A 56,310-nucleotide genomic window follows, 5' to 3' on the forward strand; every position below is an offset into this window, starting at 1 on the left:
TCGCCATGGAAGAGAAGCTGCGCTTCGCCATCCGTGAAGGCGGCCGCACCGTCGGTGCCGGCATCGTCGTCACCATCACAGAGTAGTCGCCGGCGCTGCCGGTTGAGATCGGATGCAAAGGGGCGGTCTTCGGGCCGCCCTTTTGATTCTGATATTCTGGCAATGGATTAACCGCATTGCTTCAAATCCTGTTGCAAGCGCCTCTGCCATAACTAGTATAGGTTGCATCGAGGGGGGCTGCCCGAATGGTTCCATGGCGCCGTTTGCATAGTCAGGCATGGTGGTCGCTAGGGCTGATCTGCCTGGTGTCGTTGCTTGCCATGGGCCACGCTGCCTTCGCAGCGGATGCAAAGAAATCCACGCCGGAAAAATCCGCGCCGGATTTCGGCCCGACGATGCGGTTCGTCGTCGTGCGCAGCAGCGCGCCGGGCTGCGAGCCGACCTGTCCGGAATGGATATCGGCGGAAGGCTCGATAGAAGCCGGCACGCCGGCCCTGTTCAAACGCGCGCTGAAAGCGCTTGGCGGCCGAAAGCTGCCGATCGTCGTCGATTCCCCCGGCGGCAATGTCGAAGCGGCGCTGACACTTGGTCGCCTGATCCGCAAGAACAAGCTCGATATCGCCGTCGGCAAAACCCGCTTCGTCGGCTGTCTGCCAGATGTGAAGAACTGCAAGGAAAACGACGGCAAGAGCGCCCGTTATTTTGGCAATGCTTATGCCGATGGCGCCATCTGCAATTCCGCCTGTCCGTTGATGTTTTCCGGCGGCATCCGGCGCGTGGTAGGCGAATGGGCCTTTCTCGGCGTCCATCAGATCACCACGACCTATATCCGGACGAAATTGCTGTACCGCACCACCTACCGCATGGTGAAGGGCAAGAAGAAGATTCTCAGCACCAAGGTCGTCAGCCGGAAGAACGCCGGCAGCTACAAGACCTATGAGATGAACAAGCCGCTGGAGCGGAAGCTGGCGGCCTATCTGAAGGAGATGGGCGTCGGCCTGGGTGTGCTCGAGACCATGAAAAGCACACCGGCCAGCGGTATCCAGCAATTGGCTCCCTACGACATGCTGCAAATGAATCTCGTCACCAGCCGGGATGCCGTCGACCTGCTGACCGCGCCAATCCTATGCACGTCCGATCCGTTGCCGGCGAGTTGCAGGGAGGTGCCGGCGCCGGCGAATATCACGAAGCCGGCCGGCAAAGTGGTGGCGAAAGCCGAGCCTGCACCCGCAGGGCTCGAAACCCCGCGGCCGAAGGAGGTCGCAGACATGCGCTTCGTCCTGGTCCGCGGCAGCAACCCGCTTTGCAATCCCAACTGCCCGGAATGGATCTCGGCCGAAGGCGCGATTGCGCCTCAGACCCCGCAGAAGCTGCGCCAGTTGCTCGCCATGTTTGGCAACCGACGGCTGCCGGTGGTGGTCAGCTCACAAGGAGGCGACCTGTTCAGTGCTCTGGCGGTGGGGCGACTTATCCACGAAAAGAAGCTCGACATCGCCGTCGCCCGCACCGATTTCGTTGGCTGCGACCCGGGAGAGTGGAGTTGCTTGGCTAAAGAGGGCGCCTATGCCGGCCTGACCGTCGATTCGGGAGCGGCATGCGATTCGGCCTGCGCGCTCATGCTTGCCGGCGGCGTCAGACGGTTTGTCGGTCCGCAAGCGCGGCTCGGCATGTACCTGATGGGACAGCAGCAGATAATTAAGACCTATCTCGAGGACATGGCGATTGGTCCCGGTCTGTTCGCCGCGCTCGAGCAGCGCTCGGTCGAGCGCCAGCTCGAACCAGACCTAATGCTGAAGGTTGGACTGACGACGGGGCCGCAATCGGTGGACGCGCTGACGGGCGCCACCATCTGCAAGTCGTCGCCGAAGCCCGACAACTGCCGCGTTCTGCCGTCCGCCAGCGCCGAGGCAGAGACGCCGGCGAAGCTTTAGCGCAACCTTGCACTGGCCATCGAGGCAGGTTGAGCGGCGCTCGATGTTTCCGCTATCGTCCAGCGCGGTTGAAGACCAGCATCGGAGGGATCGCGAATGGGCCAGGATGTCCCGACATTGTTTGAATGGGCCGGCGGCACCGAAGCGCTGAACCGCCTGACCCAAACCTTCTACGACAACGTCTCTCGGGATCCCATCGTCGGGCCGGTGTTCAAACACATGTCGCCGGATCATCCCGCTCACGTCGCGGCTTTCATCGGCGAAATTTTTGGTGGACCGAAAACCTACAGCGAAAAGCACGGCGGCCATCGCGAGATGGTGATGCACCATCTCGGCAAGCATCTGACCGAGGAGCAGCGCCGGCGCTGGATCAACCTTCTCGCCGACGCCGCCGACGAGGTCGGGCTGCCTGACGATCCCGAATTCCGCTCGGCCTTCATGGCCTATGTCGAATGGGGATCGCGGCTGGCCAAGATGAACTCCAACAAGGGCCCGACCTGCGACCCCGAGAGCGAACCAATGCCGGCCTGGGGTTGGGGGGTGCCGGGCGGCCCCTACAAGCCCTCTTCGGGAGACTGACCGGGCACGAATCGGTCGAAAACTCCGCCGGCCAGGAAAACGGGTGGCTATGAAGGTCTCCGTCCTCCAGGCTAACGGCTTAAAGTCGCCGTCGAATGGCGGGGGCATATTTGAAAACCGGAGGCTTTGCGATGAGATCGGAAGGCAAGAAAAATTCAGACAGCGTCTCTGACAGCAACCGCGGAATCCGAAATCCGTTTGGCGTCATGGACGTCCCCACTCCCGACGACGAGGAGGTGTCGGCGTTCGCCGCCGGCTTGAAACTGGAGGGAACTCCAAGCGATGAAAATGCAGAGGCATGGGGCACCGACCGCGACCGCGACCGCAACGACACCATCGAAGGCAGCTGGTCCAGCCGATGGAACGGCGGTGCCGATCCCACGATCCCGGGCGATAGCAAGCATAAATGGAAGTCCGGCCGGGGCGAGGTGAAGACGGCGGGAGAGAGGGTTTACCTGCTGTTCGATTGGCATGATGGCGTGCGCAAGGGGCTCATCGATGCGCGGCGCCAGGGTGCGAAAGGGCTGGTTGGAAAAAATGTCAATCTGACCGACCCGAAAATCGTGCGTCCCTGGGTCGGCTTAATCGTCAGCAATCAACGGATCGACGGGAAATGGCCGGGAGGACGCCTGGACTTTCGAAGATGAAGGCCGGGTAGCGCACGTCGCTCTTTACAGAGCGCGCGGAAGCTTTTAGGAAGCGCCTGCTGCGCCGACATGCGCATACGGGCATAGCTCAGTTGGTAGAGCGGCGGTCTCCAAAACCGCAGGTCGTAGGTTCGAGCCCTGCTGCCCGTGCCATTCAGGCAACAAAATCAAGCATTTAGAAATTCGCTTGATTGCCGGAAGCGCCGAAATTAGCCTTACACATCTCTTGCACAAATTTGCACGTCCGCAGGGAGTGTCTGACGGTGGCCGAAGCGCACACGATTCTCGAAGGCAAAGTTCACGTCTATCGGCGCAACGACAGCCCGATTTGGCAGTGTTCGACGTATCTCAAAGGCAAAAACTGGCGGGTCAGCACCAAGGAAGAGAGCCTGGCGCGGGCCAAGGACTGGGCCGAAGACTGGTATTTCGGGCTCAAGGACAAGGGGCGGCGCGGCGAGTTGCTGGCCGAGAAGACCTTCAAAGACGCCGCCGATCAGTTCATCACCGAATACGAGGTGCTGACCGAGGGCGAGCGCAATGCGCGCTGGGTCCAGGATCATTACCGGCGCGTTCGCACCTATCTGGTGCCGTTCTTTGGCAAGATGGGCCTCTCGACCATCACAGCCGGCACGGTGCAGGACTATCGCATCTCCCGGCTCACACCCGCGGAGGGTAAGAAACTCCCCTCACGCAGTACCCTTCACCATGAAACCGTGACCTTGCGCCTGGTCCTGAAAACCGCTGTGCGCCATCGCTGGCTGGCGCATCTGCCGGATATCTCCCAGCCTTACAAAAAGTCTGCGAAGGTCGTCCACCGCGCTTGGTTTACGCCAGAGGAGTACAAACAGCTGTACCAAGCGACGCGAGCCCACGCGCAGAAGGCGCGGGATGTTAGCCACAAAGCCAAGAAGGGCGAGCAGGCCAAGCGGGTGTGGCTGGCGGAACAACTCCACGACAAGATCCTCTTCCTGACGAACACGGGCCTGCGACCGGACGAGGCCACCTGGCTCGAATATCGGGACGTCGAGGTCGTCAAGGACGAGGCGAGCGGCCAAAAGATCCTGGAAATCCAGGTGCGCGGCAAGCGCGGGGTAGGGTACTGCAAAAGTACGTCCGGCGCCGTATTCCCCTTCCAGCGGATGGTGGCGCGCAACAAGCCGAAGCCCACCGACCGGGTCTTTCCGGTTGACCACAAGAAGCAGTTCAACGGCATCCTCCATAAGCTCGGCCTCAAATCCGACCGCGAGGGCAAGCGGCGGACGCTGTACTCGCTCCGCCACAGCTACATCAGTTTCCGATTGCTGGAGGGCGCCGACATCTACCAGATCGCCAAGAACTGCCGGACAAGCGTCGAAATGATCGAGAAGCACTATGCGGTGCATCTCAAGAACCGCCTCGACGCAGCGGCCATAAACGTGCGCAAGCCCAAGCCTGCGCAGCGGGCCAAGCCCGAGACGGTGGAGCAGATTGAGAGTTGAGGTGCCTCCTTTGACCGGGCAGGCTTGAAAGATTTCCGGGAGCTTATAGCAATGCGTACAGCGCACTTACGCATCGCCCAATGTGTACGCATTGAGCCAGAGAAGCGATGCGTTGCTCGGTTTTCTGACCGGGCGCGGGAGGGCGGCCCGGAGAAAACCGGCAAGTGCGCCAGGGGCAAGCCCCTTGGAACCCCGCTCAGCATCGAGAGCCGCGTTTCAACTTGACTGTGCGCCGGGGCCCGACAAAGTGCGGATGGACGGGTGACCAATGGCGATCTTTCATCTGCACGTCAAAAACATCAGCCGCGGTGACGGCCGTTCGGTTGTCGCTGCCGCCGCCTATCGGGCAGGCGAAACGCTGCCGAACGACGCGGAAGAACGCGAGAGCGCGTTCGGCGGCCGGCGCGACGTTGTTCACGCCGAGATCCGGATGCCGGCTGGAGCTCCGGTCTGGATGGGCGAGCGGGCCAAGCTTTGGAATGCCGTCGAAGCCGCCGAGAAGCGTAAGGACGCGCGGCTCGCCAAGGAAATTGAGTTTGCGCTGCCGCGTGAAGTCGCGCCGGCGATTTGGCTGGAGCTGACTGGCGCCATGGCCGACGCGTACACGCGCCAGGGTTATGTCGTGGATTTGGCGATCCACGAGGACGGCCGCAACACCAATCCGCATGCCCACCTGCTGCTGACAACACGTCGGATCACGGCGGGAGGTTTCGCCGGAAAGCTCCGTGAAGCCGACGGGGTTCGCTTCGTCACCGACGCGCGTGCCATGTGGGCCAAGATCGCCAATGCCAGCTTTGCCAGCGCCGGCCTCGATGCCCGCATCGATTCCCGCAGCCATGCCGCGATCGGCTCGGCCCAGCGCGCGGGCCAGCACGTAGGTGCCGATCGCCAGGCGCGACGGGCTCGCCGGGCACAGATTGACGTAGAACGTATCGCCACGGTCCGACAGGAGCTGAGAATGCCGAACCCGCTTGCCGAGCTGTATCCCCACCTGTCCCTGAGGCGGGACTGGCCGCCCGAAACCCGCGAGCCGGCGTCGGACATGAGTGAGCGCGAACGTGACGAATTCTGGCTCTATTGGCAGTCGCGCGATCATGAGCGGGGCGATCCGGTTGCCGGGCGCGATCGGCCTGTTCCAGGTCCCGAGGGTGACCTGATACCCTCGCATGAGCTGGAGGCGGCGCAGGACAGGATGATTGCCGAGGTCGAGCAACCGGCTGGGCGTTATCCGCTGCCGAACGCCCAGGAACTCACTGCGGAGAACGACAGGGCGTGGTGGGTCAATACCGAACACCAAAGGCAACCCGAAACCGAACCTGACGCGCCTGAGCGGGACCGCGAGCCCTGGTGGCGGACCCGCTGACTGGCGTCCCGGCCGGGATGCGTGGAACGCTAGTGCAGTGTATCTTTTGGAAAATGCCTGGGAGGCAGCGCCTCCGCGAGCATGGTGCGGCGCACGCGGGTCGCGGTAGCGCTGGGTGGCAAGCCTTCCCGACAGGTTCCGAGCTTGCGGCGACGGTAGAGCAGGCAGGCATAGTAATGTCGTTTCACCAGGTGAAACCAGAACCATGTTGGCCAATCGCGCCAGCGGCGCCGCTTTGCTAAAGCAAGTTCGTAGTCTAACCTTCTGATCCAATAGGGCCGCATAGGAAAAATAGGACATTATTCCTACAGTCTGTCAAAGGATATCGCGATGGCGAAGGATTTTTCGATCGACCCGGAAGCAGACATGCAGAAACTGACCACGCGGATGGTTCAGCTCAACCGCCAGTTCGCCGATCTCTTCGGGCGCTGCTTTGAGCAGCCCGATGTCGCTTATGGCGAGTGGACCAAGTTCGCCTTGAACGATGCCCATTCGTACGAAATCCTGAAAAACCATCTGTTCTCGCTCGGCGAGATGCCCCGGGACGGGACCCGGAAGGAGCAGGCCATCGACGCCAGCTTGCGGCTTCCGGCCTTGTTCCAGGAGTATCGTGGGCTCCGCGACCAGTTGGAGGAGATGCGCGCTGTTAACCCGGCGCATTTCGATGGCATGCAACGTCAGATCCAGGCTGACGCCGATCCATGGTGGGTCAAGCGGTCACCCGGCGCAACTGCTTCCGGTGGCCATGAGGAAGAGCGGGACTTAAGCCCGGAATGGCAGCGAGATCGCTAAGCCTGCAAGGATCAGGCGGCCTTTTTCCCGGGAAGCATTTTCAGGTGGGCGCCGCTGCGAAGGGCATCGGTGCGGCGTTTGAGCGTCGGGTGGGTACTGAACAAAGCCCCCATTTTGCCGCCGCGAAACATCAGGTAGCCGTATTTGTTTTCGGCCCCGGTCGGCTTGGCCGGTATGCCATGGACCCGCTCAAGAGCGCCAATCATCGCCTCCGGTGAAGCAATGCTGGCACCGATGGCATCGGCCTTGAACTCACGGGCGCGCGACAGCCCCTTTACCATAAGCTCGGACCCGGCAAAAAGCGTATGCCTGGCCGCCGTTCCCATGGCGCCGGTCACCTCCGTCACATCGCGCCCATAGCGCTTGTCTTTGGTGGCCTGCGCCACCACTGTCGTCGCGATAATCGTGCCGAAATTCGCCACGTGACCCATCATGGTCTGGAACCCTTCCGCGAATTGCATCCGTTCCACGTCGTTGTAGACCACGTGCCCGAGTTCGTGGCCAATCACCGCGTCCAGCTCTTGCGGCGACAGCAGGTTCAACAGGGGCTTGCCAATCACGACCGCCGCGTCTTTGCGGGTTCCCATGGCGAAGGCGTTGGTGACATTCACCACGCCGACGGCCGGCGGCTTGATGCCAAGCGTCGCGGCATGTCCGGCGACACGCTGCGCAAGCGGGTGATTGGCCTGGAGGTACTCAACCCCGAACGAATTGCCGACCCTGGCCTTGGCCCGGGCGGTAAACCTGTTGCCGTAGACGAGGCCGGCAACCGCCAAGAGTCCGCCGATCACCCATCCCGGGCTGTCCAGCGGCATCGACACGAAGGGCACACCGAGCGGGCCGCCCATGATCAACCATTGAATGAAGACGCAGGTAAACAGCACAGTACCCGCCAGCACGAGCGGGGTGCTGACGACGGTCCGGCTTAAGGAGGTCAGGTCACGTTCCTGGGTTTCACCCGGCGCGGTCGTCAGGTGGAGCGTTGCGGCGGTATTCGGTTGATAGCGGATCAAGGCGGCTTTCACGACTTTGATGAGGAGCACCACCTGCCAGATCGTAAGCCCCAGGTCGACCAGCACGAACAGGCCTGGCCAATAAAGGTGGGGTGGCAGCGGCAGAACCACGCTCGGGTAAAGCCTAAGGCCGCTGTTGATCGCGTACCAGCCGAGCCGCAGCGCCGTGGCCGTCAAATACCTGGCAGCCAGGGGCTTAACGTCGTCCAGGAAAGCACCAAGGGTCATACCGCTCCTCACGTTCTGCGATTGGCTGGTTGAGTCACGCGCCCACGGCAGGCTTGCCCCAGATACCAGGGCACGAGTTTGGCCCGGATCGGGCGGACGCCCCGCGCAAAGACCAGGCCGATGCGGGTCTGGTCCGCGGCGGAGCCACTGAGCAGTTCCGTCACTTCGTCCGGCGTCAGCAGGGGACGGCCGGCATAGGCGATGCCGTGATTGACCGAGCCGGTTCCTGCGCCATTGCCGCTGAAGACCGGGCCGGTCGAGGCGCTGTTGCTGGTCCCTGCCGTGCGGTAGCCGCGCGTCTGGTCGCCGAGGAAGTCCGAGATCATCGAGGCGGTAAAGTGTTCGTCGGTGCCGAAGAACGTTTTCACCGATGTGTTGAAGAACGTCTTCCATCCGGCGGGATAATGTTCTTCCAGCGTGGGCACGTCCTGGAGGAAGAACCAGAGGCGGACGCCCGCGCCGGCATGCGTGCGGATGGCGTCGCGGAAGCGCGGGAACGGCCCCAGGCTCAGGAACTCGTCGAGGATGAAGAGGACCGGGATGTCGGGGATGGTTTCGTTCTGGAGCATCGCTTCCAGGGCGGTGGTGAGCGTGATCTTCAGGAACGCGGCGTAGGCGGACATCTTGTGGAACGGCACGGTGATGTAGACGGTCGCCGGTGCATCCTTCAGCGCGCGGAAATCAAACGAAGCCACCGAGGTCGCACGGTGGAGTCCCGGGTCGTCCCACAGGGCGAACTCGGTGTTGAGGGTATCCCGCAGCGCCGGAATGGCCCTGCTGCGGTCCTTGCCGAGGACAATGTTGGCGGCATTCGCAATGGCATGGTTGCGCGAGCCGGCCATGGTCCTGATCGCCTCGGTGAAGAGGTCGAGCGGCGCGGCGGTGATGCGCCGCACCTCGGCCATGCTGCGATGGCCCGGCGGCGCTGCCTCGGTGACGAACATGATGATGGCGGTCAGGATGGCGATGGCATCCTTGCGGAAGAAGTCCGGCGCGTTCGGATCCGGCGGCATGATCAGGTCGGCAAGCGCCTGCGCATCGGAAAACGAGACCACGCCGTCGAGCGGGTTGTAGGCATCGGTTTCGGGCTGGAACGGTGCAATCCGGTAAACCGGCCCGACGTTCTGCCGGCGCCAGGCCGCCGTTTGCGCGTAGAGCTCGCCCTTGGGGTCAAGCACGACGCATGAACCCTTGTAGCGGACCAGGTTGGGGATGATCGTCGTCGTCGATTTGCCGGAGCGTGTCGGCGCCACGGTGAGGAGGTGCCCTTCGCCATCCCAGTGAATCTGGCCGACGACGGCGCCGCCGAGAGCGGGGTCCTCGAAGGCCCCGATCAAAATGGAAGAAGGGCTCTCGAATTTCGCCGTCGGGTGCAGCAGGTCGGCTTTCAGGAGATCAGAGGCATCCGCCCAGCGCGCCGAACCATGCAGCGGCGGCGGATTGGCGATGCCCTCGTCGACGCGCCGCTGCTCCTCGCGCTGCTCGTTTTCGATCTGTTTGCGCGCCCGCCGTTGGGCGAACATGTTGGTGATGGCGCTGCCGATTTTAATCCCGGTGGACAGGCCTTCTGTCGCCCCTTTGCGGGACGATCCGAACGGCTCCATTCCCTTCAAGGGATCGAAATCCTTGAACCAATCCGGCATGCCCCAGCCCCCGCAAGACGGGACGATGTAACACTAAGAAACAGCTGGCATAAACCCCTTTGGCAGGGGCGAAATGAATTTTCAGACTATTCGCTAGCGGATTCGTGAAGAGACTACGGTAAGGGCCGGAGTGGAAAGCTGACGGGCCGGGATGCGGTGTTTCAATCACACAGCAGAACTGCTGTGCCAGAGGCCTCCGGAAGCGGAGGCAAGAAACAAAAGAGGGGGATGAACATCCCCTTGCCTCTTGAGCAGGCGAACGCCTTGTTTTCCGTTCTTTGATGCCTTGATTACTGTTCCTTCAGCTGCCCTTTTTTCCGGCATTTCACCAGGAAATCTCCGGTTCAGGGTATTCCGTGACAACCGACGGGTGATCCGAGCTTTTGATGTGGGCACAGAAGAGCCGTGGCCGAATGCCCGTGTTTTCAAGACATAGGTACTTTCTGATAGTCCGACCTGCGAGAAATGGCCAACGCTCGAGACCCTAGATATCGCCTGCCTCCAGCAGCGCAAGACTGGTCTGGGGACACGGATGGGGGCTAGACTCGCCTCCCGTTGTTTAGATCAACCATGTGTGCTCTGGCGTCACCCGTTTCATGCTAAGCGGCGACAGCGACCAACTTATCCACCGGGCAATTCCTCGCATTCTGGGAAAAACATTGAAAGTGTTGCGAAAAAACACCACTTTTCTTATCCAAAATATGCATTAAATAGGCTGCGGATTTGTATTCGGGTAGTAGTTTACGGGCTGGGAATTATGTCCTATCATCGGATTGAGCGAATGTCGAGCTCGTCACTGCGTCATGGCAGGACGAGCAATCGTCTTGCCCATTGATCGAATGAAGGAATAGATTAGTGGCAACACAACCTGGCACCATCGAAAAATCCGTTTCCCCTCAGAATAAGAGCAAGAACAAGCAGACGTTGTCGTTTGATGACACGTTGAAGCGGCTTGATGTGGAACTTCCAACCACCAAACTGTCGACGCATGAAAAGATTTCGCTGCGTCAAACGCTTTTCCGGCTACACAAATGATTAGACTTTGATATGTTCCGCGCCCCTTGAGGGGTGCGGAGCATATGAAAACTCGATACGAATTTTTCCGACGGCTGCTCGACTACTCGTTTTTTGAAAGCGAGTTTCAAAGAACTCTGGAAAACATCCGAGAAAATACTGGGCTCCGCCTTATCGTTGGGCCTGAGCTTGGTTACGTCCATTCGATTTGGACAGAGCTTTTGCAAAGGAAGCGCTACCTCGTCAGCGAGCCGATGCATCGAATTACCAGTCAAGAGTTCTTAGGGGAACTCTGCCACCTCCTTTCGAAGTTTGACACGGTGATTGTGCAAGGCAGCTCAATCAATGTAGCGATGGAAACGCAGAGAATCGATAAAGGTCTGACTGAATTTATCGTTTCGTTCAGCCACGAATACGTGGCGGTTGATATATGCGCCTACCTTTATCGAGCCATTATGCAGTTTGAGACCAAGGCCTACTCCGCAACGAAAATCGAACATGTCCAAGTGCTCTGCAGAGAAATGAAAAAAGAGCCGGGACGAGGCAAATTTTTTGTTAGGGCTCTGAAATATCCAATATTTTCAGACCAGTTGTAGCTATCCGTTCTATCTTATCAGGGCGAATTGACGTCAACCGCTCAATGCAGCGCGTCGAGCCGACGTGTTGCGTGAGTTAGTGCACGACTGCGGCGAACACCGCCAAAGCCGTGCGCCTGCACTGCCGCCCACTGCCTCCTGAACCGAAGCCAAAACAAAAGACGGGGATGAACATCCCTTTGCCTCTTCAGGCGTACGCCTCATTTGCTAGTTTTCATAACTGCCTCGCCTCCAGCGTTCACCAGGAAATCTCAAGTTCCGGGTATTCCGCCACGATGGACGGGCGGAAATCATCCTGTTCGAGACGGGTCGGACGCCAGACGTATTCGAACTGCTCGGAATCGAGCCATTTCTCAAGCGCCTTGGCGGCCTCCGTATCGGAAAGGTCGAATGGAAACTCCTGCACCACACGGTAGCGGCGATGGCCTTGGAAGGCGGCCTCATCGATGGCGGCCGCGATCGTCGCGGGCTTGAAGAGCCTTTCAGCGTATTTCGTCCTCGTATTGGTGGCCATGAGGACATTGCCTTCCGCGCGTTTCATCAGAAGGCACTCCCGAGATAAGTGTCGGTGATCTTCAGGCGGCCATGGCCCAGCTCGGCGGAAATCCGGTGGCGCGCCGCGCGGTCGGCGGCACGTTCGTTTCCGGTCATGTCAACCCAGCGCTTGCCGCCTGCCAACGGGCAGGACTGGCCGGTCAGCACCGCATAGCGTTGCTGGGCATAGGCGTGGCGGAATCCGTGGGTATTGCGCAGCCCCGCCTTGAGCGTCTGGTACTCGAACCGCTTGAGGTGTTCGACATAAGTCATTTGCGCGGGAATCAGCGACCCGCCGCCAGGGACAAGGCGCATAATGTGTTCAAGGACCTGCCGCTGTTCCAGCGTGGTGACGGGCACGGTCCGCGCCCGGCCCCCTTTCGTCCAACTCGCCTGCAAGGCGATCTGGTCGGCACGGATGGCCGCCTGCGGCTGGAACTTCATGGCCTCCTCGCGCCTGAGGCCAAAGGCCACCTGGAGGAGAACCGAGGCCTTGATGTAGGGGCATTCGATGGTGCCGAGCTTGGCATGATCGAGCATCTGGGCGCGGTTGCGGGTGACTTCGCCACGTTCGGCGACGCCGTACGCGGCGTTGTCGCGGTTGACGACGTTGACCTTGTTGACCTTCTCCGCCCACCAGCGCAGCCAGGTGAGGCGGTTGCGGATACTCGCATCCGAAGTATCGGTATCGAGCCATCGTTCAACAAGGGCCTCGACATGCTTGGGTTTGAGGGAAGTCGCGGACGGCAGCTTGTAGCCGAGGTCCACGAGGTCGTTGGCCATTGCGGACAGGCCGCGCCGGCGGTTGTTTTGAGTGCCATAAGAGCCGTCCCGGTTGCGTTGGCACAGCCGCACCAGATCCATGGTCAGATCGTCCATCTTGCTCGCTTTTTGTTTTTGGCTGAGTGTTGATGGCCGATGCACGTCCGTAGAGCGTGACACCCCGCGAAGGTCATTCGCGGCAGGGCCGGAATGCGTAGTTTTCCTTACGGTATGAGCCTCCCGAGCCAGCCGGGTGGCTGGCCGATATGGTTTGCCCTGTTGGGCATCCGGTTACCGAGAGGTCGAAACCGGAGGTGTGGCCGCCGCGGCGGCGCACGTATGCGATAAGCAGTCATTCTGCTCTCCTTTGGTTGGGGAAAAGGTCGGGTGAGATGGATCAGGCAGTTTTTGCCTGCCGGGATAGTGGGCGCTGTCGCCCATCAATGGCCAGCACATTGCACCGGAAATGATCACCGAAGCGCAGCGTCATTTGCGAGTCATGTGGTGGCGTTTGCGCGAACCCGGCATCCACCGTGGGTTTGGGGGCGGTCTGTCACTCCCCAATACATTGGCGAGTGACAGACCGCCGGCCGTCCGCATCGTCGGACATTCCATGCCCGACCATGCTCGTCACGCTTCTCCGTGTTCCCGGCCAACCGCATTGGCCCGGATCCCGTATTGCGTTCGGCGCGGCAAGCGGTGGCCCTTGTGGGCCGGGCTTGGCGGATCGGTGGCCGCCTACGCAGTCTGTGCATACGGGAGCCAGGACTGCGGCCCGTCCGGCAGGCCTCCAGCCTCCGCCGCCGCAGCGTGATCGTGTTATCGAATTTGGCTCGTCGCGTCCGGTGTCGTGCGATTGGCCTCTGGCGTTTCCGTCGATGGTCTGTCCGGAGCTGATGACTGTTCTCTTCTAGCCGGCGCGGCCGTCTTGTCCCGTTCCTGCCCGCTCCTTCGCTGCGCTCCCGTGTTGGGGACAAGCCAGCCCTGCACGCCGTCTCCTTTGGAACCGTCCTCCGGGACAGAAACCATCAACCAAAGGAAAAGACCATGACCATCAAACGCAACACCGAAACGAAGTCCGAGCCCAAGATGCCGATCTATCACGCCTACACCGTGCGGGACGGCAAGGAAGGCCAGAAGGGCTTCTGGACCCGCATCGGCTCCTTCTTCGCCCACGACGACGGCGAAGGCGGCACGCTCCTCCTCGACGCCCTGCCGCTCGACGGACGTATCGTCCTTCGCGCCCCGAAGGCCGATGAGTAGGAGGCCGACATGCAGATCCTGACCCAAGACCTGCGGGAGAAGCTGCTGGCGAATGGTCGCCAGCAGCAACCCCTTCGCGGCACCGACGGCGAAATCGACTTTGTTCCCGTCGTCAAACTGTTCACGCCGGATGCCGGCGCGACTTGGCTCCTCACCGAGATCGATCCGGAAGACCCGGATATCGCCTTCGGTCTCTGTGACCTCGGGCTGGGATGTCCCGAGCTTGGCAGCGTCAGCCTGACCGAACTTGCGTCGGTGCGAGGGCGCCTTGGCTTGCCGGTCGAGCGTGACCGGCATTTCCGGGCGGACAAGCCTCTGTCGGCTTATGCCGAGGAGGCACGACGACTCGGCCGCCTCCAAGTGTAGCGATCGACACCGTGTTCAACGCCATCCTTTGGGGTGGCGTTGAATGTGGAAAGCTGTGGCGCACCACCGTGGCTACCGCCAATCCCGCTACGGGCAAGGTGGCTGGGCTCCGATGATCGATGGAAACTCAAAGCTCAAGGAGTTTGCGGCTTCGGATTGCGTTCTTGGTGAGTACCGAGATGCAAAGGTGGGAATGATCGTAGAGCCACGACGTTTCAAAGACTGGAGCGCCTTCCATAAACGCAGCTATGATGCTGGAAACCGGTCTCTGCTGGCTCAGGATCTCGACATAGGCGTTGACGAGATCATTATCGTCATAGTTGCGGTAAAGCTCAGGGTTGGATGGATCAAATACCATCGACCACGGCCCCAGTTGGCGCGGCGTACCAATGGCGCCTGCAGCCAGTCGTTTTAGCGCTTCCCAATGACCATCGGTATCGTCTAGCAAATTGATGGTGTCGGCGAGATCGACTTCACATTCGATGACGGCCGGAGCGATGCCAGGAACCTTTTTGCGGCGACGGTCGGCTACTGTTCGAGCCCACTCCGCTGCGCGTCCGGGAGCGCGATAAAACAGGTAGAACCCGGTTCCCAACCAAGATCCTTCTCTAGGAATTAACTGGAAATCACCGGCCATAATGGCGCTTGCCCTATCCGACGTCGTGCCGTGATAGGCCGTAATGTAACGACCCTCCAAAAGTCCCCCCCAAACGCGAAAGTAGCCCCGAAGGGCTACTTAGATTTACGAAACGTGACGAACTCTTCCTCTGGATGGGGCTTTAGGCCCCACTCCTTATCAAATTTCTCTACCGTCTTGGCGGCGAGCTGTTTGAGCTTTTTGGGCGAGTTGACCTTATCGATCTCGGAGAAAAGAGCTTTCATATCAACGTTATGCGTAGGCATAGCATCGGTTGGCGAAAGTTGTGAAACGGTATCGGGTTGCACAGTCGTTGCCCTTTCAGGTTTGTCGGGCGCGACGATGTAACCTTTTGAAGGGCTGCGTCGGCCCTTCTTAGGAGTAACAACTTTACTGTAACTCAATTCATAAGGCTGGAAAAATAATTCAGTTGATTCGATTGCTGCTCCAGATAACTTCTTTCCACGAGCGTCAGTGACAATAACGGAGCCTTTTCGACTAACATTTTGGCCGCCAAAGCCTTTCACGAAATTGCCTCTACGTTCGTCAAGCCATCCGACAACCTTGCCTGACTGATCCACAAGCTTATTTCCATCGACCACGGCTTCTATGACCAAGCTCTCATCGATGCCCAGTCGGGACTTCTTTTTGGGGCTGGTATGGATCGTTTTCGTTTTCAAACGAGAATCCTCGATCTGAATCTGTCCCTGTTATATGGCTCAAAATAGTGGCTGCGCAAGCTTGGGTACCCCGGGTGTCCTCGATGGTAAGTGGAACAGCTTGATAAGCCGTGTAGGTAGCAATTTCCTGTAACTTCCCACCGCATGCAGGTTTTGCGGGCGAGGCCCGCGGGCAGCCTTTGGCACCCTATTGAAAGTGCGCCACTTGCCGATACACTGGGAACGTCGAGGCGGCCAGGGGTTCACGACATAAAGCGGAAGGCTGGGTTGCGGCGTCATAGGGCATGTGATGCAAAGAGGCTTTTGAAATGAAGCGGATGCGAGAAGAGGACATTCCGGCGTTCGTGCAGGAGGTGGCCGCAACCGGCTGCGACATCTGCGCCGTTGGGCCGGCTTACTACACCATGGGCGATTCCGATGTTCGGCGCGGCAAGCGCAGGGGGCTATACAAGAAGCTCGCCGACATCGACGCGCGCTATGGCAGCCGCGACCACCTGCGTTACCAGATCGTGGCGCACCTGGCCTCGATTGGCCGCTACATCGACGCGCCTCCACCGGACGAGGAAATGTGGATCGATAGTGAGGCGCCCGACTAGGCCGAGGTCACGCCTTACGACGAGGCGCACTTCCCTACCTACGCAGTCCTGCTATTCGCGGAGGCCAAGGGCGTCGACTGGCGCAAGGTGGCACGAGCCCTCTTGAACATCGACCCAGAGCGCCAGCCAGAACGGGCACGCCGGGCCTGGGCATCGCATCTGGCGCGGGCGCGGTGGCTGGCGACGAGCGGGTACGGGGAGCTTCGGAGCGATTTGCTGCAATAGGCATCGACTGCCGCAGGAAGCCCCCCCGGCAGACCGCCTCCAAAGGGGGGCGGTCCATGGCAGTTCCCGGGCCGGCATCGTAGTGATGTATGCTACTCGGGTATTTCGGTTGTATCGAAGACCAGGAACAGGGTGTCCTCATCCTCTTTCAGCGCGACGTCAGTCCGATAGGAGAGGGACTCATTGGGAGCTTGGTAGACCGTGTGCGCTGTCAGCCTCGGGAGACTGTCGAAGATTGCCTGCGCGGGCTCAAGTTCACCGAAGAAGCCGATTAAGCGGCGGTTGCGGTTCCATTCCAAGGCCCAGGCCCATGTTTCAGCGGTCGGATGCTTGCGCGTGATAAGTTTGAAGAACCCGTCAGCGGAGATCGCAAGCACGCGACAATCCCAAGGCTCGACCGTACGCATGAATGCGGTCATCAGTGCGTTGCCCCAATCGCTGCGGGTAGCCGTCGCGACTGGATGATAGCCGTGAAGCCAGTACCCTCCACGACGGGTCTCGCGGTTATAGGTCTGCATGTAGAAGAACGCCGTTAGGTGCAAGCGGGCCAGTTCAAACGCGCGATTGTCATCGATCTGCGGCGGACCGGAAAATCGAAACGAGATGTCCACCCCAGGCCCGAGGGTCCCGTCCAACTTCATCTCTTCGCCGCTATCCTTGACCGCCTTCCGAGTGCGACGACTACCGGCATTATTCGCCTTGCGACGCGCGTCCTCAATCGCGCCTATGTCATCATGGGCATAGCGGCCCCAGGCATCGGGCTGGAGAGTGATCGCGGAAATGTCGTCCTCAAGATCGGCCTTGCGCGCGTTGCAGCCTTGGCAGGCATTGAGGATCAGGTTCCATTGGCCGTTTAGCTTGCCTTTGGGGACGAAGCGGCGCCCGATTACATGCTCACGTGAAATGGTGCTGGGTGAAAGCACGTCTCCGCAATAGACGCAGGTGCGGTTGTCGAGCGTTATCGGACGCTGCGGCGACGTTTCGGTTCTGCGGGACCGGGAGATGGATGATTCCATGTGCGAACGATACACCGTCCCTTGCGCGCCGAACAGATCGGGAACACAATGACCTGTGCGCCCCATGCCGTCGGAGGTTGTCGGTGAAGACTTTGACGAAGCTCCGCGGCAGTACGATGTATGCCGGACAATTGGCGGTGGTAGGTCGCGCCAACGAACTTGCCCAACACGCCCGAGCAGGCGTCGAAGTGATTGCGCTTCTACCACCTGAACCGGTAGACGAAGTACCGTTGGTGCGCCAGTAGGCGTGCCTGATCCTGCGGCGACTGGTTCAGTTTCGGGGGCAGCTGCCACGTCAACTTCTTGCGGAATATCTTCCTAAATGTTATAAGATAACGCACTTCGCGAAAGATCACACATGACCGTTTCGGCGTTTCGGCGGCATCACGACCTGTGTGGCCGACTTTGCGATTAATTGTGGGTGTCGCTGTAATGATACCATAACTGGTGCCCTTATATGGTACCAAAGCGCCATGCCATTCCACCGGCGAGAAGGATTTTCGGATGAACAATGACTATAGCCGGGACCAGCTCCTGGATGCAGTGAGGCACAACATCGTCACGTTCAGCGATTTTATCACCGAGCTCCATGACAATGTCGACGACCAGCGGCTGCACGCGTTTATCGAGCGTCTCCTGATGAATATCTACCTGCGTCACCTCGATGGAAAGACGGTGTCACGCTCGCAAGCCTGCCGGATGGTTCCTGCAGACCATCTGGACACCTGCAAGAAGTACGTGGCCGAAGCGGAACGACTGGGCTTCGTCGCCTTCGAAGACGATCCCAAGGACAGACGTCGAAAGAACGTTATCCCGACGCCTGACCTTATTGAGTACGTCGAAGCGCGGGCACGGGCAACGCTCGATACCGCCTCTGCCATTCTGCAGCGCAAGCCTGTTGTGGCAGATATGAGGCATTCGCTCGGATAGTTTCAAAAATCCATTTGACAAATGGTGCCATATTTTGGTACCAGTTCTTCTGCAAGGAGGAACTGCCAAATGAATGAAACTTACTTCGATCCGAGCAAGCTCATCCTGATCATGAAGGGGACTCTCTTCGGGATCACCATTCTCGCAGTATGTGCCGCTGTGGGGTGCTCTGTTATGGCCCCCGTTGGCTACTGAGGATCCGCGTAAAGGATCCGGCTCCACCAGACGCCCCGAACCTTGGTTCGGGGCGTCTTTTTTTGCGCGTAGCCATTTCTGTCTGCAACTCCGAGGCACGCCTCTAAGCGGGGAAAGACTCGATGCCACGGCACGACGTCGTCTGAGCTGAATGGCATCCCTTGCCGGGGGCGGTCAGTCCCGCGTCCCGCCTGTGGCGGCGCTATGCTGACCCTCCTTAGGCCGCCCTGTTGAACCGGTCTCGGGGTCACGAACCGGCTCCGCCGATGAAATGACCCTTGTCCGCCCTGCGGACATTTCATCGACTCCGCTTTGTACGCCCTTTTTGTTGTGGCCGCTTACGCGGCACGGCTGCGCCGATATGGATGTGCCTGTCGGCACGTTTGTTGTGTGACAGGGAGAGAGGCGCGCGGCCCTCTCACCCAGCAAGCCGCCGCTGGCGGTTTCCCCCATCTTCCTCCGCTTCGCTCCGTGCAGACCGGGGAGACCCCTCCGCCCCCAGGGCTTGCCCCCTCTCTCCCCGCTACTCGCCGCGAGGCAGGGGTTCAGGGGGCCTGAACCTCAGGTCAATCCCTGAAATCAACAAGGAGCAAGTCCATGAACACGAATGAAATCACAATCCCGCTTGGCAAGCTGGTGCCGAGCGCGTCCAACGTCCGCCGCGTCAATACGCTGGCGGGCAGGGCCGAACTGGCCGCCAGCATCGAGGCCCACGGCCTCATCCATAACCTTGTGACCCGCAAGGCCCCGAAAGGTGCCAAGTTCGAAGTCGTCGCCGGAGGGCGGCGGCTGGGGGCGTTGCGGTTGCTGCTGGAGGAAGGTCGCACCGTGCAGGGTGTGGCGGTGACCAAGGATTACCCGGTCAGGGCCATCCTGCGCGAGGACGGCAGCGGCACCGAGATTTCACTGGCCGAAAATGACCAGCGTGAGCCGATGCACCCTGTGGACGAGGTCATTGCCTATCGCGACCTTATCGAACAGGGCATGGCCGCCGAGGACATTGCAGGGCGCTTTGGTAAGTCTCTTGTTACGGTTCGGCAGCGGTTGAAACTCGCCAATCTGTCGCCGCGCATCCTCGATGCCATGCGTGCCGATGAATTGACCCTTGAGCAGGCCAAAGCCCTTGCCGTGAGTGACGACCATGCGGCGCAGGAGGCTGCATGGTTCGAGCAGGATGGCTGGAGCCGTAATCCGGGGAGTATCCGCTCATTCCTGACCAGCGCCCATGTACGCGGCAACGACCGGCTGGCCCGCTTTGTTGGTGTTGAGGTGTACGAGGCCGCAGGGGGCGGGGTGTTGCGTGACCTGTTCGCCGACGACGATCTGACGTTCCTGACCGACCGGCCCTTATTGGTGAAGCTTGCCAGTGACCGGCTCGAGGCGGTGGCCGATGAGTTGCGCCCGCTGGGCTGGAAATGGGTGGAAATCAGCCTCGACAGCACCTTCATCCACAGCGGCGGGTTTGGGCGCATCCATGCAGTGCGGCGCGACCCAACCGAGGCCGAGCAGGCGGAACTGTCAGCGCTGGGCGCGCAGTACGACGAATTGGCAGAGGCCATCGACGCCTACCCCGAGGGCGACCCGCAAATTGAGGCCGATGAGGTCAAGCTGCGGGCGCTAGAGAGCCGTATGGAGACCATCCAGAACGCCGCGCAGGTCTTTGACCCACAGGAAATGGCGCTGGCGGGCTGCATCGTGTCGATAGCGCACGGCGGCACGTTGCAGGTGACTCCGGGGCTGGTGAAGGCCGAAGACCGCAAGGCGCTCGACGCGTCGCAGCACGGCCACGAAGGCAACGACCAAGACGAGGCCGACCAAGCGGGACAGGTGGAAGCGCCCGAAGCCGAGGCCACCGGTATGTCGGCGGCCCTCACCGAGGAACTGACGGCCATTCGCACCGCAGCCTTACGCGTGGAACTATCGAACCATCCTGATGTGGCGCTGGTCGCCATCCTGCACGCGCTGGTGAGCCGCGTGTTCTATGACTACCACCATGGGCGCATCGAACCTGTGGTGGAAATCACCGGCCAGCGCCGCAATCTGGTTCCGTCCATCAAGGAGCCGGATGCCTGTCGGGCGTTGAGCGGCTGGAACCAGGTGACGGAAGGCTGGGGACATCGCCTGCCCGGAGACCCCGCCGACCTGTGGCCGTGGCTGGTGGCGCAGCCGCAGGACGTGCAACTTGACTTGTTGGCAGCAGTCACTGCCGCCAACGTCAACGCCGTGGTCGCCCGCCACGAACCGGGCAAGCAACGCATCGCCCATGCCGACCGGATGGCTGTGGCGGTCGGGCTGGACATGGGCCTGTGGTGGACGGCCGAGGCGGCCTTCCTCGCACGTTTGTCGAAGGTTGACATCGCCGGGGTGATGCGCGAGGCAGGGTGCGCGGAGGACGCCGCGAAAGCGGTGGAACGCGCCCCGAAAGCCGAAGGCGTCCTGCAGGCTGAGAAGGAACTGGACGGCAAGGGATGGCTTCCCGCAGCGTTGCGGGCTCCTTTTGGTCGAGAGTGAAAGCGTGGCAATCGCAGCCGAGTAGGCTCGCATATCGTCCAAGGCCGGGGCAGTGATGTCCCGGCTTTTTTGCGTCCGGAATGCCCTCGGCCCGGTATCGAAGCGGTCGAGGCCAGGCGAGGGCGCCCCAGGCCCGCCCCCTCGCGCTCCCCCCCAGCCCGCCCGTCCTAAGCAGAGCGCAAGCCATCTGGGTGCGTCCAAAATGTGGGGCTTGTATTCAACAGTATTTTACGATTACGTTAGGACAGGGGATTTTGTTGGGGGATAATAATGAGGACGTTACTTATTGCTCTAAGCATGGTGGTTTGTGGTGCAACGGCTAGCGCAGCCCAAGAGGTTTGCACCGGACTTCTCTCATACACCGGACGGGACATATCCAGTGAAGCCCGAGAGAATGCGATCGCGGCATCACTGTTTACGCAGCACTGTGAAGGTTCGTCTGCTAAGCAGGGGTCCGCCACGAGTGTAGGACTTGAAGCGGTCGTCAAGGCAATCCCCATAAAATTCAACTTTGGCGGATCTTCATCCTCAGAAAAACTGAATAACTTCTGCAGGGTTTACGACTCGCGACGGTCGGAATTTTCGACGGAAACGATAGACACGTCGATAGTCGTGAGAGAGGCCCTCCAGGCTTTTAACACTTGTATTTCACTTGCCGGATCTGGGATTTACTTTAATCCTAAGGTAGGTAAAACCAATTTGGTCATTGACGTCCGCCGCGGTAGTGACGATGCATATATTCGAGGCCTGACGTACGATGCGACATTACTGCAGTGCTATTTACCTCCTACGCCAACGCAGAACGGCAAATCGCAAGGCGCTAAGCTCGCTGATAAAGATTCAGTTCTGCAACTGGACGGGAATTTCGTGCCGATCACGTGTGACCGGTTGCCTCAGAATTCCGCAACCGCAGGGGAGCGAGTTTATCCCAGCGCGGAATTGACGATCGGTACGAGCCGGGGAAGCCTTTTCCTCGGTGTGCCGGCGGATGCGTCGCTGCCTTTACAATTTGCGTCCGACTTATCCGTGCGAATGGCGGCTATCGAAACCGCTTCTACCGCCCTGTCGAAGCGTTCGTTAAGATGCGACAAATCGGAGGCTCAAACGACAGGGCACTATCCCTCCGCCACTGCAGTAATCCCTGCCGGCTCAATTCTAACGGGAGGCGGATGCGCAACTAGCTACTATCCGGAGAGCCCGGACAACGCTCCCACGATGCATTCACGACCTTCCGACGATAAGCTGGGATGGTTCTGTCAAGCAGGCGATCCTCCTAATATCCCATTAACCTCGCTGCGAGTGACCGCATATGCCGTTTATTGCTCGCTTGCGAACTAGCAATAATTCGGGCGCAGGTCATCCAACTCCTTGAGCCGACCGACAATACGCAGGAACTCGTTGCCACCGGCAGCAGGCGGCGGAAGGGAGATCAATCTTGGCGCAACCGGTGAGTTCACTGGCTGAGCGGCCGGGATCGGCAAGGCTTCAATGCGGCGCGCCACCAGCCAGCAGATAGCGATACCCCGTCGTGGTCATCCACCGGGCCCGCGCGAGATGGGTCTCCCAGGCGCGGAAGGCGCGATCGGGCTCTTTGGCTGGATCGATGCGCAGGACGATCTTGGCAACCTCGCGCCAGTCGGCATCCTCGGCGGCGGCATCGAGCACGCGCATATAGGTCACCATGTGCTCTTGATCGTATCCGGTAAGGACCGGAGACGTCGGCGCCTCGTCGGCGACTTCTGGATCGAGAAGCGGCTTGACCATGCCTGAAGTTTAGCGGCTGTTCGCGGCCACGCAAGCGCTGTACCGCGTGGCTCAGGTTGCGGGCGGGGACTGGCGGCCGCAGATCGTGACGAAGGCGGAGCTGCCCCAAGCCGCTCGGGGTGTGAACATGATGGAATAGTCCTGTGTCCTGGGCGTGGGTCCGAACCAAGAATACGGCGAGGCGCTTTTCGTTTCCGGCAGGTCCATAGCCGGCGTCCGGTCCTCGTCGGCGGCCGGTGTCGGCAGGCCGTCACGGCCGATGGTGATCATGGACACGCCGATATAGCTCCCGGCCTTGAAGCGGCCGACAAATTCGACCGCGTCGCCAATGTAGCGGAAGCACCCGTCACTTTGGCCGAGCTTGAACCCCTGTGTCGGAGTTGGTTGAGGCTGTTCTTCCTGGGCCGTCGCGGGAGCAGCCACGAGAACGGCAGCCCCGGCAGCAATCACGAGCGCTCGAATGGAAGTCATATCTCTCTCTCGGCAATCTGGATGAAGGCGCAAGCGGCCCGCCAGCAGCCATGTGCGCGTCCGACCAGGCCGCGATGCTACAACAGGGACAAGAACCGTTATCGTTTTTCCAGCATGTGGTTGTAAAAATCGCCTTCAAAGCCCTTCCCCTCGGCCTGGACCTTGATCAGGTCGCAGTCCATGGGCTGACCCATACAGAACACCGCGCCGTAAGTCGGCCAGTTGAACGATCGGGCGATGTCGCGCGGACGGTCCCCCTGATTATAGCCATGGAAGTCATACTTGAAATTCCTGGCTTTCAGCACCGCCGTCATGGTGTCGATGATGTTGCTGGTCCACGCCTCCTTGTTGTGAAGGATCAGAATCAGGCTTGGATTCGCCTGCTTCGTCACCTGATCGACGAACCCGACGATGTCCCTGGCGGCGCTCGGTTGGGTAACCATGGAAAGGCTGGCTGCGAGGGCCACGGCACCAAGAATCTGGACGCACGAGCGTATTTTCAAAATCATCCTCCTTTTGTTGTGATGTGAGCTAGAGCTTCGGCGCGGCGGCGTTGCCGTCACGAACATTCTTCGCGGCGCTTTCGACGGACTTCTGGAATTGGGTAACCTGGTCCCGGTCGGCGGCCGCTGCGGCGTCGTCGACCAGCTCGTAGGTGATGGCCGTCACGTAATCGCTTCTGACGTCCATGCCGATCGCCATTTGCTTGTCACGGGCGGCGCTCTTTTTGACTTGCTGCCCCTTGCTCCAAAACCAGCGCATTGACGAGTTGCCATCGACGCTTGGCGGGCCAAATTTCTGGACGATCGCCGCACGGAGCGTGGCGAGCAACGGGCCTTTGCCGTCGTTGTAGGTGACTAATCGCCTGACGTGGGTGGAGCGCTGGCCGGTCAGGGGAGATGAGAACTCCACCCTTACGCTTTGGGTGGCTTCAGCATCCTCGGGCCCAGTCCAGATCACGTAGGTAAAGTACCTGTTGGGCCCCGTGGCGATGATCTCGACGGTGAAATATTCCTCGTCGAGTAGGAAGCGGCCCGACGAATCCTCGTTGGTGAAGTTCTGGCCGGTCAATATTTTTCGAATGTCATCTACGGTCTGGCCCAGGCCGACTCCAAGAAAATCGGCTGCGCCACCATTGGGACTGAACAGGCTCGAAGGCAGGGTAGCGGCGGGTACGGTTACTTCAAGGGACAGCTTCTGCTGCGCACTCACGGGCGTCGCGGCTAACGCCAATGCGACTACCAAAGTCCAAATGCGGGCTCGTCCTACGATGTTTACGGGGCTTCGATCCTGCCGGTAATATCGGGAAGCCTTGACGGCCGTGACGGAGGACAAGGCTGCGCTACGTCTCAAAGGTGCACCTATAGGAGGCTGGAGAGAGACGAGACGTTTACGCAGAAATCACGATATTTGCGGTCGTCTATAGACCGGTCGCGGTTAAGCTCGCGCTTGGTTTTTTGCTCGCGTTTTAGGCAATGCCCTTGGAAAAAAATAGAGAATGGGAGAGGGGGTTTGGTATTGCAAATCTCGTGACTTTTGCAGCAACCAGGGGGAGGTCTACTTGAATGAAGTACGGCTATGCGCGGGTGTCCACTGAAGCGCAGGACTTGGCCGCCCAGATCGAGCGCCTGCAAGCGGCAGGTTGCGAGAAGATTTTCTTTGAGAAACGCAGCGGCAAGGATGCCGACCGCCGTCAATTGCAACGGCTGCTGAAGGTCCTGAAGCCAGGTGACGTGGTCCATGCCGTCGTCAGCGACCGGATGGCGCGGGATCCCTTTGACATGCTGAACATCCTCAAGACAGTGACAGCGGCGGGGGCCGGGCTGCGCCTGCTGGACGAACCCTTTATCGATACCACGTCGGAAATGTCAGACCTCATGCTTTTCCTTCTTGGCTGGGCCGCCAAATGGCAACGGCGCAGGATCCTGGAAAACACCTCGAACGGGCGTGCCCGCGCCAAGGCCAAGGGTGTCAAGTTCGGCCGCAAGCCCAAGCTCTCGCAGCAGGAGCAGCGTGAGGCGCTGGCACGGCTTGCCGCCGGGGAGGCGCGGGGGGAGGTTGCCCATCGTTATCACGTCAGCAGCAGCACAATCTCCCGATTGCATCCCTAGGGACCGCCGGTTGCAAAAGGGGCGAAACCAGATGGGGAGGGTCGCCGCCTCAACAGGCGACCATCGGCTAGCTGATCCCGCTGTTCGTGGCATGCAGTGACCCGGAGCTATTTACTTTACCTGCAATCGCATTTGGAATATAATCCTATTTGCGGACACGAAATCTTCAACTTTTCCATGTATAAATCCGACAGCGTGTAAGATTCTACCTGCTGGGGCCCTGGCGGCCCTTGAAGGCCGCTTGGGGCATATGGTACTAGCCACACCAAAGACCCATATGGAGGTAACGGAACCATCCGCTCCATTGGCACCCAAGGTGAATAATGCCAACTAGCCCAGATCCCACGGAAGTCAGCCTGAAGGTACGCCTGCCGAAGGAGTTGATGGATAGCATCAACGAATATCGGCACGCGCATAAGCATGACAGCAAGAAGGACGCTGTCATTGCCCTTCTCCGAGCCGGACTTGGTGGTGCCGGCGCCAACGCATCGAACGAATAGGAAACCCTGATGGCGAACACCTCTCGTTTTCACAACTACTCAAGTGACGATTACGAGAAACGTAAGATTCAGCTTGAGAAAGATACGATCGCTCGTTTCACGCGAGGCAACATTTGTGCTGGCAACGGTCATTATATGACTAGGGCCGAGCTTGAGGAAAAGCGCGACGAGATCGAGCACGACGTCAACCAAAAATAAGTGACTGATAGTTCCATGGAAAAGCCCGCTTAGGCGGGCTTTTCCATGTGGGAGGGCTCCACTTGTATAACGACGATGTTAGGGATCTGCTCGAAAAAGTTGCGGCCAAATGGGACGCCACCGAAGGGCTCGCCAAGAGTGCCGAAAACATCGTGGGCGACGCGGTTGGATCCGTCATGTTCGAGCTTCGCTATGCAGGCAGGAAGCTCGTGGATGCCGTTCGGGAATCCCTTTCTGAAAACCCGTCGATGGATGCAATAAAGGCCCATATCGCTGAGGTCGAGCAAAACTGCCACCGCGCGCACCACGACGCGGTGGATTCGATCATATGGTACGCGAGAAGCCGGGTGACGATCGCAGAGGATACCTTCGGGAAGGACCTCTTGTTCCTGTATTGGAAGGACTACATCCCCACCAAGGACAAGCTCGACCAGCTCGGCAAGATCGTGGCTCAGTCGCGTGAGTTCAGGGGCATGCGTTTTGACGTCTACGATCGGATGTACAGGGACGATATGCCTGTCGTTCTCGATTCTTTACGCAATTTTGGCCATAGCGAGGATGCCCTCAAGGCGCTCGCCGAGAAGAGTCGTCACGAGGACGACGAACGTAGGGAACAGCATGAACTGGCCATTCGGGGCCTGGAAGACGCCCAGATCGATATCAAGATAGCAAGAAAGACACTGTTCTGGACCGTTGGAGCAGTCGGAGTGGCCTTGCTCGTGGGGATCGTTACGGTCATCGTTCCCTTGGAGGCAATTGGCCACTAGGTATCAAACGGCTTCCCACACTGACCCCGGGTCAGTTTGGGAAGCCGTTTGACATCAGGAAACCGCGACGGGTCCGCATGCGCGGCCATGCCGTCCGTTTCGAGTAGGGCTGGGTCCTGGTCAATCGAAGCAAGGTTACGCCCTCGCCAGGCGCGGTCGACCGAGACCGGCCCTTTCAGGTCGCGTTGCCTCATAATCCCTGCACCGGCCACGGGTTCACGTTGATCAGGCAGTTTGCCCGAACCGCCGACTATCCCCGTTGAACGCGATCTGGCCGGACGGCAGACATAGGCTTATGGCTGCTATCTGCTCCTCGAACATCTCAATGCTTAGGCGGATGCTTATCGGGGGTGATGCAGGCGGCCAATAATTTCCTCCGAACTCCTATCGGCACGCTTCTTCACATGGTAATTCTAAGTGTTCCTATGACCAGCACACAGTTAAGCTGTGTGAAAAGGTATACTTCAACGCCCCATGGGGAAGGGTTCTCGGATGACTTCTAATGTCTTGAAAGCAGCCTGCATACTGATAGGCTCACTCGCATGCGCAGCAATTTTGCATCCAGTAGCGAGTTTTGCTGAGGAGGTCTGTACCGGGTCAGTGGCCGCTCCGCCAAAAATCTCTGGGATGTATATCGACAATTTTGACGGTTGGCAGGCGGTGGGCAAACAAGCTTGGGTGAGCTACGCTGCCGGCGATGAGATGATTTTTGATATCTGTAGCGTCGATAATACCAAGAACTTTTTGATCGCCCGCAATAGTGCCGACAATCAGTACAATCCTGGAAAATATAGCCGATTTGAGTGGTTTGGCTCTAACGGCCAGCTATTTTACTGCCAGCAAGTTTTTGATGCAGCATCCGCCGCAGATGCTGCGGACTTCACCAAAACCAAGGCCGCCGACTCGTCAGATGCAAACGACAAAGGCTGTGGCCAGGCCGGTCAATTTCCTTGGTCGCAACTTATTCTTGTTGCGCGTTGATAGGAGATATCAGTGGAACCTCAGTACGATGTTTTCTTCGACGAAAAAGTCCAGCTCGGTGACACACCATCGGCGACATATTTCCCCGATGCGCAATATGCCGGTCTAGAATTGCACCTCCCCATCCGACCCTCTCGGAATGGAACCGACACCGGCGACGTGCAATTGAGATTGGAGACCTCCTTAATTGAAACATGGGAGGATTGGCAGAAGCATGCGGTCAATATTGATGGCCAATTGATAGGTTACATTGGTGATCCGAATGATGGACAGCGTAAGTCAGAGTCGTTTGTTTTGACTGTTAGCAAGCAGATCTTCGACGGTATTGCGGGAGGTTTTCATACACTTTCAATTATATGCGGCTCTGCCAAACCAAGTTTGATTGACGATTTTGAGCTCAGAAAGATTGCGGTGGCCGGCGCGAACATAAAGCTTGGATGGAGTTGAGCGCCTAGGGCGAAGGCGTATTGCTAGAAATTGGTGGTAGTTAGCGGTCTTTGATGGATTTACCTGCTACCGTTTCCGGTAGTAGGCATCCCACGCCAATTTAATGTCGGCGAATGTCCATTCTTGCCGCCGGCCGTAAGCAGGGCTCGGGCGGGTAAAACACCCGTGCAGGCCGGTCTCTCTCTGAAATCTCATAAACCACGCCGTTGATTTTGGCTTGCCACGTACTGTTGGCTCAATCCGGCGGATGAGCCCGCTATGCGCCCAGTGGTCATTCGGATTGGCAAGGGAGGCCGGGTCGACCAGGTAGCTGCGGAGCTTTTGTAAAGTCGCATCTTCTGGTGCCTGGTGAAGGTCTGCGCGGAGTTCTGCAACGGCGAGCGCCGCCCCTTGACGCGCAGCTTCCGTCAGCATGTCGCGCAATTGCGTGCTGGTCAGCACCAACGCTTGTAAGGCTTCCATGAACGTACTTTCCTTGAAGGGATTTTTGCAGCGGAGATCGCCGCAGGTTCATTGCCTCACAACCAAAAAATGACGTCAAGCCTTATATACCGAGGAGGGCGCCGAGCTTTTCGGTGACCGGACGCATGGGGTCGACCAAGCCAAGATCGTAGATCATGGTCGTTTCAAGGTTCCCCTTGTGGTCGACGTAGTGCGATATGGCCTCATGCGACACCCCTTGGCCCGCCAGCATCAGCGAAATCGCAATCCGCTTGAGGTCGTACAACTGGAAATACTCGGGGACGCCGGGTAGGGCCTTGAACCTGTCCAGCCCCTTGCGGAAGTTGTCGCGGGGCTGGGTCATGTCGGTGTGGGATGGGAACAGCAACTTGCTGTCAGGCCAGCGAAGGCGTTGGGCCTGCACCATCCCGGCGACCCGGAGATGGATCGGCACCGAACGGTAGGCGTACTCGTAGAGTGAACGCGACAGTTTGATGCCTTTGGTGTTGTGCTTGTGCCAGACCAGTTTTTCCAGATCGAAATGGTCGAATTCGGCCTTGGTGAGATCGCTGGGGCGGGCCATGGTCAGGAACAGGATGCCCATGAAATTGCAGAGTTCCTGCATCTGGTCGTTGGCGGTTGCCACCTGTCCCTTGACCAGCGCCATGTTCCGCTTGGTGAACCCTTCCAGGTGATCGATTTCAGGCACAGCCTCAAACACCGGGTAGAAGATGTGGGCCGCGATTTGTCGGATCTGCTCAGTGGAATAATCCCGGCGGCGGCGGATCTGCTTCCGCGCGCGGATGGGGGTGCAGGGATTGCGCATGTCCACCAGTTGCATGCGGATAGCCCAGTTGTAGAGCGCCAAGACGTGCCGGAGCGCGCTGTTGAACACGTACGGCGAGGTAAACTGCTTTTGGAATTCTTCGACATGGAGCGGCTTGATCGAGGAGAGCGGCCGGTCGGCAAACAGCGTTCCGAAATCTTTGTAACGCCGCCGACTGTTGTGACCGCGCTTGCTGGCGACCTTCGGGGTAGGGCGCAGCCAATGGGCCACGAAAATCGCGAAGTTGTAACGGTAGCCTTGGGAAAGGCCGCTGACATGGCTTTCCCAATAGCGATCAATCGCCTCACGGACCGTCAGAAGGTGGGCGCGGCGGGGGTCGGTTCGGTCGAAATCCGGATTTTCGCCGGCCTCCAGCCGGCGCTGCCGCTGGCCCACCGTCAGTCGGGCAGAGGATACGGTGAGAACAACCGTTGTCCCGAGCACTTTCCGATAGCGCCTGCCATTGAACTGGTAGGCATGGACGAAGGCCTTATTTCCGAGCGCAGTCACACGGAGACCCAGCCCTGAAACGGAGTCGTTGCGAATGCGGCCGTCTATTCCAACCGGATAATCCCCAGTAAATTTCCTGGCCTTTCCCAGAAGGGCAATTTGCGGTAAAAACTAGATCGTCAGTTAAAAATAATTGGGGCATTTCATGTAACTTCCATGTAACCGATTTATAGCAAATGTTACATGGAAAGTGAAGTAATGATGATCATCAAGTCATCAAAAATGACACAAAAACAAATGATTAACCAATTTCGATAATCTCGGATTATCGTACTTGGGGCGCTCCGAAGGAAGGGGTCATGCGTTCGAATCGCGTCGGGTGCGCCAATATTTTCAAGTAGTTACACAGATTTCAATCCAGTAGGTTGTTTCCATGTAACTTTCGTGTAACTGGGATTTTTACCGTCAGGTGCATTGGACCTCGACCCAGGAGGCTTCCTCCCTTGCAGCGCAGCTAAACAATGCTCGGTTGGCGGCGACTCTATAGTCACCATTGGGGAGGCTCTTCATGGCATGCATACGGTCGCTCGTAGCCCATCCCGAGGCTACCAGCGCCTCTCGAAGATGGCTCTGAGGTCTGTATGACTCCGTAGCGCTTCAAGCAGGACCTCAATGGCCTCAGCAACTAGGCTGTCGTTCCGATCGGAATCGGGGTCACCAGACTTGCCGCCATGGACGAGATTGTTGCGAACGCGCCGGACGGCTCCCATGAGCTCAGTCACATTTGCCGGGGGAGCTACTGTGTCCCACCCCAAAGTGCCGCCTTGCAGGACTTGGCGGCTTGGTGGATTGGTCGTCAGCGTAGGCGCCAAGGCTCTTGCCGTCACGGCAGCAAAGAACGGCCCCTTTAACTCCTTGGACGCAAACCTATCCCAGTCCGCCTCGACGACATTCTTGCGACCGGCCTTGCCGAAGCCGCCATCTTTGAGTGCGTATTCGAACCTGGTGAACACGCGGAGCAGCTCATCGCCGCGGGGAGGCAGTCGATTTGCGGCCTTCATGTCTATCGCCATCTCAGTCTGGTCCTTTGTCGATGAGATTAGGATGCTTCCACCTTGGCGTTGGCTTCGGGTACAGCTAACCAGAAGATTGCCAGGGAAGGATAAGGGTCATTCTGGATCCTCTACAACGAGCGTCGGCGTCAGATCGCCAAAAAGGTCGACCAGAATTTCCCGCAAGCTGCTCCGGGGCACAAATGCAGCGCCAGGGACTTCATGATGATTCTTGCGGATCGGCCGGATCCCGGTCTTGTTAGGCGTTACGCGCCGGGAGTTGGGATAGTGATCGAGTGCCGCGAGCGGCTCGCCGGGGGCCGCGCCGAACCAGAAGAACGGTCCCATAACGAGGTCGGATTCGAGACGAATCCAGATTGCGCATCCGCTGGGTTTCTCTGCCAAAGCCCTAGAGAGCGATACAGTACCTGGCTTCTTCTGCGTGGCGGTCTTGAACTGAATGTGGCGAACGATCTTCCCTCGGGCCATCACCAGATCATACCCGTGGGCGTCAAACTCCGATCGGAGGACTTCGACGTCATAAACACCAAGCCGCCACAGCTCGCGGAGAGCGTCGCCTACGAACACATGCTCGACGATGCGCTCGCGCAGGGTTGAGTAAAGGTAGTTTGATGCGACCGCCGTCATATCCTGTCCACGTCAAGGCCGGCGTTCACCAGCCTACTGGCAATCTTTCGCATCTTCGCAAATTCGGCCCCGAAGGCCGGCGTTAGGCCCACCGCTTCGGTGAACTCTCTGCCCGTTACACCCTCCAGGACTTCGGCGTACTTGATCACCTGAAGGTGGATCTCGGCAATATAACCATTTCGCGGTGATGTCTCGATCGCAACCTTGATATTCTTCAATGCTTCATTGGCGGTCATATGCTTGCTCCATCGGTCACTGGCCGGGCGAAATTGTGCACCTTTTCGCCCAATCGGAGTTCGACCGGATTTCCCACTGCCGTTCACAAAATCTATTCCGCTGTGGCTTCCTCAGATGCCGTTGCATGCTGCTCTATGAGAAGCGATACTCGAAGCAACGAATCCTTCAGCATCTTGATTGTGTTGCTATCAAGCTTGGAGCGAAGCTTTTGTGCCTGCCACTCTGCCACAGCGTCATACACGCAATGCCGGAAGTAATTCATGATGCCTTGCTCACCGGAAATTTGCGACACATGCGGATGCTGCATATTAATGATAACGATGATTTTTCCATCTGAGCCAGCCTCGCAGACCACATAGGGGTCGTACGGTCCGATGTCGGTGCTCACCACATAAACCCATACTTTGAGGTCCCCAACCGTCGCCTGGATATCAGCCGCTCGACCTGCTTTTACAGGTTCGGCGATCCGCGACAGAGACTCTCTGATTGCTTCCTCGGGAGGGAGAACCTCGATTGAGATTTTGTCGACCATCTCGGGGGACATAAGCTCATCCCGAAGACCAGAAATCGCCAGGTCGATCTCACCTTCAGACGGTCGACGACCATCCTCCTGGTCCTTCCAGGGTGTCCTGGCGATATTTATGAGATCGCTGATCTCTTGCGCCAGCTTCTTCTCGAACAGTTCCTCTTCGTCCCCATACCATTGGATGTTGTCCTTGGTATGGGTGACTTCGAAGTCCTCAAGATGGATCTCACCAAGAAGTCGCTGGTTGAGCAGATCGTTTCGATTCTGGCCAAAGATGCGCTCGGGCCTCCATGCGTCGGGCCAACCTTTCACGACCCGATCGGCGTGCAATATCGAGAAGCCGGTGTCAGCACGTGCGCCCTTGTCCAGAACGCCGGCCCAACCATGTGCGATCTTGCCCTCGATATCGAACATGAACTCACGCTTGTAAGGTTCTCCGGCTCGATTGCGGCGCAGTTTGGATTCAAACTCCTCCCACGATAGAAGTTCGTCGTTGTACCAAAGATCCAATGTGTTCTGGCGGAAATCGACTCGGTACATGGACTTCAAGAAGTCCTTAATCTTACCGATTGTACGTCCCTTGAACTCCCGGTTGTGATCCCGAATTTCGATGCGCGTGTAATGTTCGTCAGGTGAAAGGCCGTCAATCGTCTTCGTATCGAGTGTCGGATCGCCTCCTTCGATGCGCTTGACGTCGACTTCGACGGTATATTCCCGCGTATCGCCCAGTTTTTTTGTAGCTATGGACCACCTATTTCCAATCCAGCATGAAGACGTTTTCATTCCCATGCCATAGCGACATCTGCCCGTATTAATTGCGGGCGGATTTGCAATCTTGAGCGCATGTTCTAGCTCGGCGTAGTCCATGCCCATCGCGTTGTCGACAATCCGCAGTACAGGGTCATTTCCCTGGCGCTCGTAAGTTATTCTAACTTCGAGTGTCTCGCCCTCACGTTCATAGGCTGTCTCTAGCGCGTCCTTGTTGTTCGCATAAGATTGTGTAGAATTGTCGACGAATTCGGCCAAAGCATACCAAATCTCATAGTTCATGCGCCGATAGCTGGCTATGGCGTTCAGACCGATCTCTATATTGAATGACATTGTTTCCCCCTCAATTTATGGTCGTTATAGCGTACTGCTGATTTTCCATCCGAACCAATGCATATTTTTTACCTTGCTCTATCGGCATTGTACCGATCGGTGTCATAAAGCATTGGTTAGCTGTGTCGAAACGTTCCCAAAAGGTCATTTGACCATCCACGAGGATTGAGACCTTCTCGCCCGGCTTAAAATCCAGCCGTGCCGGCGATTTTACCGATAGACACCGAGGCACTAGGCCAAAGGAAAGCTCACTCAAGACATCCTGGGAGAGCGGCGGCAACTCGCCGTCGATCGCGAAAATATGTCTATTGGACTGCTCTGACCTATAGATCTCGAATGTCATCATATGGGCGCCATACCGACCGATTTCGCGGCCCCATTCGTCATCATATTTATTTACCAGTACAAGCACTTCTGGGGCTTCACCCCGAAGCATGTCGGATATTTTCGTAGCGTCGAGATCTTTGCACTTGGAAGCCAGATAGTTCGCGTGTTCCTGACCGTAGAGGCCGCTTCGCAGGGTGTTGATTTGGGGGATAACATGCCGATGCAGGTCGTGCCGCTTCATTTCAACCTCGACCACGACCCATTCCCGGTAGTCATTCGCAATAATAGCGAAGTCCGCCCTGGCTGACTCTGCGCCTGCATAAACCGTCTTCTTGAATGGAACGATCCTGGATGCTGCGCGGATTATAGCTGAATTTTGTATAAGCAAGCTCTCAAATTCCGCCTCAGCAAGGGCTGTTGGGGACAATTCCACGAACCATTCACCACGGTGAAATAGCCTAGGCATCGGCTCGCACTCGACTTTGCTGCCATGTCACCGTCGTAATCCCCTCAAGGTTCGAAGCTTCCGTTTGCAGACGATTCTTTTCCTCTTCAGTTGAGAAGAGAGTGTAGATAGTGGCCGACTCTTTCCCTTTTGCTCGACGGAGGATACGTCCCAGGCGCTGGATGCGCTGGCGCTGACTTGCCGTGGAGCTGGCTACCACACCCAAGCTTGCCTCGGGCACGTTCATCCCCTCGTCCAATGCCCGGCAACAGACAAGGACGTCAAAGTGCCCTTTGCGAAAGAGCCGAAGATTGTCTCGCCGGACCTCCGGCCCGATTTCGGCGTGGTATATGGTGGCCCGGTGTCCCCGCTTCAGAAGCGAGGCTAGAATCGTATTGGCCGCAAGGATTCGCTCATGAAAGATGACCGCGCGCTCTCCGCGGTGGGCTTCTATCAGCTTGATGGCTACCGGGATGCGCATGGTGGCGTTCGCGGACACCGCCGCCCGCTGTTGAAGCAGCCATTTCAGTCTGTCTTCCTGGCCTTCGCCGGCGCTACCCTTGCGCAAGGAGCGTGCGATCGATTTTGAAAGACGCCGATATTGATCCTCTTCGTCGGGCAGCATGTCGACATGGACATTTGTCAGCGAGAAGGGGCTGATCACACCGTCCCGCGCGGCCTCCTTATAGGTGTATTCGTAGATAATCGGCCCTAGTTTTGGCGCGACCAACGTACTGAACCCTTCATCGTATTCGCGCTCGGGGGTTGCTGAGAGGCCTAGGGTCGCCGCGAAATTACCCTCCATGGCTTTCGCATTTGCCGGAGAGCCAGCTCTGTGACACTCATCCACGATGAGAAAGACCCGGCGGCCCTTTGCAAAGTTCGAACTGAAGCGGCGTGCCGAGTTAATCACCGCGATGATAATTGGCTCATCGCCCCTCGGTCGCTCCTGGCCGCTCAGAAGACCTATCTGTTGCGGCGAAACATTGAGCTCGTCCTGGAGAGCTAGGCACCACTGATCTAGCAGTGACACCGTGGGGACTACGATCAAGGCTTGGCCGCTGGATTCCGACGAGAAGAAATCCAGCATGCAAAGTTGGGCAAATACCGTTTTTCCACCGCCGGTTACCACCTGGACGATGCCGGCATTGTGCTCTTTCCAGCGCTCCAGCGCCACGTTTTGCCAGTCGCGAGGCTCATACGTTGACTTCCAACCCTTCATCCTGGCTCCTTTTGGTGGCCAGATCTGAGGGCGAGGATTCGCGTTACCATCCTCTGAGGCCGTTCGCTGAGACCACGAATTTCTTGGACGGGCGATCCTTTTTGTCCGGTGGGATGTGGATCACGGGCCGAAGGCCTGCCCTGAAGCTTTTGAGGCCTTCGCTGCGGTCATCCTTTTTCAGCTTGGAAGCCATGACCTCATTGAGGACGATAGAATAGTCGGGTTTGAACGTCACAAGGCCCCGATCATAGGCACGATGGTGAATCGCACATAGGGCAACCCCATTTGACGTTTCATCCGTGCTGTCAGCATGAGCAACAGGAAGGATATGGGCTCCGTCAACCAGGCGCAGCTGGGTGCTGCACATAGCGCAGCGGTGGCCGTAGGCCCCTAGGATCCTCTTGCTGAAATCCAGAGCCCGCAATGCCTTGCGCGTGGTTACGATTGCATGCTTGCGGGCTGCGGCAACGGCTGCATCGATCTCGGCTTCGTCCACCTCATCCGGATCTGCGCTCAGCTTCTCGAGAAGGGCGGCCTCGGCAGGCACTTTTCCACTGTCATGCAGGTCGTCGAGAAAACGCAGATAAGTGCCCATGAAATCCGGACGGATGGCTATGGCGGTTTCACCCTTGGCGTTCCGATAGGGAGCAAAGCCGTTCAACAAGGCATTTTGTAGGGTAGCGCGCGAAATTTGCATTGAGGGTGAGGCACCCAGCGGAGCGAGGTGCTGCCGAATATCCCAACCGGCGAAAACCTCGGCGTCATCCCACCACCCGAGAATGACCGTCTTAACACCGGCCGGGTTTGTAAGCTGATCGAAGCCAGTCACCTGGATCCGGAATTCATCCGGATTCCGTCCCTTGCCCCCATGGCTTATATTCCAGATATAGACCCGAACGGCAAAGTTGCTGCCCTCTTTGAAAACCTGAAATCTCGCAGGATGTTCGTCTTTCGATAGAAAGAGCACGCCCCAACCGCCCATTTTGAGTGCTTCGACAAAACGGGCGAGGAGATCCGGCTTATTGAGGCGGGCCATGGCTATTCGTCCAGCGCTCGAGCTGCGATGGAAGGTGCCTCGGGCGCCATTGAGCCGCCTGTCGGCCGCTGGGGCTTCTTGCCAGTGGTCGCCGGACGTTTGCGGCCACCTTCTGGGTCAAGCGGGATCGGATCGGGCCCGTTCCAAAGCAAGCTAGGGCGAGGGATCTTGTAGAAACCTTCTTCGTCCTTGGCGATCGCGCGCTCGGATGACGGATTTGAGAAGCGGCCAATGGCGCCGTCGAGATATTCCTCCATCAATTCTGCGCAAACCCACCTTCTGCCAAGCCGCTCGGCGACTTCGCCGGTGATGCAGCTTCCGCCGAAAGGGTCGAAAACGGAGTCGCCAGGATCGGTCAGCATGCGGATGAAGTATTCGGGTAGGTCAGCCGGAAACCGGGCAGGATGGGCCTTGATGCCTTTGTCCTGGCAGTAGCGCATATACGCGCTGTTACTCTCGGTGTTGGGGATCGCGAGCAGATTCGGCGGAATAGCCGCCCCGTTGTTCACCGAAAACTTATCGCTGATATCGTGCCCCGATGGCCGGAGCTTTGCCTTGTAGCCATTGGCCAGCAGAAGTTCCATGCTCGGGCTGTAGGGTTGCAACACCCGCCGATTGCTTGCTCGCGGCCATTCGGTCTTCGACAACCACCAAACCGTGTTGACGGCATCCTTGACGCGGATGCGTCGGACATTCACCCATTCGGCCGGAGTCGGAAGCTTCGAGGGGTTCCACCAATAGAATTCCTGCGCGAGGTGGAAGCCATATTCCTCGCACAGCATAATCAGCAGCTTGAAGTGATATAGGCTGCGCACCGGGGCACCGGGCTTCCACGCCCCGCCGAGATCAATAACCAGGCTCCCGCTGTCCTTCAGGATGCGGTGAAACTGCCTCGCAAAATCGCGAAACCATCTCAGGTAGGCGTCTTCCTGCTCGTTGCCGTATTCCTTTTTCCGGGTAAGCGCGAAAGGCGGGCTGGTGACGATAAGATCAACGGACGACGCCTTTGTCGCCTTCATCACGTCGAGGCTGTCCGCGTGGAAGATGCGTCCCAATTTGGTCGTAAGGAAGAGGGGCAGAGCGGTTACTTTTTTCATGCTATACAGCCCCCAAGTCGATTTTTTTCAATGCCATCGCGTATTCTGCCTCGCGGCGGAATGCGTCGATTAGGTAAGCCGGGCTGGCCGTCACGGCCTCAAGATCTGCCCGATCGATCATGACGATCGCCAGATTGGAATCGCTCATGATCTTGTTGGCGTAGCGTCGTGCTTCGGCGCCGATTTCGCCGGTCGTCACAATCACAATCACGGTGCTTTTCAGGAAGTGCGTCAACCCGACTTCCTTCGCTACGTCGTCCAACGCCACCCGCGCGGTGTTCTTGCACTGGACCTGCCAGCGAGAATAAACCAGCCGTGCCGACTGGAAAATCAGGTCGACCTCAGCGCCGCCGGTGGCGCTGGCGCGCAACCGGGTTGCCACGTAGTCCATTGCGAGGTTGCGCATCAGCTTGAAGGCGAGGGCCTCAAGCGCAAGCCCCGACACATAGCGATCTTCCGACTTTATCTCGTCGAGGATCTCAGCGAGGGGCTTGGTCAGCAGGCTAAGCAACTTCGGGTCGACCTGGTCTTTAAGCTGGTCGAGGAGCGGGCCGATAATTTCGGTATCGACCTTGGCTGTGGGAGCGACCAGAAACGGCTTTGCTCCCCGCCCGGTTGTGGTTTTCGTCGCCTCGATGTAGCCGGCAGCGCTCAAGGCATTGAGAACATCCTTGGGCAAGCTTTTGTCGGGGAACCGCACGCCGTAGGTTGCCGAGGCCAGTTTCACGATCTCGTTGGCCGGTTGCGGCTCGGTAATGCCGGTATTGGCAAGCGCGAGCAGAAATGCGCGCTGCTGAGGAGTGAATGTGGCGAGTGTCGGGTAATCTTCGGGGTCGGTGCCCAAGACGGCCCGTAAGCGGATTGTGTTCACCTGCCAACGGTTGCCGACGATCACACCGGCCTTGGCAAGCCACAGCCGCATTATGCTGGGATGCTTGCCGCCACGGGGGAACAGCACGCCGCGTTCTTCCAGTGAATGACGCAGCGTATCCAGTGTAATTTCCTCGCCGGCGGCCACCATGTCCTGGAGGCACTGAACGAGAGTCATGCCCTTCAGATTGAGGAGAATATGTTTGGCGAGCGCCTCATACAGCGCCTGTTCATCGCCGCGAAGGTCAAAAAGCTCCTGACCAAAGGGCGTAAACCGCGCCTGCCGGTCGATCAAACCGTAGGCAATCATGCCGAGCTTGCAGTTATTGGCAAGCTTGCCGCGATTGTATTCGCCGTCCTGGTTGGGCTCTGGTTGGGCGGAGTGCTTGGAGAAATAGGTCGTCATGATTTCGGCTTCCAAGGCGTGAAAGTCACCCTGGTGACGATTCACGATCTCCAGTAGCTCTGGTAGTTGGATTTGCGACGGTGAAAATTCACTGCCGAATGGGAGGTCGCTGCGCTGGATAGCCATTATTTGCGGCTTTCCATACGTCCTGCAGGCCTCCTGGGTGCGGACACCGGTGAAGGCGATCGGCCCAGATAGTCCTGTACCGCTCGGCGAATGACCCATGCGGCAGACACGTCATTGCGCGCGGCCCTGTCGCAGACCTCCTTGTAGTCTTCCTCGTCCAGCGTGACAGTGAGCCGCGCCGGGTGCTTGTCGGTTCTAGGCCGCCCCATGTGATTCGCCTCGGTGTTTTCTTCACCACGTTATCATGGGAACGAACCAGGAATAGCTGCGCTAGGATATTCATGCACAAGCAACAGGCATCAACGTAGGCCCGCAAGGGGCATCTGGTCCGGCGTCCAGATCAGGTCGTGATTCGCCAAGCATACATATCGAGCCATTGATCTCGTTCAAGATATTCTAAGCGAACGCCTTCCTCCAATTTCGACATAACGGCCCGAATAACCGCTGGGATCGCGTGTCGGAATTTAATAGGCTTGGGCATCTCATCGACATTGTCGGTTGCTACGTTGGGGTACTGTTTCCTCAGGTGTGCTTGATGACGCCAAATTGACCCGACGTCGGCATCAGGCATGAACACGGCGATCGATTGATCAGCGCTTAAGCCGGGGGGATACAGGCGTATTTTTTCCAAGCCGGTTACCACGTCAAAATGCGGATCGAGTCCCTGTTCAACGAAGGAGCGGACCAGCAGGGGCGCGTGTTCTTCCCAGACGACACGCACATAATCGCGAAGGGTCTTGTGGCCAAGGAGCATCCTTAACCCGGCTGCCACAGCGACTTCCCGATCGCGAAGAACCTTGAGCTTGTCTCTCAGTTGGAGAACTGCCTCGCGTGCCTTCAGTGACCGCGAGGTTGTGGCTTGGAGCGTCTTGATTTGGAAGAGCACCTCGTCCGATTCCTGTTGACGCACGACGATGCGTCCTGCCGGGAAGTCGATGAGGTCATGAATCAGCTCCCGGATTGATATGCCCAGTTCCCGATCGTCCAAGTGCAGTTTAGCTGCGGAGGCGCGCCAAGTCGCCAGCAATGGTGACGCAGGTCCGGTCGAATAGGATCCGAAATGCTTTGCGGCGACGTGCTGATGGCGCGTAGCCCGACGCACCACCTCTGGCCATCCCAGTACTACGACGGCGAACAAACCCTGCTTCTGATGACGTTCGGTGATGGTGCGCGCGTGTTCCTGAAGCGGTTGGTCATCGGGAGCGGTCGAAACAAGATAAAAAGCTTTGAGCGCTGGCTTGAACGCCTTAGCTTTCGCAACTTCGCCGTCCAATTCCTTCTTCGTAACAACGGTGACCGGCCAGGTCGACTTCCTCTTGCACTGGATACCAATCGGCCAAATCGCCCCAGCCTGTCCAACAATGTCGACCCCATGCTGCGCCTGTCCGGCACGACCATGACGGACGAGCGCCGCGTCCTGCCACTCCTCCTGAAACGTGTCGGCGCACAACTCTTCGAACTGATCCCAGCTTTTGGGTGGCGCCTGTTCGAAATGGACGTGATTGGTCACAATAGCTCCGAGAATGGGTACAAACAGTCCGCACCCCGCCATCCCGAACCACGGGAGCCGACATGCCGGAATGGGCCTTGCGTCTTGGCTTCGCGTCGCTACGTCTCTGTCACCACGCGAGCCAAAGTTTGCGCCGAAGGAGGTAAACGCCGCCAATGTCGTGGAGCGCACAAAGCGCGCCGTCAAGAGCAGGTTAGCCGAGTAGACGCGGGAAAGGGTACACGGGTCAAAGCGAATTTGTCTTACACAAATCCTTGCACATCATTTGTAAAATCGGCTATAAGCCCTTTGTAAGCAACGAGATGCGCTAAAGCTATTCGGTCTCCAAAACCGCAGGTCGTAGGTTCGAGCCCTGCTGCCCGTGCCATTCTTTGAATGGATACCTAAAACGATTCTTTTGCAGTGCGGCCTTTGAAAATCGGCTTGTGACTTGCCATATGGCACAAGTTGCGGCATAAGGGCCGCATAGCCGGGACGGGACGACTGGATGGTTCCGAGGCGGCGTTTGGCCATAAAGCGGACACTTGCCACTTGCGTGGATCAAGAATCGGTTTTATGTAGACGAGACAGACACGCGACGCGTGGAGCTGGGAAGCCGGCTTTACGCGTCTGATTTGCATGGGCGAAATGATTGCGCTGATTCGGCGCGAACGCACGCTCAAGCGGCACGTCCCGGCCAGCGGGATCATCCAGGAGGCCCGGCCAACGGGTCTTGCAGACAGAGCGGCATATGGCTTCGAAAACCACAAATCCCTTCACCTTTCTCCAGCAGGTTCGCGCGGAGACCGCCAAGGTCACTTGGCCGTCGCGGCGCGAAACGATGATCTCGACGGTGATGGTTCTTGTGTTCGCGGTCATCGCGATGATCTTTTTCTTTACCGCAGACGTGGCCATGGGCTTTGCGGTCGAAAAAATCCTCGGCCTCGGACAGTAAGTCCGGCGATTACGGAGAAGTCTTGAAATGACCGCGCGGTGGTACATCGTCCACGCCTACTCGAACTTTGAAAAGAAGGTCGCCGAGGACATCGAGAACAAGGCCAAGCAGAAGGGCCTGTCCGCCGACATCGAGCAGATCGTGGTGCCGACCGAGAAGGTCGTCGAGATCCGCCGCGGCCGCAAGGTCGATGCCGAGCGCAAGTTCTTTCCGGGCTATGTGCTGCTGAAAGCCAATCTGACCGACGCCGTGTTCTCGCTCGTCAAGAACACGCCGAAGGTCACCGGTTTCTTGGGCGACTCCAAGCCGGTGCCGATCACCGAAGCCGAGGCCCAGCGTATCCTGAACCAGGTTCAGGAGGGCGTCGAGCGGCCGAAGCCGTCGGTGACGTTCGAGATCGGCGAAGCGATCCGCGTTTCGGATGGACCATTCGCGTCCTTCAACGGTTTCGTCCAGGAAGTGGACGAGGAGCGGGCGCGGCTCAAGGTGGAAGTTTCGATCTTCGGGCGCGCTGTGCCGGTCGATCTGGAATTCGGACAGGTCGAGAAGGGCTGATCCGAAATCCCTGCACCGGTTTCGGCGGCAGGGAAGGCGGCGCGGAGATCGCGCGGCCAAAAACGGGTGGGAGGCGAATGCGGCTTTAGCCGGCTGCGCGGACCGCACCACCAGACTGCAACCGCCGGCAAGACCGGCATGAGAAAAGGCAGGAAGAGAGATGGCTAAGAAAATTGCAGGCCAGCTCAAGCTCCAGGTTTCCGCGGGATCGGCCACGCCGTCGCCCCCGATCGGCCCGGCGCTTGGTCAGCGTGGCATCAACATCATGGAGTTCTGCAAGGCGTTCAACGCGCAGACCCAGGAAATGGAAAAGGGCTCGCCGGTTCCGGTCGTCATCACCTACTACCAGGACAAGTCGTTCACCTTCGTCATGAAGACGCCGCCGGTGAGCTACTTCCTGAAGAAGGCTGCCAACCTGAAGTCGGGCTCGAAGGAGCCGGGCAAGGTCAAGGCCGGCACGATCGGCCGCGACAAGGTGCGCGCCATCGCCGAGCAGAAGATGAAGGATCTTAACGCAAACGACGTCGAGGCGGCCATGCGCATGGTCGAGGGCTCCGCCCGCTCGATGGGTCTGGAAGTGGTGGGCTGAGATCATGGCAAAGATTGCAAAGCGTGTATCGAAGACCCGCGAAGGCATCGATCCCAACAAGGCTTACGCTTTGGGTGAGGCGCTGAAGCTGCTCAAGGATCGCTCCTCGGTGAAGTTCGACGAGACGATCGAAGTCGCGATGAACCTCGGCGTCGACCCGCGCCATGCCGACCAGATGGTCCGCGGCGTGGTCAACCTGCCGAACGGCACCGGCCGCAGCGTTCGCGTCGCCGTCTTCGCGCGTGGCGACAAGGCCGAGGAGGCCAAGGCCGCCGGCGCCGACATCGTCGGAGCAGAGGATCTGGTCGACATCGTCCAGAAGGGCACGATCGACTTCGACCGCTGCATCGCCACGCCGGACATGATGCCGCTGGTCGGCCGTCTCGGCAAGGTGCTCGGTCCGCGCGGCATGATGCCGAACCCGAAGGTCGGCACCGTCACCACCGACGTTACCGCCGCCGTCAAGGCATCGAAGGGCGGCGCCGTCGAGTTCCGCGTCGAGAAGGCCGGCATCGTTCACGCCGGCGTCGGCAAGGTCTCGTTCGACGTCAAGGCGCTGGAAGAAAACGTCCGCGCCTTCGCTGACGCGGTGACCAGGGCAAAGCCGGCTGGTGCCAAGGGCAACTACGTCAAGAAGGTGTCGGTCACCTCGACGATGGGCCCGGGCCTCAAGCTCGACGTCTCGACGCTCGCTGCGTCCTGATACGAAACAATTGGATCGGCCGCTAAAACGCTGATCCGTGAAAGAATTCCGGGCCTCCGACCTGTCGGCGGCCCGGTACCGGAAGTCGAAAGGCTTCCGGACATCCTGTCCGAGATTGCAGGCGGCCCCCAAACCTTAGGTGATGTGGGCCTTAATTCATGTGGGCCTGCATGAGACGGGTGAAGACCGGACAAAGGAGCCACAAGCTCCAATGAAAGGTTCGAACCGTGTTTGCCTTTTGTCTGCGCACCGTCCGGCTTCCCGGCAGGTGTGGCGAAAGGGGGCAGGATCCTCGAGCGTCGTTCGGGAGATCCGTTACTGGATGGCCCGGCCGGCAAAAGGCAACCCGACGCCTGTCCTCCGTAGAGGGCAGGGGTCAACTGGAGATAGGCAGTGGACAGAGCGGAAAAACGCGAACTCGTCACGGGCCTGAATGATGCGTTTTCAAGCGCTGGTTCAGTCGTCGTGGCCCACTACGCCGGTATCACCGTCGCGCAAATGAACGACCTTCGGTCGAAAATGCGCGCCGCCGGTGGCACCGTCAAAGTCGCGAAGAACCGTCTCGCCAAAATCGCTCTTCAGGGCACGGACTCCGCATCGATCATCGAGCTGTTCAAGGGACAGACGCTGATCGCCTATTCGGAGGATCCGATTGCGGCGCCGAAGGTCGCGTCCGATTTCGCCAAGGGAAATGACAAGCTCGTCATTCTCGGCGGCGCAATGGGCACCACCTCGCTCAATGCCGACGGTGTAAAGGCACTCGCCACACTTCCGTCGCTCGATGAGCTGCGCGCCAGGCTGGTTGGCATGATCGCCACGCCGGCAACCCGGATCGCCCAGATCGTCAATGCGCCTGCGGCTTCGGTCGCGCGCGTCATCGGCGCTTACGCCCGGAAGGACGAGGCGGCATGAGGCCGTTCCTCGCTATCACAAACACACGTTCGAACCTTATGAAGGAACATTGCAATGGCTGATCTGGCAAAGATCGTAGACGACCTTTCGAAGCTGACCGTCCTCGAGGCGGCCGAGCTGTCGAAGCTTCTTGAAGAAAAGTGGGGCGTTTCCGCCGCTGCTCCGGTGGCGGTTGCCGCTGCCGGCGGCGCTGCGGCCGCTGCTGCTCCGGTCGAGGAAAAGACGGAATTCGACGTCGTCCTCACCGAGGCAGGCGCTCAGAAGATCAACGTCATCAAGGAAGTTCGCGCCATCACCGGTCTTGGCCTCAAGGAAGCCAAGGACCTGGTCGAGGCGGCTCCGAAGCCGGTCAAGGAAGCCGTTTCCAAGGCCGACGCGGACAAGTTCAAGGCCCAGCTGGAAGCAGCCGGCGCCAAGGTCGAACTGAAGTAAGCGTTGAGTACCGGCGGCCGGCGTCGCGCCGGCCGCCACTCCTTTCGCGTCGAAGGGAGGCTGCGTAACGCGAAGAGTGCGAAAACCTCTTTCCTGAGGGCCGCAAACCGGCCTTCAGGAAACGGGTTTTCTCCCGTTTCTGGCCCGCCGCCAATTGGCGGCGGGTGAAAAGACAAGAAGCCGCCGACAGGCGGCGGGCAACAAGACAGGGCCGCCAAGGTGGCCCGAGATGCAAGGCGAGCCGCGGCGAGGCTCGTCCCGAGAATTGAGCTAAGGAGCGACGATGGCCCAAACCCAGACTTTCAATGGCCGCAGACGCGTACGCAAGTTTTTCGGAAAGATCCCGGAAGTTGCGGAGATGCCGAACCTGATCGAGGTTCAGAAGGCATCCTATGACCAGTTCCTGATGGTGGAGGAGCCCAAGGGTGGGCGTCCTGACGAGGGACTGCAGGCAGTTTTCAAGTCGGTCTTCCCGATTTCCGATTTTTCCGGCTCCTCGATGCTGGAATTCGTGAAGTATGAGTTCGAGGGACCGAAATTCGACGTTGACGAATGCCGTCAGCGCGATCTGACCTATGCGGCGCCGCTCAAGGTGACGCTGCGCCTCATCGTGTTCGATATCGACGAGGATACCGGCGCCAAGTCGATCAAGGACATCAAGGAGCAGGACGTCTACATGGGCGACATGCCGCTCATGACCTTGAACGGCACCTTCATCGTCAACGGCACCGAGCGCGTCATCGTCTCGCAGATGCACCGTTCGCCAGGCGTCTTCTTCGACCATGACAAGGGCAAGTCGCACTCGTCCGGCAAGCTCCTGTTTGCCGCGCGCGTCATTCCCTATCGCGGTTCGTGGCTCGACATCGAGTTCGATAGCAAGGACGTCGTGCATGCCCGCATCGATCGCCGCCGCAAGATCCCGGTGACGTCGCTGCTGATGGCGCTCGGCATGGACGGCGAAGAGATCCTGTCGACCTTCTACAACAAGATCACCTACAAGCGCGCCGGCGACCATTGGCGCATCCCGTTCAACGTCGACCGTTTCCGCGGCCTCAAGGCCGTTGGTGACCTGGTCGACGCCGACACCGGCGAAGTCGTCGTCGAGGCCGGCAAGAAGATCACCGCCCGCCAGGCCAGGGCGCTTGGCGAAAAGGGTCTCAAGGCGATCAAGGCGACCGACGAGGATCTGCTCGGCAACTACCTTGCCGAGGATATTGTCAACTACGCGACCGGCGAGATCTTCCTCGAAGCCGGTGACGAGATCGACGAAAAGACGCTGAAAGTGCTGCTTGGCACCGGTGACGATGAGATCAAGGTCCTCGACATCGACCACGTCAACGTCGGCGCCTACATCCGCAACACGCTCAACGTCGACAAGAACGAGAGCCGCCAGGACGCGCTGTTCGACATCTACCGCGTCATGCGCCCCGGCGAGCCGCCGACGCTGGAAACCGCTGAGGCCATGTTCAACTCGCTGTTCTTCGACAGCGAGCGCTATGATCTGTCGGCCGTTGGCCGCGTCAAGATGAACATGCGCCTCGAGCTCAAGGCCGAGGATACCGTGCGCGTGCTGCGCAAGGACGACATCCTGGCCGTGGTCAAGACGCTCGTCGAACTGCGCGACGGCAAGGGCGAGATTGACGACATCGACAATCTCGGCAACCGCCGCGTGCGTTCGGTCGGCGAGCTGATGGAGAACCAGTACCGCGTCGGCCTGCTGCGCATGGAGCGCGCGATCAAGGAACGCATGTCCTCGATCGAGATCGACACGGTGATGCCGCAGGACCTGATCAACGCCAAGCCGGCGGCTGCCGCCGTGCGCGAGTTCTTCGGTTCCTCGCAGCTGTCGCAGTTCATGGATCAGACCAACCCGCTTTCGGAGATCACCCACAAGCGCCGTCTTTCGGCGCTTGGACCGGGCGGTCTGACCCGCGAGCGTGCCGGTTTCGAAGTGCGCGACGTGCACCCGACGCATTACGGCCGCATCTGCCCGATCGAGACGCCGGAAGGCCCGAACATCGGCCTGATCAACTCGCTTGCGACCTTCGCGCGAGTCAACAAATACGGCTTCATCGAGAGCCCGTACCGCAAGATCGTCAACGGCAAGCTGACCAATGAGGTCGTTTACCTCTCGGCTATGGAAGAGGCCAAGCACCACGTCGCGCAGGCCAATGCCGAGCTCGACAAGAATGGTCATTTCGTCGACGAATTCGTCATTTGCCGCAACGCCGGCGAAGTGATGATGGCGCCGCGCGAAAACGTCGATCTGATGGACGTGTCGCCGAAGCAGATGGTGTCGGTGGCCGCGGCCCTGATCCCGTTCCTCGAGAACGATGACGCCAACCGTGCGCTGATGGGCTCGAACATGCAGCGTCAGGCCGTGCCGCTGGTGCGCGCCGAAGCGCCGTTCGTCGGCACCGGCATGGAGCCGATCGTCGCCCGTGACTCGGGCGCCGCCATCGGCGCCCGCCGCGGCGGCATCGTCGACCAGGTGGACGCGACGCGTATCGTCATCCGCGCCACGGAAGATCTCGATCCCGGCAAGTCCGGCGTCGACATCTACCGGCTAATGAAATTCCAGCGTTCGAACCAGAACACCTGCATCAACCAGCGTCCGCTGGTGCGCATGGGCGACCGGGTCAACAAGGGCGACATCATCGCCGACGGCCCGTCGACCGAGCTCGGCGATCTGGCCCTCGGCCGTAACGTGCTGGTCGCGTTCATGCCGTGGAACGGCTACAACTACGAGGATTCCATCCTCCTGTCCGAGCGCATCGTCGCCGACGACGTCTTCACCTCGATCCACATCGAGGAGTTCGAAGTCATGGCCCGCGACACCAAGCTCGGGCCGGAGGAGATCACGCGCGACATTCCCAACGTCTCGGAAGAAGCGCTGAAGAACCTCGATGAGGCCGGCATCGTCTACATCGGTGCGGAAGTGCAGCCGGGCGACATCCTGGTCGGCAAGATCACGCCGAAGGGCGAAAGCCCGATGACGCCGGAAGAAAAGCTGCTGCGCGCCATCTTCGGTGAAAAGGCCTCGGACGTGCGCGACACCTCGATGCGCATGCCTCCGGGAACCTTCGGCACCGTCGTCGAAGTGCGTGTCTTCAACCGCCACGGCGTCGAGAAGGACGAGCGCGCCATGGCCATCGAGCGCGAGGAGATCGAACGCCTCGCCAAGGACCGCGACGACGAGCAGGCGATCCTCGACCGCAACGTCTATTCGCGCCTTTCCGACGTTCTCGTCGGCAAGGAGGCGATTGCCGGGCCGAAGGGCTTCAAGAAGGGCTCGAAGCTGTCGAAGGACACGCTCGACGAGTATCCCCGTTCGCAGTGGTGGCAGTTTGCCGTGGAGAACGAAAAGCTCCAGAGCGAACTGGAAGCCCTGCGTGGCCAGTACGACGATTCCAAGAAGGCGCTCGAGCAGCGCTTCATGGACAAGGTCGAGAAGGTGCAGCGCGGCGACGAGATGCCTCCGGGCGTCATGAAGATGGTCAAGGTCTTCGTGGCCGTGAAGCGCAAGATGCAGCCCGGCGACAAGATGGCCGGCCGGCACGGCAACAAGGGTGTCGTGTCGCGGATCGTTCCGGTCGAGGACATGCCTTTCCTCGAGGACGGCACGCATGCCGACATTGTGCTCAACCCGCTGGGTGTGCCGTCGCGCATGAATGTCGGCCAGATTCTGGAAACGCACCTGGGCTGGGCCTGCGCCGGAATGGGCAGGAAGATCGGCGATCTGATCGATGCGTACAAGACAGCGGGCGACATCAAGCCGCTGCGCAAGACGCTCGAGAGCTTCATGCCGGCCAACGACCGCAACGAGCCGGTCCGCGAATATGATGACGAGAGCATCGTTCGCCTCAGCGAGCAGATGCGCCGCGGCGTCTCCATCGCGACACCGGTGTTCGACGGCGCGCACGAGGCCGACATCAACATCATGCTGGAGCAGGCGGGCCTGCACACCAGCGGTCAGTCGCAGCTCTATGACGGACGCACCGGCGAGCCGTTCGATCGCAAAGTGACGATGGGTTACATATATATGCTCAAGCTTCACCACCTTGTGGACGACAAGATCCACGCGCGTTCGATCGGTCCGTACTCGCTCGTTACCCAGCAGCCGCTGGGCGGCAAGGCGCAGTTCGGTGGCCAGCGCTTCGGCGAGATGGAGGTCTGGGCGCTCGAAGCGTACGGCGCCGCCTACACGCTGCAGGAGATGCTGACGGTGAAGTCGGATGACGTCGCCGGACGCACCAAGGTCTACGAGGCGATCGTCAGAGGCGACGACACCTTCGAGGCCGGCATTCCCGAGAGCTTCAACGTTCTCGTCAAGGAAATGCGGTCTCTCGGCCTCAATGTCGAGTTGGAGAACACCAAGCTCGACGACAACCCGATCCGGCTGCCCGACGCGGCCGAGTAAGCAAGACGTCCGGCCGCGGTCTTCCCGCGACCGGACGCACCAAATTCTCGGCCGATGGCCGATCAAGTCGGCGGGCGTTTGGCCCGCGCTAGATGCAAGGGGTTTTCGAGGACCCCGAAAAGGAGAACGGCATGAACCAAGAGGTCATGAATCTCTTCAATCCCCAGGCGCCTGCGCAGGTGTTCGATTCCATCCGGATCTCGCTTGCCAGCCCTGAGAAGATTCTGTCCTGGTCGTTCGGCGAGATCAAGAAGCCGGAGACCATCAACTACCGCACCTTCAAGCCGGAGCGTGACGGCCTGTTCTGCGCGCGCATTTTTGGCCCGATCAAGGACTATGAGTGCCTGTGCGGCAAGTACAAGCGCATGAAATACAAGGGCGTCATCTGCGAGAAGTGCGGCGTCGAAGTCACGCTGTCGCGCGTCCGCCGCGAGCGCATGGGCCATATCGAGCTGGCGGCACCGGTCGCCCACATCTGGTTCCTGAAGTCGCTGCCGTCGCGCATCGGCACGCTGCTCGACATGACGCTGAAGGACATCGAGCGGGTCCTCTACTTCGAGAACTACATCGTTACCGAACCCGGCCTCACCGCGCTGAAGGAGCACCAGCTGCTCAGCGAGGAAGAGTACATGATGGCCGTCGACGAGTATGGCGAGGATTCGTTCACCGCCATGATCGGCGCCGAGGCGATCCACGACCTTCTGGCCGGCATGGACCTCGAGAAGATCGCCGGCGACCTGCGTTCTGAGCTGGCTTCAACCACCTCCGAGCTCAAGCAGAAGAAGTACCTGAAGCGGCTCAAGGTCGTCGAGAACTTCATGGAGTCTGGCAACCGTCCGGAATGGATGATCATGAAGGTGGTTCCGGTGATTCCGCCGGATCTGCGCCCGCTTGTCCCGCTGGACGGCGGCCGTTTCGCCACGTCGGATCTGAACGACCTCTATCGCCGCGTCATCAACCGCAACAACCGCTTGAAGCGGCTGATCGAGCTGCGCGCGCCCGGCATCATCGTGCGCAATGAAAAGCGCATGCTGCAGGAAGCCGTCGATGCGCTGTTCGACAACGGCCGCCGCGGCCGCGTCATCACCGGCGCCAACAAGCGTCCGCTGAAGTCGCTGTCCGACATGCTGAAGGGCAAGCAGGGCCGCTTCCGCCAGAACCTGCTCGGCAAGCGCGTCGACTATTCCGGCCGCTCGGTCATCGTTACCGGTCCGGAGCTCAAGCTCCACCAGTGCGGCCTGCCGAAGAAGATGGCGCTCGAACTGTTCAAGCCCTTCATCTACGCCCGTCTCGACGCCAAGGGCTACTCCTCGACCGTCAAGCAGGCGAAGAAGCTGGTCGAGAAGGAGCGTCCGGAGGTCTGGGATATCCTCGACGAGGTCATCCGCGAGCATCCGGTGCTGCTGAACCGCGCACCGACGCTGCACCGCCTCGGTATCCAGGCGTTCGAGCCGATCCTGATCGAAGGCAAGGCGATCCAGCTTCACCCGCTGGTCTGCACGGCCTTCAACGCCGATTTCGACGGCGACCAGATGGCGGTCCACGTGCCGCTGTCGCTGGAAGCGCAGCTCGAAGCCCGCGTGCTGATGATGTCGACCAACAACATCCTGCACCCGGCTTCCGGTGCGCCGATCATCGTGCCGTCGCAGGACATGGTTCTCGGTCTCTACTATCTCTCGATCGTCAATCAGAACGAGCCGGGCGAGGGCATGGTGTTTGCCGACATGGGCGAACTCCAGCACGCGCTCGAGACCAAGGCAGTCACGCTGCATGCCAAGATCAAGGGGCGCTTCCGCACGGTCGACGCCGACGGCAAGGTCGTGTCGAAGATCTACGACACCACGCCTGGCCGCATGATCATCGGCGAGCTGCTGCCGAAGAACCACAACGTGCCCTACGAGACCGCCAACCAGGAGATGACCAAGAAGAACATCTCCAAGATGATCGACACCGTCTACCGCCATTGCGGTCAGAAGGAGACGGTCATTTTCTGCGATCGCATCATGGCTCTCGGCTTCAGCCACGCCTGCCGTGCCGGCATTTCGTTCGGCAAGGACGACATGCTGATCCCGGACGCCAAGATCAAGCTGGTGTCCGACACCGAGGCTTTGGCCAAGGAATACGAGCAGCAGTACAATGACGGCCTGATCACCCAGGGCGAGAAGTACAACAAGGTCGTCGACGCCTGGGCCAAGTGCTCGGAAAAGGTCGCCGACGAAATGATGGCCCGCATCAAGGCGGTCGAGTTCGAGGACAACGGCCGTCAGAAGCCGATGAACTCGATCTACATGATGTCGCACTCCGGTGCGCGCGGCTCGCCCACCCAGATGCGCCAGCTCGCCGGCATGCGCGGCCTGATGGCCAAGCCCAGCGGTGAAATCATCGAGACGCCGATCATCTCGAACTTCAAGGAAGGCCTCACCGTGCTCGAGTATTTCAACTCGACCCACGGCGCCCGCAAGGGTCTGGCCGACACCGCCTTGAAGACGGCGAACTCGGGTTACCTGACGCGTCGTCTCGTCGACGTGGCGCAGGACTGCATCGTCAACTCTCTCGACTGCGGCACCGACAAGGGCCTCACCATGCAGCCGATCGTCGATGCTGGTCAGGTCGTCGCTTCGGTTGGCCAGCGCGTTCTCGGCCGCACCTCGCTCGACGACATCACCCATCCGGTCACCGGCGAGGTTCTGGTCAAGGCCGGAACGCTGATGGACGAGCGTGACGTGGAACTGATCGAAAAGGCCGGCGTGCAGTCGGTTCGCATCCGTTCGGCGCTGACCTGCGAGGTCAGGGTCGGCGTCTGCGCGGTCTGCTACGGACGCGATCTGGCCCGCGGCACGCCCGTCAACCAGGGCGAGGCTGTCGGCGTCATCGCGGCGCAGTCGATCGGCGAGCCGGGCACCCAGCTCACCATGCGTACCTTCCACATGGGCGGCACGGCGCAGGTGGTGGATTCCTCGTTCCTTGAAGCCTCCTATGAGGGCAAGGTCGAGATCCGCAACCGCAACGTGGTGCGCAACTCCGACGGCCAGCTGATGGTCATGGGCCGCAACATGGCGGTGCTGATCCTCGACGAAGCCGGCAAGGAACGCGCCACGCACCGCGTTACCTATGGTTCGCGCATCTTCGTCGACGATGGCGACAAGGTGAAACGCGGCCAGCGCATCGCCGAGTGGGATCCTTATACCCGCCCGATCCTCACCGAAATCGAGGGCAGGGTGGCATTCGAGGATCTGGTCGATGGCATTTCCGTTCAGGAAACCGCCGACGAATCGACCGGCATCACCAAGCGCGAGGTCATCGACTGGCGTTCGACGCCACGCGGCAACGACCTCAAGCCGGCGATCGTCGTCCAGGATGCCAAGGGCAAGGTCGGCAAGCTGTCGAAAGGCGGCGACGCCCGCTTCCTGCTCTCGGTCGAGGCCATTCTTTCGGTCGAGCCGGGCGCACAGGTTCGTCCCGGCGACGTGCTGGCGCGTATCCCGATGGAAAGCGCCAAGACCAAGGACATCACCGGCGGTCTGCCGCGTGTTGCCGAACTGTTCGAGGCACGCCGTCCGAAGGACCACGCCATCATCGCCGAGATCGATGGCACGATCCGCTTCGGCCGCGACTACAAGAACAAGCGCCGCATCATCATCGAGCCGCATGACTCGACGCTTGAGCCAGTCGAATACCTGATCCCGAAGGGCAAGCCGTTCCATCTCCAGGACGGCGACGTCATCGAGAAGGGCGACTACATCCTCGACGGCAATCCGGCGCCGCACGACATCCTGGCGATCAAGGGCGTGGAGGCGCTTGCCTCCTACCTCGTCAACGAAATCCAGGAGGTCTACCGACTGCAGGGCGTGTCGATCAACGACAAGCACATCGAGGTGATCGTTCGCCAGATGCTGCAGAAGGTCGAGATCACCACGCAGGGCGATTCGACCTACATTCCGGGCGACCACGTCGACGTGATCGAGTTGGAAGAGGTCAATGAGCGCCTGGTCGAGGAAGGCAAGAAGCCGGCCGAAGGTCAGCCGGTGCTGCTCGGCATCACCAAGGCCTCGCTGCAGACGCCGTCCTTCATCTCCGCCGCTTCCTTCCAGGAGACGACGAGGGTGCTGACCGAAGCTGCGGTTGCCGGCAAGACCGACATGCTGCAGGGGCTGAAGGAAAACGTCATCGTCGGCCGGCTGATCCCGGCCGGTACCGGCGGTACGATGAGCCAGATCCGGCGCATCGCCACCTCGCGCGACGAGTTGATCATCGACGAGCGCCGCAAGGCGTCCGGCGTCGAGGTCGCCGAGCCGATGCTGACCGACATGGTTAACGCCGCGCAGTAAGCGCGCAAGCAAGAGAAGATAGAAAAGGGGCCTAAGTGGCCCCTTTTCGCATTTTGGTTCCTCATTCGGATGGGAGAAGAAACGATGAGCAGGAAGATTTGGGCTTCTGTCGACGACTACATTGTCGAAGCTCTTTTCGAGGCGGATCCCGCTCTTGATGCCGTTCTGGCGGCCAACCATGATCAGGGCCTGCCGCCTATCGACGTTTCCCCGGCACAAGGCAAGCTGCTCTCACTTCTTGCGCGAATGCAGGGAGCGAGGAAGGTACTCGAAATCGGCACATTGGGCGGTTATTCGACAATCTGGATGGCGCGAGCATTGCCGATGGACGGCAAGGTCGTGACGCTCGAGCTTGATCCGCACCACGCCAGTGTCGCGCGGTCGAACTTTGAACGGGCAGGGGTGTCTGACCGTGTGGAACTGCGGGTCGGACCGGCGCTTCAATCGCTTGCGGCCTTAGGCGCCGAGAATGCCGGGCCGTTCGACTTCATCTTCATCGACGCCGACAAGCCGAACAACCCGCACTATCTGTCCTGGGCCATGCGTCTTTCGAGGCCGGGGACCGTCATCGTCTGCGACAATGTCATCCGTGACGGCGCGGTGGTGAATGAAGATGGTCGCGATGCCAATGTCGAAGGGGCACGCGCGGCGTTCTCGTTCATCGGCAGCGACAAACGTCTGGAAGGCACCGCGATCCAGACTGTTGGCGCCAAGGGCTATGACGGCTTTGCAATAGCGATCGTTAATTGAATTTGTGCGGTGCGCCGGCCGGACCTGCGATCCGGCGGCGCCCACTGATCAATCGAAAAACGCCTCCACCACATTGCGCTTGCCGAGCATGAAGGCGTCGGCGACGTGCTGCAGGGGCGCGAGATCGACGTCGGAGGTGCCGGCGCGCACGATCTCGGCGAAGCGCTTGTAGAGCATCGGATATTCGGCTTCCGGCTCCTCGTGAACGACGCGGCCATCGATGGCAAGCTTTGAGCCGCCGCCAGAAAGCACCATCGATCCTGCCTCGGTATCGGCCAGGATGTCCCAGCTTTGCGGGCCGGTCTGACGCCAATCGAGTTCCATCGTCACCGGCAGACCGTTCGACGTGCGGAAGGCGATATGGGCGGCGATGGGGGCCGCGCGGTTTTCGGGGAAATCGAGTTCTGCCGAGCTGATGAACATCGGCGGCAGGATGTGGGTAGCGATCGACAGGGCGTTGATGCCGGGATCGAACACGCCAAAGCCGCCGGGAGCCCAGATCCATTCCTGATTCGGATGCCAGCGGCGCACGTCTTCTTTCCAATTGATGGCGGCCGACCTGATCGTTGTCGATCCAAGGAATGCGCGCGCAGCTTCGACAGCCGGCGCATAGCGTGAATGCCAGCTGGCGAACAGGCAGACGCCGTTCGCTGTCGCCAGCGCCTTCAGGTCTTCGACCTCGCTGACCGTGGCGCCGGGCGGCTTTTCCAGGAAAACATGCTTTCTCGCCGTGAGCGCCAAGCGCGCGGCGTCGTAACGAAACTGCGGCGGCATGCACAGCGACACCGCCTCGAGCTCCGGCGTTGCGTCGAGCATCGCCTCGATCGTCGGGAAGTTCGGGATGTCCTCGACTTTGCCATGGCGGCTGGCTGCAGCAACCAGGCGATAATCTTGGTCCTTCGCCAGCGCCGGCAGATGCTGGTCACGGACGATCTTCCCCACGCCGACGATGCCGAGCTTGATGGGATTAGAGGACATGGGAGCTCCGCAGGTTGAGTGTGCTTGGTTTTGCCAGAGGTCGCTTCTTAGCAGAGAACTTGTGCCGGGCAAGTCGCCGGGCTTTGTCGCCGGCCCGTGAGATCGACCGCGATTCAGATCTCTTCAGATCGGCACATCGAACGTCACGATCGACACTTCGCCTTCGAGCGCGCCCTGATAGGCGGACAGATGCGGCTCCTCGTCCGGCACGCCGTCCATGTCGCCGATCTGATCGAGCTCTGCCTCGGCATAACCTTCCGCGGCAAGTGATTCGAGAGCGCGGCGCACCGCCGAATCGTCGTCCGGCGCGACCAACATCACATGCACGCCTTCCGGCTTGCCGCCTTTGCGCTTCCACACCCGCCCGGTAATAATGGTGACCGGGCGCTCCTCATTGTCATTCACGGGTTCGTACCTCCGGGCGAGGGGTTTTGGGCTGTTCATGCCGCCTTTTCGCACGAAGCACGGCCTGGAAACAGCGGCAAGCCGGTCACTTTCTGCCTTCCTCTTGAAAAACGGCGCAAGAAAATTACATGCGCTTTTCGCATGGCTGCCAAGCCTCGGGTTCAGCGCAATATTTGCCGCCCCGGGGTTGACGGACAGTGGCCATACGAGTAGAAGCCGCCCAGTCAGAACCGATGTGAGGCTCTTGCTTCCGAAGCGACACGCTTTGGAGTTTGCCTCAAACAGGGTTCGTTTTACGAGCGAAAAGACATTTCCGGCGTGCACGAAGCGGCTTCCGCTTCCTCTGCCATTTGTTCGGGCAAGACCGCGAGGCGCGGTTTGTGGCCCGAATTTGCGTATGGAAGTGACGCTTTGAGCGGCCCTGACCGGGCGAGATACGGAATTGAGAGACAAGAGGGTTTAATGCCTACCGTCAACCAGCTGATCCGCAAGCCGCGCATTGCGCCGGTGAAGCGCAACAAGGTCCCGGCCATGCAGCAGAACCCGCAGAAGCGGGGCGTCTGCACGCGCGTCTACACCACGACGCCGAAGAAGCCGAACTCGGCGCTGCGCAAGGTGGCCAAGATCCGCCTGACCAATGGTTTTGAAGTGATCGGTTACATCCCCGGCGAAGGCCACAACCTTCAGGAGCACTCGGTGGTGATGATCCGCGGCGGTCGCGTCAAGGATCTTCCGGGCGTCCGTTA

At 59.5% G+C, this 56,310-nt stretch carries 56 protein-coding genes and 2 tRNA genes (1 of these 58 only partly in view); 32 read left to right on the plus strand and 26 right to left on the minus strand.

The genetic code is table 11. The features are described 5' to 3' along the window. From NKI39_RS26390 to NKI39_RS26425, 8 genes are all read left to right on the plus strand, one after another. A partial coding sequence (locus NKI39_RS26390; RefSeq protein ID WP_502898581.1) for an EF-Tu C-terminal domain-related protein occupies window positions 1-86 on the plus strand: 86 nt, incomplete at its 5' end. Between the two features lie 159 nt (window positions 87-245). Next, on the plus strand, window positions 246-1,931 hold the full coding sequence (locus NKI39_RS26395; protein WP_352835485.1) for a COG3904 family protein: 1,686 nt from the start codon (window positions 246-248) through the stop codon (window positions 1,929-1,931). Window positions 1,932-2,027: 96 nt separating this feature from the next. After that, a complete protein-coding gene (locus NKI39_RS26400; RefSeq protein ID WP_352835487.1) occupies window positions 2,028-2,510 on the plus strand; it encodes a group II truncated hemoglobin in 483 nt (160 codons plus the stop codon). A gap of 131 nt (window positions 2,511-2,641) precedes the next feature. Next, entirely contained in the window at window positions 2,642-3,157 is a 516-nt protein-coding gene (locus tag NKI39_RS26405; RefSeq protein WP_352835490.1) for a hypothetical protein, read from the plus strand. 77 nt (window positions 3,158-3,234) lie between these two features. Continuing rightward, window positions 3,235-3,310 (plus strand) — tRNA-Trp (locus NKI39_RS26410). A 110-nt stretch (window positions 3,311-3,420) separates the two neighbouring features. Continuing rightward, the gene (locus NKI39_RS26415; protein WP_352835493.1) at window positions 3,421-4,635 is read left to right on the plus strand and encodes a tyrosine-type recombinase/integrase; all 1,215 of its coding nucleotides are present in this window, start codon (window positions 3,421-3,423) and stop codon (window positions 4,633-4,635) included. A 268-nt stretch (window positions 4,636-4,903) separates the two neighbouring features. Beyond that, window positions 4,904-5,998, plus strand: a complete 1,095-nt coding sequence (locus tag NKI39_RS26420) for a MobA/MobL family protein (RefSeq protein ID WP_352835496.1) — start codon at window positions 4,904-4,906, stop codon at window positions 5,996-5,998. Window positions 5,999-6,328: 330 nt separating this feature from the next. Beyond that, window positions 6,329-6,790: a hypothetical protein gene (locus tag NKI39_RS26425; RefSeq protein WP_352835498.1), complete on the plus strand. Its 462-nt coding sequence runs from the start codon at window positions 6,329-6,331 to the stop codon at window positions 6,788-6,790. An 11-nt stretch (window positions 6,791-6,801) separates the two neighbouring features. Here the strand turns inward: NKI39_RS26425 and NKI39_RS26430 are convergent, their stop codons facing one another. Next, window positions 6,802-8,031 (minus strand): M48 family metalloprotease, encoded by a 1,230-nt coding sequence (locus tag NKI39_RS26430; protein WP_352835500.1) that lies wholly within the window; start codon window positions 8,029-8,031, stop codon window positions 6,802-6,804. Between the two features lie 8 nt (window positions 8,032-8,039). After that, complete coding sequence (locus NKI39_RS26435) at window positions 8,040-9,674, minus strand: type IV secretory system conjugative DNA transfer family protein (protein ID WP_352835503.1); 1,635 nt, start codon at window positions 9,672-9,674, stop codon at window positions 8,040-8,042. A gap of 855 nt (window positions 9,675-10,529) precedes the next feature. On the opposite strand from NKI39_RS26435, the gene NKI39_RS26440 reads away from it, so the two are divergent. Beyond that, window positions 10,530-10,709, plus strand: coding sequence for a hypothetical protein (locus NKI39_RS26440; RefSeq protein ID WP_023721640.1), 180 nt, complete (start codon window positions 10,530-10,532; stop codon window positions 10,707-10,709). Between the two features lie 44 nt (window positions 10,710-10,753). After that, window positions 10,754-11,284, plus strand: a complete 531-nt coding sequence (locus NKI39_RS26445) for a hypothetical protein (protein WP_023721641.1) — start codon at window positions 10,754-10,756, stop codon at window positions 11,282-11,284. Between the two features lie 238 nt (window positions 11,285-11,522). Here the strand turns inward: NKI39_RS26445 and NKI39_RS26450 are convergent, their stop codons facing one another. Both NKI39_RS26450 and NKI39_RS26455 read right to left on the minus strand, forming a co-directional pair. Further along, complete coding sequence (locus NKI39_RS26450) at window positions 11,523-11,825, minus strand: type 2 periplasmic-binding domain-containing protein (protein WP_023721642.1); 303 nt, start codon at window positions 11,823-11,825, stop codon at window positions 11,523-11,525. After that, on the minus strand, window positions 11,825-12,697 hold the full coding sequence (locus NKI39_RS26455) for a phage integrase N-terminal domain-containing protein (protein ID WP_352835506.1): 873 nt from the start codon (window positions 12,695-12,697) through the stop codon (window positions 11,825-11,827). The genes NKI39_RS26450 and NKI39_RS26455 overlap by 1 nt, the downstream gene beginning before the upstream one ends. Before the next feature lie 930 nt (window positions 12,698-13,627). Between NKI39_RS26455 and NKI39_RS26460 the strand changes: the two genes are divergently transcribed. Further along, on the plus strand, window positions 13,628-13,843 hold the full coding sequence (locus NKI39_RS26460) for a hypothetical protein (RefSeq protein WP_352835509.1): 216 nt from the start codon (window positions 13,628-13,630) through the stop codon (window positions 13,841-13,843). Between the two features lie 9 nt (window positions 13,844-13,852). Continuing rightward, window positions 13,853-14,209: a DUF2958 domain-containing protein gene (locus tag NKI39_RS26465; protein WP_352835512.1), complete on the plus strand. Its 357-nt coding sequence runs from the start codon at window positions 13,853-13,855 to the stop codon at window positions 14,207-14,209. A 127-nt stretch (window positions 14,210-14,336) separates the two neighbouring features. On the opposite strand, the gene NKI39_RS26470 is transcribed toward NKI39_RS26465, so the two are convergent. Both NKI39_RS26470 and NKI39_RS26475 read right to left on the minus strand, forming a co-directional pair. After that, a complete protein-coding gene (locus NKI39_RS26470; RefSeq protein ID WP_352835514.1) occupies window positions 14,337-14,846 on the minus strand; it encodes a hypothetical protein in 510 nt (169 codons plus the stop codon). A 95-nt stretch (window positions 14,847-14,941) separates the two neighbouring features. Further along, a complete protein-coding gene (locus NKI39_RS26475) occupies window positions 14,942-15,526 on the minus strand; it encodes a hypothetical protein (protein ID WP_352700715.1) in 585 nt (194 codons plus the stop codon). A 308-nt stretch (window positions 15,527-15,834) separates the two neighbouring features. Here NKI39_RS26475 and NKI39_RS26480 point away from each other — a divergent pair, with 308 nt between their 5' ends. Then, window positions 15,835-16,122 (plus strand): Y4lK-related protein, encoded by a 288-nt coding sequence (locus tag NKI39_RS26480; RefSeq protein ID WP_352835517.1) that lies wholly within the window; start codon window positions 15,835-15,837, stop codon window positions 16,120-16,122. A 317-nt stretch (window positions 16,123-16,439) separates the two neighbouring features. On the opposite strand, the gene NKI39_RS26490 is transcribed toward NKI39_RS26480, so the two are convergent. Next, a complete protein-coding gene (locus NKI39_RS26490; protein ID WP_352835520.1) occupies window positions 16,440-17,363 on the minus strand; it encodes an HNH endonuclease in 924 nt (307 codons plus the stop codon). Window positions 17,364-17,867: 504 nt separating this feature from the next. Here NKI39_RS26490 and NKI39_RS26495 point away from each other — a divergent pair. Further along, window positions 17,868-18,293, plus strand: a complete 426-nt coding sequence (locus NKI39_RS26495) for a hypothetical protein (protein WP_352578748.1) — start codon at window positions 17,868-17,870, stop codon at window positions 18,291-18,293. A gap of 792 nt (window positions 18,294-19,085) precedes the next feature. Continuing rightward, a complete protein-coding gene (locus NKI39_RS26500) occupies window positions 19,086-20,999 on the plus strand; it encodes a ParB/RepB/Spo0J family partition protein (RefSeq protein WP_352835523.1) in 1,914 nt (637 codons plus the stop codon). A gap of 1,485 nt (window positions 21,000-22,484) precedes the next feature. Here NKI39_RS26500 and NKI39_RS26505 read toward each other — a convergent pair. The 4 genes from NKI39_RS26505 to NKI39_RS26520 all read right to left on the minus strand — a co-directional run bounded on the left by NKI39_RS26505 (window position 22,485) and on the right by NKI39_RS26520 (window position 24,467). After that, complete coding sequence (locus NKI39_RS26505; RefSeq protein WP_023721654.1) at window positions 22,485-22,763, minus strand: DNA -binding domain-containing protein; 279 nt, start codon at window positions 22,761-22,763, stop codon at window positions 22,485-22,487. 51 nt (window positions 22,764-22,814) lie between these two features. Further along, on the minus strand, window positions 22,815-23,234 hold the full coding sequence (locus NKI39_RS26510) for a hypothetical protein (protein WP_352835526.1): 420 nt from the start codon (window positions 23,232-23,234) through the stop codon (window positions 22,815-22,817). 98 nt (window positions 23,235-23,332) lie between these two features. Continuing rightward, a complete protein-coding gene (locus NKI39_RS26515; protein WP_352835529.1) occupies window positions 23,333-23,737 on the minus strand; it encodes a hypothetical protein in 405 nt (134 codons plus the stop codon). 28 nt (window positions 23,738-23,765) lie between these two features. Then, complete coding sequence (locus NKI39_RS26520; RefSeq protein ID WP_352835532.1) at window positions 23,766-24,467, minus strand: hypothetical protein; 702 nt, start codon at window positions 24,465-24,467, stop codon at window positions 23,766-23,768. Window positions 24,468-24,799: 332 nt separating this feature from the next. Here NKI39_RS26520 and NKI39_RS26525 point away from each other — a divergent pair, with 332 nt between their 5' ends. The 6 genes from NKI39_RS26525 to NKI39_RS26550 all read left to right on the plus strand — a co-directional run bounded on the left by NKI39_RS26525 (window position 24,800) and on the right by NKI39_RS26550 (window position 28,238). Continuing rightward, window positions 24,800-25,345 carry a recombinase family protein gene (locus NKI39_RS26525; protein ID WP_352798256.1) on the plus strand — a complete coding sequence of 182 codons (546 nt, stop codon included), beginning with the start codon at window positions 24,800-24,802 and terminating at the stop codon, window positions 25,343-25,345. Between the two features lie 323 nt (window positions 25,346-25,668). Continuing rightward, window positions 25,669-25,845 carry a hypothetical protein gene (locus tag NKI39_RS26530; protein ID WP_352798257.1) on the plus strand — a complete coding sequence of 59 codons (177 nt, stop codon included), beginning with the start codon at window positions 25,669-25,671 and terminating at the stop codon, window positions 25,843-25,845. A gap of 9 nt (window positions 25,846-25,854) precedes the next feature. Further along, window positions 25,855-26,043 (plus strand): hypothetical protein, encoded by a 189-nt coding sequence (locus tag NKI39_RS26535; RefSeq protein WP_352798258.1) that lies wholly within the window; start codon window positions 25,855-25,857, stop codon window positions 26,041-26,043. Between the two features lie 62 nt (window positions 26,044-26,105). Continuing rightward, window positions 26,106-26,810, plus strand: a complete 705-nt coding sequence (locus NKI39_RS26540) for a hypothetical protein (RefSeq protein WP_352798259.1) — start codon at window positions 26,106-26,108, stop codon at window positions 26,808-26,810. Window positions 26,811-27,302: 492 nt separating this feature from the next. After that, window positions 27,303-27,791: a hypothetical protein gene (locus NKI39_RS26545; RefSeq protein ID WP_352798260.1), complete on the plus strand. Its 489-nt coding sequence runs from the start codon at window positions 27,303-27,305 to the stop codon at window positions 27,789-27,791. Between the two features lie 12 nt (window positions 27,792-27,803). After that, on the plus strand, window positions 27,804-28,238 hold the full coding sequence (locus NKI39_RS26550) for a hypothetical protein (RefSeq protein WP_352798261.1): 435 nt from the start codon (window positions 27,804-27,806) through the stop codon (window positions 28,236-28,238). 66 nt (window positions 28,239-28,304) lie between these two features. Here the strand turns inward: NKI39_RS26550 and NKI39_RS26555 are convergent, their stop codons facing one another. From NKI39_RS26555 to NKI39_RS26615, 13 genes are all read right to left on the minus strand, one after another. Continuing rightward, window positions 28,305-28,700 carry a hypothetical protein gene (locus NKI39_RS26555; protein ID WP_352835535.1) on the minus strand — a complete coding sequence of 132 codons (396 nt, stop codon included), beginning with the start codon at window positions 28,698-28,700 and terminating at the stop codon, window positions 28,305-28,307. An 82-nt stretch (window positions 28,701-28,782) separates the two neighbouring features. After that, on the minus strand, window positions 28,783-30,015 hold the full coding sequence (locus NKI39_RS26560) for an integrase (RefSeq protein ID WP_352835538.1): 1,233 nt from the start codon (window positions 30,013-30,015) through the stop codon (window positions 28,783-28,785). A gap of 545 nt (window positions 30,016-30,560) precedes the next feature. After that, entirely contained in the window at window positions 30,561-31,028 is a 468-nt protein-coding gene (locus NKI39_RS26565; protein ID WP_352835540.1) for a hypothetical protein, read from the minus strand. Between the two features lie 96 nt (window positions 31,029-31,124). After that, the gene (locus tag NKI39_RS26570) at window positions 31,125-31,655 is read right to left on the minus strand and encodes a hypothetical protein (protein WP_352835542.1); all 531 of its coding nucleotides are present in this window, start codon (window positions 31,653-31,655) and stop codon (window positions 31,125-31,127) included. Further along, window positions 31,652-31,891: an HTH-like domain-containing protein gene (locus tag NKI39_RS26575; RefSeq protein ID WP_352835544.1), complete on the minus strand. Its 240-nt coding sequence runs from the start codon at window positions 31,889-31,891 to the stop codon at window positions 31,652-31,654. Before NKI39_RS26575 ends, NKI39_RS26570 begins: the two co-directional genes overlap by 4 nt. Window positions 31,892-31,983: 92 nt before the next feature. After that, complete coding sequence (locus tag NKI39_RS26580; RefSeq protein WP_352835546.1) at window positions 31,984-33,519, minus strand: ATP-binding protein; 1,536 nt, start codon at window positions 33,517-33,519, stop codon at window positions 31,984-31,986. A gap of 10 nt (window positions 33,520-33,529) precedes the next feature. After that, window positions 33,530-34,279 (minus strand): hypothetical protein, encoded by a 750-nt coding sequence (locus tag NKI39_RS26585; protein ID WP_352835548.1) that lies wholly within the window; start codon window positions 34,277-34,279, stop codon window positions 33,530-33,532. A 25-nt stretch (window positions 34,280-34,304) separates the two neighbouring features. Beyond that, on the minus strand, window positions 34,305-35,513 hold the full coding sequence (locus NKI39_RS26590) for a DEAD/DEAH box helicase (protein WP_352835551.1): 1,209 nt from the start codon (window positions 35,511-35,513) through the stop codon (window positions 34,305-34,307). Window positions 35,514-35,556: 43 nt separating this feature from the next. After that, window positions 35,557-36,549, minus strand: coding sequence for an HNH endonuclease (locus tag NKI39_RS26595; protein WP_352835554.1), 993 nt, complete (start codon window positions 36,547-36,549; stop codon window positions 35,557-35,559). A gap of 2 nt (window positions 36,550-36,551) precedes the next feature. After that, window positions 36,552-37,646, minus strand: a complete 1,095-nt coding sequence (locus tag NKI39_RS26600) for a DNA-methyltransferase (protein ID WP_352835556.1) — start codon at window positions 37,644-37,646, stop codon at window positions 36,552-36,554. Between the two features lies 1 nt (window position 37,647). Next, window positions 37,648-39,048: a restriction endonuclease gene (locus tag NKI39_RS26605; protein ID WP_352835559.1), complete on the minus strand. Its 1,401-nt coding sequence runs from the start codon at window positions 39,046-39,048 to the stop codon at window positions 37,648-37,650. Continuing rightward, the gene (locus NKI39_RS26610) at window positions 39,048-39,257 is read right to left on the minus strand and encodes a ribbon-helix-helix domain-containing protein (RefSeq protein WP_352835561.1); all 210 of its coding nucleotides are present in this window, start codon (window positions 39,255-39,257) and stop codon (window positions 39,048-39,050) included. The genes NKI39_RS26605 and NKI39_RS26610 overlap by 1 nt, the downstream gene beginning before the upstream one ends. Window positions 39,258-39,388: 131 nt before the next feature. Continuing rightward, the gene (locus NKI39_RS26615) at window positions 39,389-40,558 is read right to left on the minus strand and encodes a hypothetical protein (RefSeq protein WP_352835564.1); all 1,170 of its coding nucleotides are present in this window, start codon (window positions 40,556-40,558) and stop codon (window positions 39,389-39,391) included. A gap of 221 nt (window positions 40,559-40,779) precedes the next feature. Here NKI39_RS26615 and NKI39_RS26620 point away from each other — a divergent pair. From NKI39_RS26620 to NKI39_RS26665, 10 genes are all read left to right on the plus strand, one after another. Then, window positions 40,780-40,925 (plus strand) — tRNA-Trp (locus NKI39_RS26620). 363 nt (window positions 40,926-41,288) lie between these two features. Next, window positions 41,289-41,492 (plus strand): preprotein translocase subunit SecE, encoded by a 204-nt coding sequence (gene secE / locus NKI39_RS26625; RefSeq protein WP_023680439.1) that lies wholly within the window; start codon window positions 41,289-41,291, stop codon window positions 41,490-41,492. Between the two features lie 27 nt (window positions 41,493-41,519). Then, complete coding sequence (gene nusG, locus NKI39_RS26630; protein ID WP_006333333.1) at window positions 41,520-42,047, plus strand: transcription termination/antitermination protein NusG; 528 nt, start codon at window positions 41,520-41,522, stop codon at window positions 42,045-42,047. Window positions 42,048-42,207: 160 nt separating this feature from the next. Continuing rightward, window positions 42,208-42,636 carry a 50S ribosomal protein L11 gene (rplK, locus tag NKI39_RS26635; RefSeq protein ID WP_023680440.1) on the plus strand — a complete coding sequence of 143 codons (429 nt, stop codon included), beginning with the start codon at window positions 42,208-42,210 and terminating at the stop codon, window positions 42,634-42,636. A gap of 4 nt (window positions 42,637-42,640) precedes the next feature. Then, the gene (rplA, locus tag NKI39_RS26640; RefSeq protein ID WP_023680441.1) at window positions 42,641-43,339 is read left to right on the plus strand and encodes a 50S ribosomal protein L1; all 699 of its coding nucleotides are present in this window, start codon (window positions 42,641-42,643) and stop codon (window positions 43,337-43,339) included. 393 nt (window positions 43,340-43,732) lie between these two features. Then, window positions 43,733-44,251, plus strand: coding sequence for a 50S ribosomal protein L10 (gene rplJ / locus NKI39_RS26645; RefSeq protein ID WP_008875657.1), 519 nt, complete (start codon window positions 43,733-43,735; stop codon window positions 44,249-44,251). 54 nt (window positions 44,252-44,305) lie between these two features. Continuing rightward, window positions 44,306-44,683, plus strand: coding sequence for a 50S ribosomal protein L7/L12 (gene rplL / locus NKI39_RS26650; RefSeq protein ID WP_023680442.1), 378 nt, complete (start codon window positions 44,306-44,308; stop codon window positions 44,681-44,683). A gap of 283 nt (window positions 44,684-44,966) precedes the next feature. Beyond that, the gene (gene rpoB, locus NKI39_RS26655) at window positions 44,967-49,103 is read left to right on the plus strand and encodes a DNA-directed RNA polymerase subunit beta (protein ID WP_352835567.1); all 4,137 of its coding nucleotides are present in this window, start codon (window positions 44,967-44,969) and stop codon (window positions 49,101-49,103) included. 131 nt (window positions 49,104-49,234) lie between these two features. After that, complete coding sequence (rpoC, locus tag NKI39_RS26660) at window positions 49,235-53,431, plus strand: DNA-directed RNA polymerase subunit beta' (RefSeq protein ID WP_023680444.1); 4,197 nt, start codon at window positions 49,235-49,237, stop codon at window positions 53,429-53,431. An 84-nt stretch (window positions 53,432-53,515) separates the two neighbouring features. Next, complete coding sequence (locus NKI39_RS26665; protein WP_352474774.1) at window positions 53,516-54,181, plus strand: O-methyltransferase; 666 nt, start codon at window positions 53,516-53,518, stop codon at window positions 54,179-54,181. Window positions 54,182-54,229: 48 nt separating this feature from the next. Here the strand turns inward: NKI39_RS26665 and NKI39_RS26670 are convergent, their stop codons facing one another. Together NKI39_RS26670 and NKI39_RS26675 are read right to left on the minus strand one after the other, a co-directional pair. Further along, window positions 54,230-55,159 (minus strand): Gfo/Idh/MocA family protein, encoded by a 930-nt coding sequence (locus tag NKI39_RS26670; RefSeq protein WP_352835570.1) that lies wholly within the window; start codon window positions 55,157-55,159, stop codon window positions 54,230-54,232. A gap of 123 nt (window positions 55,160-55,282) precedes the next feature. Next, window positions 55,283-55,564, minus strand: a complete 282-nt coding sequence (locus NKI39_RS26675; RefSeq protein ID WP_023680447.1) for a transcriptional regulator — start codon at window positions 55,562-55,564, stop codon at window positions 55,283-55,285. 462 nt (window positions 55,565-56,026) lie between these two features. Here NKI39_RS26675 and rpsL point away from each other — a divergent pair, with 462 nt between their 5' ends. After that, window positions 56,027-56,310 carry the 5' portion of a 30S ribosomal protein S12 gene (gene rpsL / locus NKI39_RS26680; RefSeq protein WP_006333356.1) on the plus strand. 88 nt of this gene lie beyond the right edge of the window, so the window shows 284 of its 372 coding nt (coding positions 1-284); its start codon is at window positions 56,027-56,029; its stop codon lies off the right edge, out of view.

Origin of the sequence: Mesorhizobium sp. M0664 (assembly GCF_040320565.1) — a bacterium.
In the GTDB taxonomy this organism is placed as follows: Bacteria; Pseudomonadota; Alphaproteobacteria; order Rhizobiales; family Rhizobiaceae; genus Mesorhizobium.

Bases quoted from the DNA above. Each gene is read 5' to 3' on its own strand.
- NKI39_RS26395 (WP_352835485.1), top strand. From the start codon at position 246: ATGGTTCCATGGCGCCGTTTGCATAGTCAGGCATGGTGGTCGCTAGGG.
- NKI39_RS26400 (WP_352835487.1), top strand. From the start codon at position 2,028: ATGGGCCAGGATGTCCCGACATTGTTTGAATGGGCCGGCGGCACCGAA.
- NKI39_RS26405 (WP_352835490.1), top strand. From the start codon at position 2,642: ATGAGATCGGAAGGCAAGAAAAATTCAGACAGCGTCTCTGACAGCAAC.
- NKI39_RS26420 (WP_352835496.1), top strand. From the start codon at position 4,904: ATGGCGATCTTTCATCTGCACGTCAAAAACATCAGCCGCGGTGACGGC.
- NKI39_RS26425 (WP_352835498.1), top strand. From the start codon at position 6,329: ATGGCGAAGGATTTTTCGATCGACCCGGAAGCAGACATGCAGAAACTG.
- NKI39_RS26430 (WP_352835500.1), bottom strand. From the start codon at position 8,031: ATGACCCTTGGTGCTTTCCTGGACGACGTTAAGCCCCTGGCTGCCAGG.
- NKI39_RS26435 (WP_352835503.1), bottom strand. From the start codon at position 9,674: ATGCCGGATTGGTTCAAGGATTTCGATCCCTTGAAGGGAATGGAGCCG.
- NKI39_RS26445 (WP_023721641.1), top strand. From the start codon at position 10,754: ATGAAAACTCGATACGAATTTTTCCGACGGCTGCTCGACTACTCGTTT.
- NKI39_RS26450 (WP_023721642.1), bottom strand. From the start codon at position 11,825: ATGAAACGCGCGGAAGGCAATGTCCTCATGGCCACCAATACGAGGACG.
- NKI39_RS26455 (WP_352835506.1), bottom strand. From the start codon at position 12,697: ATGGACGATCTGACCATGGATCTGGTGCGGCTGTGCCAACGCAACCGG.
- NKI39_RS26460 (WP_352835509.1), top strand. From the start codon at position 13,628: ATGACCATCAAACGCAACACCGAAACGAAGTCCGAGCCCAAGATGCCG.
- NKI39_RS26465 (WP_352835512.1), top strand. From the start codon at position 13,853: ATGCAGATCCTGACCCAAGACCTGCGGGAGAAGCTGCTGGCGAATGGT.
- NKI39_RS26470 (WP_352835514.1), bottom strand. From the start codon at position 14,846: ATGGCCGGTGATTTCCAGTTAATTCCTAGAGAAGGATCTTGGTTGGGA.
- NKI39_RS26480 (WP_352835517.1), top strand. From the start codon at position 15,835: ATGAAGCGGATGCGAGAAGAGGACATTCCGGCGTTCGTGCAGGAGGTG.
- NKI39_RS26490 (WP_352835520.1), bottom strand. From the start codon at position 17,363: ATGGAATCATCCATCTCCCGGTCCCGCAGAACCGAAACGTCGCCGCAG.
- NKI39_RS26495 (WP_352578748.1), top strand. From the start codon at position 17,868: ATGAACAATGACTATAGCCGGGACCAGCTCCTGGATGCAGTGAGGCAC.
- NKI39_RS26500 (WP_352835523.1), top strand. From the start codon at position 19,086: ATGAACACGAATGAAATCACAATCCCGCTTGGCAAGCTGGTGCCGAGC.
- NKI39_RS26505 (WP_023721654.1), bottom strand. From the start codon at position 22,763: ATGGTCAAGCCGCTTCTCGATCCAGAAGTCGCCGACGAGGCGCCGACG.
- NKI39_RS26510 (WP_352835526.1), bottom strand. From the start codon at position 23,234: ATGACTTCCATTCGAGCGCTCGTGATTGCTGCCGGGGCTGCCGTTCTC.
- NKI39_RS26525 (WP_352798256.1), top strand. From the start codon at position 24,800: ATGAAGTACGGCTATGCGCGGGTGTCCACTGAAGCGCAGGACTTGGCC.
- NKI39_RS26530 (WP_352798257.1), top strand. From the start codon at position 25,669: ATGCCAACTAGCCCAGATCCCACGGAAGTCAGCCTGAAGGTACGCCTG.
- NKI39_RS26535 (WP_352798258.1), top strand. From the start codon at position 25,855: ATGGCGAACACCTCTCGTTTTCACAACTACTCAAGTGACGATTACGAG.
- NKI39_RS26545 (WP_352798260.1), top strand. From the start codon at position 27,303: ATGACTTCTAATGTCTTGAAAGCAGCCTGCATACTGATAGGCTCACTC.
- NKI39_RS26555 (WP_352835535.1), bottom strand. From the start codon at position 28,700: ATGGAAGCCTTACAAGCGTTGGTGCTGACCAGCACGCAATTGCGCGAC.
- NKI39_RS26565 (WP_352835540.1), bottom strand. From the start codon at position 31,028: ATGGCGATAGACATGAAGGCCGCAAATCGACTGCCTCCCCGCGGCGAT.
- NKI39_RS26570 (WP_352835542.1), bottom strand. From the start codon at position 31,655: ATGACGGCGGTCGCATCAAACTACCTTTACTCAACCCTGCGCGAGCGC.
- NKI39_RS26575 (WP_352835544.1), bottom strand. From the start codon at position 31,891: ATGACCGCCAATGAAGCATTGAAGAATATCAAGGTTGCGATCGAGACA.
- NKI39_RS26580 (WP_352835546.1), bottom strand. From the start codon at position 33,519: ATGTCATTCAATATAGAGATCGGTCTGAACGCCATAGCCAGCTATCGG.
- NKI39_RS26590 (WP_352835551.1), bottom strand. From the start codon at position 35,513: ATGAAGGGTTGGAAGTCAACGTATGAGCCTCGCGACTGGCAAAACGTG.
- NKI39_RS26595 (WP_352835554.1), bottom strand. From the start codon at position 36,549: ATGGCCCGCCTCAATAAGCCGGATCTCCTCGCCCGTTTTGTCGAAGCA.
- NKI39_RS26600 (WP_352835556.1), bottom strand. From the start codon at position 37,646: ATGAAAAAAGTAACCGCTCTGCCCCTCTTCCTTACGACCAAATTGGGA.
- NKI39_RS26605 (WP_352835559.1), bottom strand. From the start codon at position 39,048: ATGGCTATCCAGCGCAGCGACCTCCCATTCGGCAGTGAATTTTCACCG.
- NKI39_RS26610 (WP_352835561.1), bottom strand. From the start codon at position 39,257: ATGGGGCGGCCTAGAACCGACAAGCACCCGGCGCGGCTCACTGTCACG.
- secE (WP_023680439.1), top strand. From the start codon at position 41,289: ATGGCTTCGAAAACCACAAATCCCTTCACCTTTCTCCAGCAGGTTCGC.
- nusG (WP_006333333.1), top strand. From the start codon at position 41,520: ATGACCGCGCGGTGGTACATCGTCCACGCCTACTCGAACTTTGAAAAG.
- rplK (WP_023680440.1), top strand. From the start codon at position 42,208: ATGGCTAAGAAAATTGCAGGCCAGCTCAAGCTCCAGGTTTCCGCGGGA.
- rplA (WP_023680441.1), top strand. From the start codon at position 42,641: ATGGCAAAGATTGCAAAGCGTGTATCGAAGACCCGCGAAGGCATCGAT.
- rplL (WP_023680442.1), top strand. From the start codon at position 44,306: ATGGCTGATCTGGCAAAGATCGTAGACGACCTTTCGAAGCTGACCGTC.
- rpoB (WP_352835567.1), top strand. From the start codon at position 44,967: ATGGCCCAAACCCAGACTTTCAATGGCCGCAGACGCGTACGCAAGTTT.
- rpoC (WP_023680444.1), top strand. From the start codon at position 49,235: ATGAACCAAGAGGTCATGAATCTCTTCAATCCCCAGGCGCCTGCGCAG.
- NKI39_RS26665 (WP_352474774.1), top strand. From the start codon at position 53,516: ATGAGCAGGAAGATTTGGGCTTCTGTCGACGACTACATTGTCGAAGCT.
- NKI39_RS26670 (WP_352835570.1), bottom strand. From the start codon at position 55,159: ATGTCCTCTAATCCCATCAAGCTCGGCATCGTCGGCGTGGGGAAGATC.